The sequence below is a fragment of the Agrobacterium burrii genome, assembly GCF_017313405.1.
Taxonomy (GTDB): domain Bacteria; phylum Pseudomonadota; class Alphaproteobacteria; order Rhizobiales; family Rhizobiaceae; genus Agrobacterium; species Agrobacterium burrii.
Genome location: NZ_JAFLNA010000001.1, coordinates 332,691 through 388,539 on the forward strand (window position 1 = coordinate 332,691; position 55,849 = coordinate 388,539).

Here is a 55,849-nt window from a genome sequence, read left to right on the forward strand (position 1 = left end):
AATGCCCCATGATGCTCAGGTCCGCCGCATCTCCTGAATCGTGGGGTCGGTCGGCTGACGATGTCCGAATCGGTTCCTCGTGCCGTAATCACATCGTTGGCCGACCGCCTTCTCCCGAAAAACTTGTCTGTTTGAGAAACAGGTCCGCCCACCGGGTCGGTGTGGCGGCTCCACGTCGTCCACGGCTGCACCTCTGTAGCGGGAGGAGGGGTGAAGTGCTAAGTCACTGTGCCAAGAAGCTTTGCCGGGTTTTAGCGGCCTCCCGGCTGCCTTCCATATGTCAGCATCACACATTTTCTGGACGCGGAAGCGCCACGCATTCCGGCTGAAAATGTCTTTGCGATCCACACGAAAAGACTATCCGCACAAACAAAAAACGCGCCCATTGGGCGCGCTTTTGTCGGAGAACCCGATCAAGAAAATTACTTGATCTTGGTTTCCTTGAATTCAACGTGCTTGCGTACAACCGGGTCGTACTTCGTCTTCGTCATCTTGTCCGTGAACGTACGGCTGTTCTTGGTGGTGACGTAGAAGGTACCGGTGTCGGCTGTCGACAGCAGCTTGATCTTGATTGTTGTAGCTTTCGCCATGGTCGTCCTGCCTTTAAACAAAAGAGAAGCCGCAGGCGCTTCTCACCTCGGCTAAATCTGGCGCGAAACTACGTATCGCGCCTGAAAAGTCAAGTCTGTTTTGCCCGGAAAACAAAACGGAAGCCATAAAGGACCACGTAAAGCCCGAAAAATACGGCAAGCGCCCAGGCGAAACCATCAGTGCCCGCGACATCCATGGAAATGCCCACGGCCTGCGGTCCCGCAATCGTACCCATGGCGTAACAGAAGATAAAGGCGGCATTGGCGGAGACGAGATCAGCGCCTTTAAGGCGCGATCCGAGGTGGGTGAGGCCGACGGTATACATGCCGGAGACGAGGCCGCCCCAGAACAGCAGGAGCGCCGCCACGAGGATCCAGCTGTCTACAAGGAAAGGCAGCGCCAGCGTGCCACAAACGCCCGCAAAGGCCATCAGCGCGAGCATGGTGCGCCGATCCTTCATCCGGTCCGATAACAGGCCGATCGGTATCTGGAAGACCATGTTGCCGATGCCCATCACGGTCAGCAGCAACGCGGCCTGCGATTCGTTGAAGCCTTCACGCGTGGCATAGATGGGAAAGAGCGACAGGCCACCGGCCTGCACCGAGCCGAAGACGAAAGCCGCCGCCGACGCCATCGGCACCAGCCAGACATAACGGACGAAATGGTGGTTGGGCCGCTCGTCCAGCTCCGGGCTTTCACGGCGCGCCATGAAGATGGGAATCGCTGCCAGAAGAATGATCGCCGCCCCGACGAGGAAGGGCAGAATGCCCTCGCTGCCGACCACGGAGAACAACAGCGGGCCGACCGCAAAGCCCACCGCGAGACCAGTGGCGTAGATGCCGAGAACCATGCCGCGTTTTTTCGGCGGCGCGGTCATGTTTATCCAGTATTCGGACAGGATGAACAGCGTGGTGGTGGCGCCGTGGAAAACGATTCGCAACGGAAACCACATCCAGAAGGCGTCGGCGAAATAAAAACAGAGCGCACTCAATGCGGAAATGACCACCGCCAGCAGCATGGTTCGTGCTACGCCGAAATCATGGGCTATCTTGCTGGTCACCGAAGCCGCCATCATCGCTGCGACGCCGGCCATGGCCGAATTCACCCCGATCATGGTGGAGGAGATGCCGCGCTTCTCAAGGATGATCGACAGGAGCGGCAGGCCAAGACCGATGGCGACACCGACCGCACTGATGGCGGAAATCGCGGCGATCAGTGAGGGCCAGTGAATGGCATCCGCTTCGCATTTCATTTGTGACATGACGGCCTTTATACAACGTCTCGAATAAACCGGCCGTGGCGCGTGACATAGAGCCGCGCGGGGCTTTCAAAGGGCAGTGACGGATCACCTATCATGAATTTTGTGACATCTTCGAGAACCGTGCGTGTGATTTTCGGCATGTTCAGACCAGAAAGGTCTGTCATGTCAAGCCATTGCACATCGTGCAACTCGTCAGAATCCCGGATTAGCCGGGTATCCAGCCGTAATTCGTCTGCATAACAGCAAAAGAACCGCGTGTCGTAACGCCTGATATTGCCGGGCGGGGTGATGGCGCGCGCCACATAACGGAAACAGGAAAGGTCCGGACCATCAGCATCCAGCCCCATATCCACCCCGGTTTCCTCGACAAGCTCGCGCGCAGCGGCAAGCGCCAGCGCCCTTGCACCGGCAACGCTCAGGCGGCGCGACGCGGAGGCGGTGAGGCGGTTAAGGACCGCGGGGTGCAGATCGCCGGAAAAGGGCAGCGCGTGGTCGCGTGGATCACGTTTGCCGCCGGGAAATACGTAGGCGCCGGGCATGAAGATGTGGGCATGGCTGCGCTGGCCCATCAATACGCGGATCGCCGGGCCGGAACGGTCGAATAAAATGATGGAAGCGGCATCCCGTGGCCGCAGGGTCGGGCTCGCAACCTCGGCGCTCTTGCGGGGTTCGGTCACGCGCACGTTGCCGCCCGTCGTCAGTGTGAGGAGCCGTCTATCTGCACTTTTGGCTGCTTTCCGTCAAAGCCATGCATGCGCAGCGCCCATTGCAGGCCGATGACGCCGCCCTTGATCGGCTGCAGCGTCAACAGCGCGGCCAGAATGGTGATCGGCACCCAGATGGCGAAATGCACCCACATGGGCACGGAGAACACCATATCCGTCATCATGAAACCGCCAACGGCGATATGGCCGATGATGACGATGGAAATATAAGGCGGCAGATCATCGGACCGGTGGTGGTGCATTTCCGCGCCGCAGGCGGCACAATTGTCCACCGGCTTCAGGAATGCCCGAAACAGGCGGCCGCCGCCACAGGCGGGGCAGCGGTTCGCCATGCCGCGCATGATCGAACGGCCAAGTGGCCGCTCGGCGCTGGTGTCTCCGAAGGTGACTGTTTCCGAGCCCTGATGTGCACTCATCCCCTAAGTCCTTCTTCCGTTCTTTCAACCGCCTATTCGCGGTGTTGTTACCGTCGCCCTCTGGGCGGCCTTGTTCCCGGCTTGGCGCCGGGACGCGATGTCCGCCGGCCTGCCTTGTGGAACGACCGCGAACCGACCGGCATCTTGCGCCCGGGGCTCAGCATTTCGAAACGCAACGCACCGGCCAGAGGTACGGCTTCTGCAAGCCGCACCTGAACCGAGTCGCCCAGCTGAAAACCGAGACCGGTCTTTTCCCCCGTCAGAGCCTGATGCGCCTCGTCATAGAAGAAATAGTCGGTTCCCAGTGTAGATATAGGAACAAAGCCATCAGCGCCAAACTGCGGAAGCGCGACAAATAGTCCCGCCTTGGTGACACCGCCCACGCGACCCTCGAATTCTTCACCCACCCGTTCGGAAAGATGATGCGCGATCAGCCGGTTGACGGTGTCGCGCTCGGCCGCCATGGCGCGCCGCTCGAAGGTCGAGATTTCGGCGGCGATATCGTCTAGCGTCGCTTCTTCCTGCGGCGTGATACCGCCTTCACCAAGCCCCAGCGACCCCACCAGCGCGCGATGCACGATCAGATCGGCATAACGGCGGATCGGCGAGGTGAAATGCGCATATTTCATCAGATTGAGGCCGAAATGGCCGATATTCTCAGGGCTGTAAATCGCCTGGCTCTGGCTGCGCAGCACCATTTCGTTGACCATGATCTGGTGCGGCGTATCGAGGGCACGGGCCAGAATGCCGTTGAAGGAATTGGCGCGCATGGCCACACCCTTGGCCATGGATATGCCGATCGTGCCGAGGAATTCGCGCAGCACCTCCTGCTTGGAGAGCGTCGGGGCATCGTGGACGCGGTAGACCAGCCGCTGCTTCTTCTTTTCCAGCGTCTCGGCGGCGGCGACATTGGCCTGGATCATCATTTCCTCGATCAGCTTATGCGCATCGAGGCGTTCGGGAATGACGACCTTGTCCACCGTGCCGTCTGGCCGCAGCTGGATCTTGCGCTCCGGCATGTCGAGTTCCAGTGGCTGGCGGCGGTCGCGGCCGCGCTTCATCACCGCATAGGCGTGCCACAGCGGCTTGAGGATCGGCTCCAGCAGCGTGCCGGTCTTGTCGTCGGGATTTCCGTCGATGGCGGCCTGCGCCTGCTGGTAGGAGAGTTTGGCGGCGCTCTTCATCATGATGCGATGGAACGTGTGGCCCGCCTTGCGGCCTTCCTTGGAAAAGGTCATGCGCACTGCAAGGGCCGGGCGGTCGACGCCTTCCTTCAGCGAGCAGAGATCGTTGGAGATGCGCTCCGGCAGCATCGGCACAACGCGATCAGGGAAATAGACGGAGTTGCCGCGCTTCTGCGCCTCGCGATCGAGCGGCGCGCCCGGTCGCACATACCAGGACACATCGGCGATGGCGACGGTGACGATGACACCATCAGGATTGTCGGGCGAGGGGTCCAGCTCGGCATAAACCGCGTCGTCATGGTCCTTGGCGTCGGCCGGATCGATGGTGATGAGCGGCAGGTCGCGCCAGTCCTCGCGGTGCGACATGGTGGCGGCCTTGGCCGCATCGGCTTCAGCCAGAACATTTGGCGGGAAGATATGCGGAATGCCATGCGCATAAATGGCGATCATCGAGATCGCCTTTTCCGACGCAACGGAGCCGACGACGGAGAGAACCTTTGCGCGCGTCAGGCCGTAACGGCCGCTATTGCGCGAGGTTTCCACCTCGATCAGATCGCCGTCCTTGGCGTCGCCGACACCATCGGGGTCGATGACCATTTCCTCGCCGCGCCGGTCGATCGGCATCAGCCGTCCGCCGCCGCCTTCGGTTGGCCGGAACACGCCGAGCAGCGCATTCTGGCGACGGTCGATCAGCTTGACGACACGGGCGGTGTAGGCCGGGCCGACGCTCTCCTTGGAAGGGAAAATCTTTGCCAGAATGCGGTCGCCGAGACCGGCGGCAGGGGCCTTCTTGCCACGATCCTGCGAGGACTGGCGGATCAGCACGGCGGGTGCAGCACCCATATCTTCCGGCCATTCCGCGGGCCGGCCGATCAATTCGCCGTCCTTGTCGCGGGTGGTGATGTCGAGCACCGTCACAGGCGGCAGGCCGCCCGGTCGCGTCAGCGACTTGCGGCTCTTGTGCACCATGCCATCGACTTCGAGTTCCTTCAGCAGTGCTTTCAGAACGATGCGGTTTTCACCCTTCAGCCCGAAAGCCTTGGCGATTTCGCGCTTGGAGGCCTGTTGCGGATGGTCGGCGATAAATTTCAGCAGTACTTCGCGGGAAGGCACTTCGCCATGGATGATGCCTTCACCTTCGCTCACCCGCTTGCCGCGCCCGGTGCGCCCGAAACCGTCGCCGGCGGAACCCTGTCTTTGACGCGGCGCCTTGCTCACGATTCTGCCTTCTTGGGTTTGGCCGCTGCCTTTGGCTTGGCGGCCGCCTTGCTCTTGGTCGCAGCCTTGGCCTTAGTCGCCTTCGGTTTTGCGGCGGTATCAACATCGGCTTTTTTAGCGGCAGGCTTCTTGGCCTTGGCGGGTTTGCCGCCGGTGCCGGTCTTGGCGATGCGTTCGGCGATGAGCACCAGCGATTCGTCCAGCGTCACCGAAACCGGGTCCTGCCCCTTCGGAATGGTGGCGTTGACCTTGCCCCAGTTGACGTAAGCGCCGTAACGCCCGTCACGCACGGTGATCGCGCCGCCATCGGGGTGGTCGCCCAGCTCTTTCAATGCCGCCGGCGTGCCGCTGCGGCCCGGTCCCTTGCTCTGCTTTTCGGCAATCACGGTGACGGCGCGGTTGAGACCGATCGAGAACACGTCCTCGATGCTTTCAAGGTTCGCATAGGAACCGTCGTGCAGCAGGAAAGGTCCGTAGCGACCAAGACCAGCGGAGATCATCTTGCCGGTTTCCGGATGCTTGCCGATATCGCGCGGCAGGTTGATCAGCGCCAGCGCCTTTTCGTGGTCGATGTCCTCAGGCTTCCAGCCCTTGGGCAGCGAGGAACGTTTGGCTTCCTTGCCATCGCCGCGCTGGATATAGGGTCCGAAACGGCCAGAGCGCAATGTCAGCTCTTCCCCGGTCATCGGATCAGCGCCGAGCGCCTTCGGCTCGTTCGAGGCCGCAGCTTCCGCCTCCGAACCGTCGGAGGTGAGCTGGCGGGTAAAGTTGCAGTCCGGATAGTTGGAGCAACCAACGAAAGCGCCGTATTTGCCGAGCTTCAGCGAGAGATTGCCGGTGCCGCAAACCTGACAGATGCGCGGATCGGAACCATCCTCCCGCTTGGGGAAGACCAGCGGGGCCAGAACCTCGTTCAGCGCATCCAGCACGTTGGTGACGCGCAATTCCTTGGTGTCTTCGATCTGCGCGAAGAAATCCTTCCAGAAATCGCGCAGCACCTGCTTCCAGTCCAGCTCGCCCGCCGAAATGCGGTCGAGCTTTTCTTCCAGATCAGCGGTGAAGTCATATTCGACATATTTGGAAAAGAAGCTTTCGAGGAAAGCCGTCACCAGCCGTCCGCGCGAATGCGGGATCAGCTTGCGCTTGTCGATGACGATATATTCGCGGTCGCTCAGTGTCTTCAGTGTCGCGGCATAGGTGGAAGGACGGCCGATGCCAAGCTCTTCCATCTTCTTGATGAGCGAGGCTTCCGAGTAGCGCGGCGGCGGCTCGGTGAAGTGCTGGCTGGCATTGATCTTCTGCTTGGCGAGATTTTCGCGCGCATTGATCTGCGGCAGACGGCCTTCGTCGTCACCGTCGTCGCTCTGCTCGCCATCTTCCTTCTGGTCGGTATAGGCGGCGATGAAACCATCGAAACGGATCACCGAGCCGACAGCACGAAGCCCGGCCTTTTCACCGTTCTTGTCCGCGAGGATTTCGACCGTCGTGCGCTCGATTTCGGCAGACGCCATCTGGCTGGCGATGCCGCGCTTCCAGATCAGGTCGTAGAGACGCAGCTGATCGGCATCGAGATAACGCTTCACCTGGTCCGGCGTGCGGTTGAAATCGGTCGGGCGGATAGCTTCGTGCGCTTCCTGGGCGTTCTTGGCCTTGGTGGAATAGAAACGCGCCTTTTCCGGGACATAACGGCCACCGAACTGCTCGCCGATGGCCTGGCGGGCAGCATCGATGGCTTCCGGGGCCATCTGCACACCGTCGGTACGCATGTAGGTGATCAGACCAACGGTTTCGCCGCCGATGTCGATACCTTCATAAAGCTTCTGCGCCACCTGCATGGTGCGCGAGGCGCCAAAACCCATGCGCGAGGAGGCCGCCTGCTGCAGCGTCGAGGTGGTGAAGGGCGGGCCGGGATTACGCTTGACCGGCTTTGCCTCGACCGTATCCACGACATAGGTCGCGCCTTCAAGCAGTGTCTTCAGCCGGTTTGCATCTTCGCCGGTCTTGATCCCGCGGCTTTGCAGCCGCTTGCCATCGGCTGAAACCAGCTTCGCCTCGAACTCGTCACCGCGCGGTGTCTTCAAAAGCGCGCTGATGTTCCAGTATTCTTCGGAGACGAAACGCTCGATCTCGGCTTCGCGGTCACAGACGAGCCGCAACGAAACAGACTGCACGCGCCCGGCGGAGCGGGCGCCGGGCAGCTTGCGCCACAAAACCGGCGACAGATTGAAACCGACGAGATAATCAAGCGCGCGGCGGGCGAGATAGGCATCGACCAGCGGCACGTCGATGTCGCGCGGGTTGGCCATGGCGTCCAGCACCGCCTTTTTGGTGATGGCGTTGAAGACCACGCGCTTCACCGGCTTGTCGCCGAGAACGCGCTTCTTCTTCAAGAGATCGAGAACGTGCCAGGAAATGGCTTCACCTTCGCGATCCGGGTCGGTTGCGAGAAACAGGCCGTCGGAGGATTTTACTGCATCGGCAATGTCCTTCATCCGCTTGGCGGATGCGGCGTCGACCTCCCAGGACATTTCGAAATCCTGGTCGGGCAGCACCGATCCGTCCTTGGCGGGAAGATCCCGGACGTGGCCAAAGGATGCAAGAACCTTGTAGCCCGGACCAAGATACTTGTTGATTGTCTTGGCTTTGGCCGGAGATTCTACGACGACGACATTCATATTTTTTTCTCTGGGAACTTGTCCGTTAACATAGCCGGATCACGGAGGAACGCCGCAACAAGGCTTCTTTATAATTCGACATGGACAGGTAATGTCCGCTGGTCAAGAGGCAAGCCCGATTTTATCGCTTCAGGGTTCATGCAACCTATGGATAATCTATTGTTGTATTGCAATCTTTGGTAAATTGGTTATGATGACCAACATCATTTGAATCTTCTTATTGCTCTTCGTTTCAGACGAAATTCTCAGGATAAATATATGGTCCCGAACGCAACAAACAATAATGCCGATAATGAAGGGACCAGAGAGAACTTGGCTTACATTCGCCAGATGCTGGCAGAGCTGCGGCAGGTCGCCAACCGTGAGGGTGCCGATATGCTGTGTTATCTGATCGAGATGGCCTATGTGGAAGTCGGCGATATCCAGAGCGGGCGGCGCAAGCTGTCAATCCGCGAGGAGCGAAACCCGTCCCCCGGCGTACCGGTTTAATCGCCCGGCAATATCGAGTTCCAGAAGCACCATATGAACGGTAGCGGCGGAAAAACCCGTGTGGCGAATGATGTCGTCTGTCTCGACAGGCGAGGGGCTGAGGGCGGCGGCAATGATGCTGCGCTCATCATCTCCGGGCGGTGACATTTCTTCTTCTGATCGCGGTTCCTCGATCTTGCGGTCATAGGGCAATTGCGGCTCCATCAGCGGTCGCAGCGCCTCCAGAATGTCGTCAGCACCCGTGGTCAGCATCGCGCCTTCCTTGATCAGCCGGTTGGTGCCTTCGCAGCGCGCATCGAGCGGCGAGCCGGGAACGGCGAAAACCAGCCGCCCCGCTTCGCCGGCAAGCCGGGCCGTAATCAGCGAACCGGAACGCTCTGCCGCCTCGACGATGACAACGCCAAGCGAGACGCCTGATATCAGCCGGTTGCGGCGGGGAAAATCCCGGGCGCGCGGTTCCCAGCCGAAGGGCATTTCGCTGATCGTCGCGCCGCCCTGATCATAGATGTCTTCCAGCAGCCCGAAATTTTCCTGCGGGTAGGGACGGTCGAGACCGCCCGCCAGCATGGCCACCGTACCGGTTGCAAGGCTTGCCCGATGTGCCGCCGCGTCGATGCCCCGCGCCAGACCCGAAGCAATCGCATAACCGCCCCTACCGCAATCGCGCGCCAGCATCGCGGCGAATTTCGCCCCGTTGATGGAAGCGTTGCGCGATCCGACGATGCCGACCGATGGTCTTGTTGCGGTGGACGCCGAGCCCTTCATGGCGATCAGCGGCGGCGCGCCGTCCAGATGCCGCAAAGCGGGCGGATAGTCCGGCTCGCCGATACCGACGAAACGCGCGCCGAATTTTTCAGCCGTTTCGATCTCGTCTTCCGCCTGTGCCTGCGTGGCGATGCGCGGACTGCGCAGCGAGCCGCCGCGTCTCGAAAGCTCGGGCAGGGCGTCCAGCGCCTTTTCGGCACCGCCGAAATGGTTGATCAGTTCGCGAAACGTGACGGGGCCGATATTGTCGCTGCGGATCAGCCGCAGCCACGCGACCCGTTGCCGCGCGGAAAGCTCTATGCCCTGCCGTGTCGTTTCCTCATGCGGCATGACATATCCTTAGAATAGGCCTTAGCCCTTTTGCCCGATCCGGCTTTCGGTGCCGGCCAGAAGCCGCGCAATATTCTCCCGGTGCTTCCACCACGAAATTACGCTCAGCAATGTAACGACCAGCGCGGTCTTTTCAGGTCCGAGCACCCATAGCGCCACGGGAATGACAAGCATGGCCAGAAGCGCCGACAGCGATGAATAGCGAGTGATGAAGGCGGTCGCGAGCCAGATCAGCGCAAAGGCCAGCATCATCAGCGGTGCAGCGCCCAGAAGTACGCCGATATAGACGGCGACACCCTTGCCGCCCCTGAAGCCGAGCCACACCGGAAACAGATGGCCGAGAAAGGCGAAGAACCCGGCCACCAGCGAGGCCTCGTAACCCCACAGCGCATTGGCGACCAGCACCGCCGCCGTGCCCTTCAGCGCGTCAAGCAGCAGGGTGGCCGCGGCGAGCTTCTTGTTGCCGGTGCGCAGCACATTGGTCGCGCCGATATTGCCCGAACCGATCTTGCGCACGTCGCCCAGCCCCGCCATGCGGGTGAGAATGAGGCCGAAGGGGATGGAACCGAACAGATAGCCGATCAGCGCCGAAAGCGCGAGAAGGGCAGGCGCCGTCTGCCAGTCAGTCAAAGCACTCATTCAAACGTCCCCTCTGTCGCGCCGTCAGCGTGATCTCTGTTGCTGATCTTATGCCAAGGAATGAACGGCTTTGCCAGCCACATAAGTGGCGACAGCGCGGCCGCTGAAACGGGCATCTTCGAACGGCGTATTCTTGGATTTCGACACCAGCTGATCGCGGGCCACCAGCCATGGTTCGTCGAGATCGATCAGGGTGATATCGCCTTTTGCACCGACTTTCAGCGTTCCGGCGTCGAGACCGAAAATCTTCGCCGGGCGGGTGGAAAGCGCATCGATGAGGCGCATCAGCGGAACCTCGCCGCTGTGGTGGAGGCGAAGTGCTGCCGCCAGCATGGTTTCCAGACCCACCGCGCCGCTGGCCGCATCCGAAAACGGCAGGCGCTTGGTGTCCACATCCTGCGGGTCGTGCGAGGAGACAATAATATCGATCGTGCCGTCCTTCAGCGCTTCCACCATGGCCTTGCGGTCGTCTTCGGCGCGCAGCGGCGGGGAAAGTTTGAAGAAGGTGCGGTATTCGCCGATATCGTTCTCGTTGAGTGTGAGATGGTTGATCGAGATGCCGCAGGTGGCCTTGACGCCCCGCTGCCGGGCAAGGCGGATCGCCTCGGCCGATTCCGGCACGGAAATCTTGGCGGCGTGATAGATCGCCTGCGTCAGGCCGGCAATGCGCAGGTCACGTTCCAGCGGAATGATTTCGGCTTCTTTCGGAATGCCTGACAGCCCGAGCCAGCTTGCGAAAAGCCCCTCGTTCATGTCGCCGCCGCCAATATATTTGTCGCGGGTCTCGAGCGCGATGACAGCACCCAGTTCGCGGGCATAGGTCATGGCGCGGCGCAGGACCAGCGTGTCGGAAAGCGCCTTGCGACCATTGGTGAAGGCAACCGCACCAGCTTCCTTCAACATGCCGAACTCTGTCATTTCTTCGCCGTTGAGGCCCTTGGTCAGGGCCGCTGCCGGGTGGACATTGACGAGCGCCTTGTCGCGCGCCGTCTTCTTCACATATTCGACCAGCGCGATGTCATCGATAACAGGGTCGGTATCCGGCATGACGATGATGCTGGTCACACCGCCAGCCGCTGCCGCGCGTGAGGCGGATTCGATGGTTTCGCGATGCTCGCCTCCGGGTTCCCCGACGAAGACGCGGGCATCCACCAGACCGGGAACGGCCAACAGCCCCTTGCAGTCACGCACCGTCGCGCCTTCCGGCGCGCCCTGATTATGAGCGTCCTTGCCCGTCGCCAGAATGGTGCCGTCCGCACCGATGATTACGCTGCCGGTCTCGTCGAGATCGCGGGAGGGATCGACAATGCGGAGGTTTTTGAGAACGGTCACGGCACTCATACGCGCTCACCCTGATTTTGCGAGACAAGCAGGGTTTCCATCACAGCCATGCGCACGGCAACCCCCATTTCCACCTGGCTTTCGATCACGCTCTGCGGACCGTCGGCCACTTCGGAGGCGATTTCCACGCCGCGGTTCATCGGGCCGGGATGCATGACCAGCGCATCTTCCTTCGCCGCCTTCAGCTTTTCGGCATCCAGACCGTAATAATGGAAATATTCGCGCACCGAAGGCACGAAGGAGCCGGACATGCGCTCGCGCTGCAGGCGCAGCATCATCACCACATCGGCATTCTTCAGCCCTTCCTTCATGTCGTGGAAGACTTCCACGCTCATGTCGCGAATGCCGGAGGGCAGAAGCGTGGCGGGGGCGACGACACGAACGCGCGCGCCCATCTGGTTGAGCAGGATGATGTTGGAACGGGCCACGCGCGAATGCAGCACGTCGCCGCAGATCGCCACCGTGATGCCTGATAGTTCGCCCTTGGCGCGGCGGATGGTCAGCGCATCGAGCAGCGCCTGTGTCGGGTGCTCATGCTGGCCGTCGCCGGCATTGACCACGGAGCAGGCGACTTTTTGCGCGAGAAGGGCGGCTGCCCCTGCGGAAGAATGGCGCACCACCAGTACGTCCGGGCGCATGGCGTTCAGCGTCATCGCCGTGTCGATCAGCGTTTCGCCCTTCTTCACCGAGGAATTGCCGACCGACATGTTCATCACGTCTGCGCCAAGGCGCTTTCCGGCCAGCTCGAAGGAGGATTGCGTGCGCGTCGAGGCTTCGAAGAACAGGTTTATCTGCGTCAGGCCCCGGAGCGTCGAGGTCTTTTTCTCGCGCTGGCGGCTGATTTTCACCGCCTCGTCGGCTTTGTCGAGAAGCAGGGTTATATCCTGATGGGAAAGCCCCTTGATGCCGAGGAGATGGCGATGGGGGAAGAAGACCATGCGGTTTGCCTCCTGACGGGCGTCGCATTTTCCCGTGAAAATGCCTGGAACGCCCGAATGCTGATCCGTGCGCTGCCATTCGCCGTAAACACGCCTCAGGAGCGCCGCGGAATTCGGTCCTGCGCTCTATAGAGACTGCTCGCCGCAGGGGCAAGCGTCAGAAACCCTTGAAATGAAAACATGGCGATGTTTCCCCAACCTCGATAAAAGAGAGACTGCCTGGTGGGCAAACCTTGCTCCTGTCGCAAGCGAATATCAGGCGATGCCGTGCTTCCTCAAAAGCGCCTGCTCGTCGCCGGAAACCCAGCCGAAAACTTTCGGTTCGCCGTCTAGCGTCTGGACAAAGTAATGAACATCAAAATCGATCCCGATGTCCGATTGGTTTTGGCGGGCATAGGTCGCCGTCCATGCCACATGCGCCATGCAATGATGTTCATCGATGGGCGAGAGACAGACATCGCGTATCCGCATTTCCTTTGTACCCATGGCGCGATACCGCTCATAACCCTGCGCCATCACTTGCCTGAGCTGATCGTCGTTCTTTCCGGTCATCAGGCCGGCAGGCGAAGCCGCTATGAAATCGGAGGCGTACAGGGACGCGACCTCATCCATGTCCATTTCGCCGTTGAGAGACGTGTTGAAACAGCGCTCATATCGCTCGAAGAGCTTTTTTACGACGGGCTCCTCCATGGTGTCCTCTCCTGGTGATGTCGCTCGGTCTTGCCGGAAACATGTTCGGCATCTTCAGGTGGTCCCGAAAAATGCTGAAACCGGGGACTTAATCGTCTCAATCGCTTCCTGTGGGCAAAATTATGCAATATCACCCCACTATGCAATTCCAGTACAAAACAGCTAGAAGCAGTGGATGACCCAGAATTCCCGGACAGAAGAATCGCTCGCCGAACTGAACCAGCCAAGCCTCTGGTCCGGCATCAATGCCTATCGTTCCGATCCGCTGATCGTCGACCTCACCTCTGGCCTGTCGCGTAACCTGAGGGACGAGTTCGATCAGCTCGGCCGCTACGTTACCTCCCATGAGGCGCAGGAACTGGCGCGCATGGCCAATCAGGGGGTGCCGCAGCTGCACACCCACGGCCCGCGAGGCGAACGTCTCGACCAGGTGGAGTTCCATCCCGCCTGGCACGCGCTGATGCGCCGTTCCATGTCATCAGGCCTGCATTCAAGCGTCTGGGAAAACTCTTCCGATACGCGCGGCAATGAACACAAGGCCCGCGCTACGAAATTCTACCTGACTTCTCAGCTCGAAGCAGGGCACCTCTGCCCACTGACCATGACCAGCGCTTCCGTCGCCGCCATCATGACCTCGCTGCGGGTGCAGAAGGAGTGGATGCCGAAAATCCTGTCGCGCAAATATGATTCCGCGCAGAAACCGGCCCTGCAGAAAACTGCTGTCACCGTCGGCATGGGCATGACGGAAAAGCAGGGCGGCACGGATGTTCGCGCCAACCGCACGACGGCCGAGCGGGTGGGCGAGGGCATCTACCGCCTGTCCGGCCACAAGTGGTTCCTCTCCGCGCCGATGAGCGACGGTTTCGTCATGCTGGCCCAGATGGGCGACGGCATGGGTTGCTTCCTCGTGCCGCGTTATCTGGAAGACGGTTCGAAGAACGGCCTGCACTTCCAGCGGCTGAAGGACAAGCTCGGCAACCGCTCCAATGCGTCGGCCGAAGTCGAATTCACCGATGCCTTCGGTTATCTGCTCGGCGATCCGGGCAGCGGCGTGCGCACCATCCTCGACATGGTGACGCTGACTCGGCTTGATTGCGCGCTGGCCTCCGCTGGCATGATGCGCGCCTCGCTTGCCGAAGCCGTGCATTTTGCTAGAGGACGCTCGGTTTTCGGCAAGATGCTGGTAAGCCAGCCGATCATGACCCGTGTTCTCGCCGACATGGCGCTGGATGTGGCTGCGGCCACGGCGCTGTCCTTCCGACTGGCGTCGGCTTTCGATGCCGCCCGCAACAACCCGGCCGAGGCCGCTTATGCGCGGGTGATGACGCCGATCGTGAAATACTGGTGCTGCAAGATTGCGCCGGCCCTCATCTATGAGGCCATGGAGTGCCTCGGCGGCAACGGTTACGTGGAAGAGCGGCCGATTGCCCGCCACTATCGTGAAGCGCCTGTTAACGCCATCTGGGAAGGCTCCGGCAACGTCATGGCGCTGGATGTGCTGCGGGTTCTACAGCGCGGCAAGGACCTGTTCGATCTTGTCTTCCAGACGCTTGAACGCGACCTCGGGCCTGCCGGCAAGAAGACCACCGATGTGCTGCGCGCCGCCATCGCGCTTGCCGAGCGCGACGAAGGGGCGGCCCGTCTGCTGGTGGAGCAATTCGCGCTTGCAGCCGCTGCCGCCGAGCTTTGCCGGCTTGGCGCCGGCAAGATCGCCGATGCCTTCCTCGAAACCCGTCTTGCGGGTGGCTGGCGGCACACTTACGGCATGCTCGATTCCCGCTTCGATCCGAACTATATAATCGATCTCCTTTATCCGCCTGCGTCCTGACCGACGCATACGGATGAAGGTTTTACAGTCCCGGCGGGAGGGGTCTCGGATTTGAAAAACAGCAATGGCGTTAGGCGTGTTCTGATCTGTCGTGACACTTTCGCGTGTCGACGCGCGGCAAGGGAAGGCGGCTGCCAATGCTGACCTTTCGCTCCGCCCGAACCGAGGATGAAGACGCGCTCTACGCCATAAGCCTTGCCACCGGCGATGCCGGGCAGGATGCAACTCCGCTTTACAACGATGGCCGCATGGTCGGGCATATCTATTCCGTGCCATATCTGCATCTGTGGCCAGATGCCGTTTTCGTGGCCGAGGACGAGGAGGGGGTCTGCGGTTATATCGCCGGCGCGCTCGATACGGCCTTGCATGAAGAGCGGCTGGAGCAGGAATGGTGGCCGCATCTGCGCGCCCTTTACCCCGACCCCGGCGGCGACCAGCAGACATGGGACGCCGACCAGCGCCGCGCCCATTTCATCCACCATCCGCGGCGCACGCCAGAGTGGCTTACGGATCCGTTCCCGGCCCATATCCACATGAACCTTCTGCCGCGCACGCAGGGCAAGGGCGGCGGCACCCGGCTTCTGTCGCGCTGGCTGGATATGGCAAGACAGAACAACGTCTACGGCATCCATCTCGGCGCCAGCGAACGCAACCATGCCGGTATGCGCTTTTGGGAAACCCGCGGCTTCAAACGCCTGGAGAGCCACGAAACGCCCGGCAGTGTGTGGTTCGGCATGGCGTTGGAGTGATTCAGGTTCTGATGACCCTCGCTGCACCTGCTGCCAGAAACGGTGCAAATGCGGTGCGAATCTCTTCGAGAAATGTGTCGCTGAAACGCCCGATTGGAGATTGCGTAGCATTGAAATGATATGAACGTTCGATTACGTCGTAATTGCATTCGCTAACGGTGATCCAGCCTCCGTCATAGTTTGTAAGTTTTGCCCGTCGGAGTTCCAGTTTGGGTATTTCGATGGCTTGTTGCTGGCTATCGAGCGGCGGTTTCGATGAAATCGGCAGCAGCAGTACATGTGATAGTCCCTGAGCGTCCGTAACCGACAGGATTATGCAAACGGGGCGGTCCTTTTCTCCATGGTCGCGCTGTGGATCAGCGGAAAACTGCCATCTCCACAAATACGGATAGGAAACGATATCGCCCCGTTTGAATTTGGACATTATCGGTCCTGCTCATCGCGAGACTTCCGATATTCGTTGGAATCTTTCTCCAGTTGGGTCTCGAACATGGTTGCCATTTCATCAGGCATTTCACCGGCCGCATAAGACTGGCGCGGATCGTCGCTTCCCAGCATTTTCTCGAAGAGTTCGACCGGCACGACGACGACCGAAGGACGCCCATGCTTCGTCAGGGTGATGGGCGATTTCTGCGCTTCGTCATGATACCGACCGAAATGCCGCATAAACTCGGCGGTGGAAATAGATTTTCTTTTCATGAGAAAGCCTCAAAATCTGTGTAATTCTGAATAATACAGAAAATACAGAAAACTTAAAGCCGCGGATATCGGTCTCGATGCCTATTCGTCCACAGGAACCTTCTCCCCATCCGCTCAGCCACATTGTTCTTCCCTTCATGCTTTGTTAACCCCTGTGGTCAGGCCTTTTAGAACACGGGTAGGGAATCATGCTGGCGAGTGCAGAGGCGATTTCAGCCGACAGACCGGAAAAACGTATCAAGGATCGCGCTCAGACCGAGAAAGCGATTTTTGAGGCGGCGCGGTCGCTGCTTGCCGAAGAAGGCTTTCAGGGCTTCGGCATCAATGCGGTTGCCCGTCGCGCCGGTTGCGACAAGCAGCTGATCTATCGTTATTTCGGCGGCCTTGACGGTTTGATCGAGGCGATTGGCGAGGATCTCGGCTCCTGGGTGAAGGATCGCATTCCCGAAGACACCGGCGGTATGTTCCTTCTGACCTATGGCGATCTCATGGAAAAGCTGGCGCTTTATTTCATGGATGCGCTACGCAGCGATCCTCTCGTCTGCAAAATCATCGCCTGGGAAGTCTCGGATGGCTCGCCGCAGGTCCGGCGATTGGCCGAAGCCCGCGCCAAGTCGCTGGGCAAGTGGCTGGAGCGCATGCGTGGTTCGCTCGCGGCTCCGAAGGGCGTGGATACCGCTGCAGTCAATGCCGTGCTGTTCGCCGCCATCCAGCACCTCGTCATTTCCGCTGCCACCAGTGGCCAGTTCGCCGGTGTACCGCTGAAATCCGAGCGGGACTGGGAGAAGATCACCACGGCCGTCAAAAGGCTGGTGCGCGGCGTTTACGGCTGAAACCGTTGCCGGGTTGGGGGAGACTGCAATCCCTGCGCAAGCGCCGCATTAAAGAAAAATAAGTGATGTTTTCACCGGGCCGGCAACCGCCCGCCGCATCTGCCCGTTCACGCAGATACGCGTTTTCCACATGCCGCCCGCCCGCCATTAACCATAATGAGAGCTTTCAATTGCGTCGTCATGGCTGCCGGTCCAGTGTGGATTAACGAAAAGTTAACCATGCGCAATGACTGCGCATAAGGGAGCCGCAAGTGAGCCGCTGGACAGCTTTGGGCGTCATGATGACGTTTTTTGTGATGCTGCCGTTGGATATCGACGCGCCGGCGCTGAACCTCTGCCTGATGGCAGCGGTGCGCTGGGCGGTGCTTGCCGGCATTCCCGATACTGTTTTCGCGCGGGGGCAGGCGGCATGAAGTGGTTTCTGATCCTGTGGGCCGGTCCCGTCGCATTGCTGGGCAGCTGGTACTGGCTTTCCTATTACGACATGAGTTTCGGCTTTTTCATGTTGACGCGCCAGACGCATGATCTGGTATTCCAGATTTACGGCAATATTCTCGGCCTGCCGCCGGAAAGCCTGCCGCCGCTGGTGGCGCGCGCCATCGCGGTCGATAGCCTGATCGTTTTTGCTATCCTCGGTTTTCGCAAGAGGAAGCAGATTGCCGCCTGGTGGCAGGGCCGTCAGTCGACGGCGCGGGCGAGTGCCGAAAGCCTGTCCAGCGCACCCTGAAGAATGAAGCTGGCGGCTGCCGAATCGATGCGTTCGGCCCGCTTGGCGCGGGAGACATCCATTTCCAGCAACGCGCGCTCGGCCGCGACCGTGGAAAGTCGCTCATCCCAGAAAATAAAGGGCAGGGCGGTTTTTTCGCCCATGGTACGCACGAAGGCGCGTGTTGCCTGCACGCGCGGCCCGGCCGAGCCATCCATGTTCATTGGCAGACCGATGATGAAGGCGGCAACCTTCTCCTTTTCGGCAAAGGCCAGCAGCACTTCGGCATCCCGAGTGAATTTCACCCGCTTCAAAACGGGGCGAGGCGTCGCGAAGCGTCGCGACAGGTCCGACATGGAAAGCCCGATGGTTTTCGTGCCAAGGTCGAGACCGGCAATCGCCTGTGCGGGCTGAAGCGTTTCCGCCAGTTCCTCGATGGTGAGTATCGCCATGTCTCGCGCTGCCTTTATCGCTTGCGGACGAATTCGGTGCGCAGCACCAGACCCTTGACCGCATCATGCCTGCAATCGATCTCTTCCGGATTTTCGGTGAGCCGGATCGACTTGATGACGGTGCCCTGCTTGATGACCGTGTTGGTGCCTTTGACCTTCAGGTCCTTGATCAAGGTTACGGAATCGCCGTCCGCCAGCACATTGCCGGCTGCATCATGCACTTCATTCGCGCGAGCCGCCTCGGCGGCCACTTCGGAAGCCGGCCGCCATTCGCCAGACGCTTCATCGTACACATAATCGTCATTGTCAGCGGCCATTGTCGCCTCTCTTAAATACAGGTAGTGCGGTTTCTCAAGTCGTCCTATGTCATACTACACCGGCAATACAAAGGAGAACTTCCCATGAAAATCACCTGGCTCGGCCATTCCGCCTTCCGCCTCGAAAACGGTAGCGCGAAGATCCTCATCGATCCGTTCTTCACCGGCAATCCCGGTTTTGCCGGGCAGGACGCGAAGGTCGCGGCTGAAGGCATCACCCATATTCTCCTGACCCACGGCCATGGCGACCATGTCGGCGATACCATTCAGCTGGCCCGCGAAACCGGCGCCACGGTGCTTGCCAATGCCGATCTCGCCGCATGGCTTTCTTCGAAGGGTGTTGCGAAGGTCGATATGGGCAATACCGGCGGCACGGTGCATTTCGACGGGTTTTCCGTCACCTTCACCAATGCGCTGCATTCGTCTGCCCAGCTCACCGAGGATGGCGTTTCGCATTCGCTCGGCAATGCGAACGGCCTGATGCTGCATTTCGAAAATGGCCCGGCCGTCTATCACATGGGCGATACCGATATCTTCTCCGACATGAAGCTCATCAATGAATTGCATCAGCCCGATATCGGCCTCGTGCCGATCGGCGACCGTTTCACCATGGGTGGTGCTGTGGCCGCACTTGCCTGCCAGCGCTTCTTCAAGTTTCAAAATGTCATCCCCTGCCATTACGGTTCCTTCCCGATCATCGATCAGACGCCGGAGAAATTCGTGGCCGGCATGGAAGGCGCGGAAGCCCGCGTTCATACGCCGAAGGCTGGCGAAACGCTGTCCTTCTGACATTTTGCTAGAGCATATCGTGACCGCAAAACCGTGACACAGTTTGACACGACATGCTTTCTACCGTTGCGAAGGACGGACATGGTGATTATAGCGGTTAGGAAAATTCTGACCGGAGTAGAACCATGTCCGTCGATCTCGCCACCGTAAAGCGCGTTGCGCGCCTTGCCCGTATCGCTGTCAGCGAAGAAGAAGCACAGAATATGCTCGGCCAGCTGAACGGCATACTCGGTTTCGTGGAGCAGCTTTCGGAAGTGAATGTCGATGGCGTCGAGCCAATGACATCAGTGACCCCGGTGGACATGAAAAAACGCGCCGACGTGGTGACCGACGGTAACAAGGCGGAAGACATCGTCGCCAATGCGCCTGCGACCGACCGGGACTTCTTCATGGTCCCGAAAGTGGTCGAATAAGCGACCGCCTCTACCGCCCGATTTTTCCGAGATTTTCGAAAGCCGTTGCCGACCATGACCGACCTGACGAGCCTGACCATTGCCGAAGCCCGCGAAAAGCTGAAGGGCAAAGAATTTTCCGCCCTCGAGCTGACCGACGCCTATCTCTCAGCCATCGATGCGGCCAACGGCGCGCTGAACGCCTATGTCGCCTTGACGCCTGAAAAGGCCCGCGACATGGCGAAGGCTTCCGACGAACGTATCGCCGCCGGCAAGGCGGGCGAGCTGGAAGGCATTCCGCTCGGCGTAAAAGACCTTTTCGCCACCCGCGACGTGCACACGCAGGCGTGTTCGCATGTTCTCGATGGCTTCAAGCCGAAATATGAATCCACCGTCACCCAGAACCTCTGGGATCAGGGCGCCGTCATGCTCGGCAAGCTCAACATGGACGAATTCGCCATGGGCTCATCCAATGAAAGCTCCTGGTATGGCCCGGTCATCAACCCATGGCGCGCCAATGGTTCAGAACAGAAGCTGGTGCCGGGCGGCTCTTCCGGCGGTTCGGCCGCAGCCGTCGCTGCGCATCTGTGCGCCGGTGCGACCGCAACCGACACCGGCGGCTCCATCCGCCAGCCGGCGGCCTTTACCGGCACCGTCGGCATCAAGCCGACCTATGGCCGCTGCTCGCGCTTCGGCATCGTCGCTTATGCTTCCTCGCTCGATCAGGCCGGCCCGATTGCCCGTGACGTGCGCGACGCGGCGATCCTGCTGAAGACCATGGCAAGCGTCGACTCCAAGGATACGACATCCGTAGACCTGCCGGTGCCGGATTACGAAAAGGCCATCGGCCAGTCGCTGAAGGGCCTGAAGATCGGTATTCCCCGCGAATACCGCGTCGATGGCATGCCGGAAGAGATCGAAAAGCTCTGGGCCAAGGGTGTCGAGTGGCTACGCGATGCCGGTGCCGAAGTCGTCGATATCTCGCTGCCGCACACCAAATACGCGCTGCCCGCCTATTACATCGTCGCACCGGCCGAAGCCTCTTCCAACCTCGCCCGTTATGACGGCGTGCGTTACGGACTGCGCGTCGACGGCAAGGATATTGCCGACATGTACGAGAAGAGCCGTGCCGCCGGTTTCGGCAAGGAAGTGCAGCGCCGCATCATGGTCGGCACCTATGTGCTTTCGGCCGGTTATTACGACGCCTATTACCTGAAGGCGCAGAAGGTCCGCACCCTCATCAAGCGCGATTTCGAAAACGTCTTTCATGAGGGCGTCGATGCCGTTCTCGCACCGATCACCCCGTCTTCCGCCTTCGCTGTCGGTGACGAGGAGCTCGCCGCCGATCCGGTGAAGATGTATCTGCAGGACGTCTTCACCATCACCGTCAACATGGCCGGTCTTCCCGGCCTTTCGGTGCCGGCCGGTCTTGATGGCAAGGGCCTGCCGCTCGGCCTGCAGCTCATCGGCAAGCCTTTCGAGGAAGAAACGCTGTTCAAGACGGCGCACGCTATCGAGCAGGCAGCGGGCAAGTTCACGCCGGCCAAGTGGTGGTGAACGCCTGAACAAGGGCGTTGGAGAAATTGGACGGGCGGCATCAAGTGCCGCCCGTTTTTTTCATCTGTTGTCCAGCTCACCCCTTACGAGTTCCAGTCCGCGGGTGGTGATGCGGTAGGGCTTGCCGGCGGAAGAGGCGATCGCTCTTTTCCGTTTCAGTTTGCGGAAGGTAAGCAGGTCGAGGCCGCTGAAAATCCAGCCGTCGCGGGTATAAAGCGCGATCTTTTCGATTTTCTGGTGGTCGTTTCGAACGAGTTCAATTCTGCCGCCCTGGGCGAGCAGGTGAAGAATGCGCTGTTCGGCGCGGGAAATGTCCATTTTTGGAAGTCCGGTCGGCGTCTTCTAGACGCGTGAAAGCAAACCCGGGTGCCGTTAAGGCATCCGGCTCGGTTTCATCTGGCCCGGCGCGCAAGAAACTTGCGGGCAGGGCCGTTACCGGGACTCCGATTGAGCGAACATAAAAACTCCGTTATTGCCCGTTCTGGTTAGCGGGCAAGGCTGGCATGGTCAAGTCCGCAGCGCACCCCGAAAAACCATACTGGCCGAATCGCGCTGCCGATGTTTTACTCGCCATGGCCATGGAGGGCGCGGCTTGATCGTCATTCGCAATGCGCATGAGCAGGAAGCGGAGGCCTTAGCGGCCATCGGTCTCAGGGCTTGGCGGCAGGCAACCGCCGCACTCGGCATCACCGCGACGCTTTACGACAATGCTTCCAGCGCTTTTTCCAATTTCACCCGTTCGTCATGGCTTGCCATTCGCGTGGCGGAATTTAGCGGCACGGTTGCCGGATGGGCGGCGCGGGAGCATTTTGACGAGACGATTTCTGATTTCTGGATCGATCCGGATTTTCAGCGCCGGCAGGTCGGCAGCCTCCTGCTGGCTGATATTGAACGGTTGATAGCGGACAGGGGTTTCGAAGCCATCCGGCTGGAAACCCACGCGCAGAACGAACCTGCCGTCGCCTTTTTCCGCCACCACGGCTACAGCGTCCGCTGGCTTTCCGTTTCCTATGCGCCGAAGCTTGATCGCGACGTGCAATCCGTTGGTCTGCAAAAGCAGCTTGTCGAGGTCGAGAGCGACCTCTACGGGACGGAATTCTGACTGAGACTTGCCAAGTTGTTCAGAAGGCGAGGCGGCCAGTCCGGCATGATTGCCAATGACGCAACAAGGCCCGCCTGTAAGATCCCGATGGAGAGCAGAATGCTGCGAAAGGGTTCCTTGCGCGTTTTGTGCCGCAGCAGGCGTTGAGCCGAAATAGCGCCCATGCTGCCGCCAACGAAGGCGAGCCCCAGCAATGTGCTTTCGCGAATGCGCCAGCCGCCATTCCTCGCCGCTTGCCTGTCCCACCAATAGACAAGAAAGACGACAAGATTGAAGGCGACATAGATCATGAAACACAGGGCGATCATCGTCATGACCATAATTGAAAATCAGACGCGTAAAAATTACGTATGCAGAGAGCCGAAAATTCGGCGCTTCGTGCGACAGGGCGCAAGATGTCTTGCGCCCGCGCGCCATATGTTCTACCCACCAGAGCCAAAGAACCCGTATATCGTGAGCTTCATATGACCCTTGTAGACGTGCGCACCCCTGATCCGAAACGCTTCATTCCCGGCGCCACCGGCGATTGGGAAATCGTGATCGGGCTGGAAGTCCATGCGCAGGTTCTTTCCAATTCCAAGCTGTTTTCCGGCGCTTCCACTACCTTCGGCAATGCGCCGAATTCCAACGTGTCGCTGGTGGACGCCGCCATGCCCGGCATGCTTCCCGTCATCAACGAGGAATGCGTTGCGCAGGCAGTGCGCACCGGTCTTGGCCTCAAGGCCAAGATCAACAACCGTTCGATCTTCGACCGCAAGAACTATTTCTATCCGGATTTGCCGCAGGGCTACCAGATTTCGCAGTTCAAGGACCCGATCGTCGGTGAGGGCATCATCACCATTTCGCTGGGGCCGGACCGTCAGGGCAATTTCGAGGATATCGAAATCGGCATCGAGCGCCTGCATCTGGAGCAGGACGCCGGCAAATCCATGCATGACCAGCACCCGACCATGTCCTTCGTGGATCTCAACCGTTCGGGCGTGGCGCTGATGGAAATCGTCTCCAAGCCGGATATGCGCTCGTCGGATGAGGCCAAGGCCTATCTCACCAAACTGCGCTCCATCGTCCGTTATCTCGGCACCTGCGACGGCAACATGGACGAAGGCTCGATGCGCGCCGACGTCAACGTCTCCGTGCGCCGTCCCGGCGAAGGTTTCGGCACGCGTTGCGAAATCAAGAACGTCAACTCCATCCGCTTCGTCGGCCAGGCCATCGAATATGAGGCACGCCGCCAGATCGCCATTCTGGAAGACGGCGGTGCCATCGATCAGGAAACCCGCCTGTTCGATCCCGGCAAGGGCGAGACGCGCTCCATGCGCTCCAAGGAAGACGCGCATGACTATCGCTATTTCCCCGATCCGGACCTCTTGCCGCTCGAATTCGACGATGCTTTCGTCGAGGCGCTGAAGGTCGATCTGCCGGAACTGCCCGACGACAAGAAGGCCCGTTTCGTGGCCGATCTCGGCCTGTCGGTCTATGACGCCTCGATCCTCGTGTCGGAAAAGGCGATTGCCGATTATTACGAGGCCGTCGCCGCCGGTCGGGATCCGAAGGCCGCCGCCAACTGGGTCATCAACGATCTTCTCGGTGCGCTCAACAAGTCGGGCAAGGATATCGAGACGACCCCGGTTTCGCCGGAACAGCTCGGCGGTATCATCGATCTCATCAAGGCCGAGACCATTTCCGGCAAGATCGCCAAGGACCTGTTCGAAATCGTCTGGAACGAGGGCGGCAACCCGGCCGAAATCGTCGAGACGCGCGGCATGAAGCAGGTTACGGATACCGGGGCCATCGAAAAGGCCGTGGATGATATCATCGCCGCCAATCCCGATCAGGTCGAGAAGGTCAAGGCGAAGCCCGCTCTCGCCGGCTGGTTCGTCGGGCAGGTCATGAAGTCGACGGGCGGCAAGGCCAACCCGCAGGCCGTGCAGGCGCTGGTCAAGGCCAAGCTCGGCATAGAGGACGAATAGTAACTGCGGGCCGGAGTGGCCATCAGTAAAGGTTGGAGAGACCGCACGCCTCTCCTCCGTCGTCCTCGGGCTTGTCCCGAGGATCTAACGACCCACAAGATCAAACGTGATTAGATCCTCGGGACAAGCCCGAGGATGACGTCGAGATTGGGGGACTGACATCGCTTACTGCCGGGATAACACCCGGCATTTCTGTTTCCAGACGGAGCAAAATCATGTTTTTCATCCGCACGGCAAGCCTGCGTGACATCGAGCCAGTCCGGGCGCTGCTCGCCACAACCTGGCATGCGACCTATGACCCGATCTACGGCGCGGACAAGGTGAACGAGCTGATTGCCGCATGGCATTCGCCGCAGGCTATGAAAGACCGTGTTGCGAAAAAGGGCGGCGAATTTCTGGTGGCTGATGATGGCAAGCGGATCGGCGGCATGGCCTATGGTTCGATGTCCACCAAGATGGCGAAGACGGCCCTGCTGCACCAGCTTTATGTCGCGCCCGACCTTCAGCGGCAGGGCGTCGGCCGCGATCTCTTCGCGGAACTCGAAACCTGTTTCCCGGATGCGGAAATCATGCGTCTCGAGGTCGAGCCTAAAAATACTGTCGCAATCGCCTTTTATGAAGGCGTCGGTTTTGCCGAAGTAGACCGAATCGAGCGCATGGCCGGCATCGAGGGTTTACCCGGCATCGTGATGGAAAAGAGCCTTAAACGATGAATCCGACGTTAGAAAAACTGATCATTCGTATGGCGCGCGAAGACGATCTCCCGGCACTCGCCGCCATTTTTGCTGCCGACGAGATCGGCGGTCACGGTGACACCGCCGACGAATCGGCGCAGCCTGACTATCTCGCGGCCTTCCGTGCCATTGCCGCATCGCCCAGCGAAACGCTCTATGTCGCAGAACTGGATGGCGAGGTGGTCGGCACTTTCCAGACGGCGATCCTGACCAAGCTCGTGGGGCGAGGGGCGAAGTCTATGGTGATTGAGGCGGTGCAGACACGGTCTGACATGCGCGGACGGGGCATCGGCGCGGTTATGATCAATTATTGCCTTGAGGATGCCCGTCGTCAGGGCGTGAATGCCGCCCAGCTCACCTCCAACATGGCCCGGCTGGATGCACATCGCTTCTATGAGCGGCTGGGTTTCGAGAAGCGGCATTTAGGCTTCAGGATGAAGCTGAAATAGCGCGGATATATCTCGAAATGCTGGACAATTGCCGTGAGGGGCGGCATAAGCATGTCTTGTGCCGTGCGATTTAAAATCGCTGCAGCGCATTCAAGCCCGAGGAACGGATAATGAAGACTCTCCTGACGCAAATCTTCACCTGGTGGAACGGCCAGACGATCGGAACGCGGTTTCACACCTGGCGTTTTGGCAAGAAAGTCGGACAGGACGAGTTGGGCAATACCTATTACGAAGGCGGCACCACCTCCTGGGGCATGCCGCGCCGCTGGGTGATCTATAATGGTTATGCCGAAGCCTCGGCCATTCCGCCCGGCTGGCATGGCTGGATGCATTACCGCACCGACGTGCCGCCGAGCCAGGAAAGCTACGTCGCGCGCGACTGGCAGAAGCCGCATCAGCCGAACCACACCGGAACGTCCAAAGCCTATCGCCCTCAAGGGTCGCTGGCCGTTGCCGGCGAACGCCCGCGCGTGACCGGCGACTACGACGCCTGGACACCCGGCAACTGAGCCATTGTGATGCGCGGTGTTGTGCAAAACACCGCGCTGACATCCGGCCTCACCGGTTTTTGCCACATTCCGCCCTTACGCGTTGATCCGGTCGGCGTCTCGACACAGGCAAATATTTGGAGACATATCGTATGAGGAAAATCACGCGGGATCGTTCTTTGCGTGCGCTGACAGTGTCGCTGTTTGCAGCGGTTTCTGCTGTCATCCTCATTTCGCCCGTCTCTGCGGCGCGTTTGGAAAACCGTGTCGCGGTGTTTTCCGGCATCGACAAGATCACCGGCCGCATCACCTCGTTTGATGTCTATATTGACGAGACCGTACAGTTCGGCGCGCTTCAGGTGACGCCGAAGGTCTGTTATTCCCGCGACCAGACGGAAACCCAGAAGATCGACGCTTTTGTCGAGGTTGATGAAATCACGCTCGACCGCAAGATCAAGCGGATTTTCACCGGCTGGATGTTTGCCGACAGCCCCGGCCTCAACGCCGTTGAGCACCCGATCTACGACGTCTGGCTGACGGGCTGCAAGCCGGACTCGGAAGTCCCGGCTCCCTCAACGGCAAGCAAATAACCTAACGTCAATTATTCAGAATTGCAGGCTGGGCCGATTGACGGCAAGATCCAGTATCTTTGCATATTCCTGCTTCGGCACATCGATGGCGCCGAATGTCTTCAGATGTTCGGTGGTGAATTGTGTGTCGAGCAGCACGAAGCCGCTTGCTTTCAACCGCTCCACCAGATGCACGAGGCAAATCTTCGAGGCGTTGGTGCGGCGGGAAAACATGCTTTCGCCGAAAAAGGCAGCGCCGAGCGAGACACCGTAAAGGCCGCCCACAAGTTCCTTGCCATCCCACGCCTCGACGCTGTGCGCATGACCGATCTGGTGCAGCTCGGTATAAAGCTTGCGGATGGTGGCATTGATCCACGTGCTCGGCCTGTCCGGCGCTTCCGCCGCACAGCCCGCCATGACAGCTTCGAAGGCGGTGTTGAAGCGTATGTCGAACGGCTTCTTGCGTATTGCCTTGGTGAGGCTTTTGGAAACGTGAAAATCATTGAGTGGGATGATGCCGCGAATCTCCGGCTCGACCCAGAAAAGTTCCGGATCGTCAGCCGAATCGGCCATGGGAAACAGGCCGGCGGAATAGGCGCGCAGCAGAATATCGACCGTTATGTCGTTATTTCTGCTGCGCCGCCCAGCCATATCGTCTTAGTGAGACGCGTCACCGGCCAGGTATTTTTCCAGCCAGTGAATGTCGTAATCGCCATTGAGAATATCCTCGTTCTGGAGGAGATCCTGGAAAAGCGGCAGGGTGGTCTTGATGCCGTCGACGACGAACTCATCCAGCGCCCGGCGAAGGCGGCGAATGCACTCGTCCCGGTCGCGGCCATGAACGATCAGCTTGCCGATCATGCTGTCGTAATAGGGCGGAATCTTGTAGCCCTGATACGCGCCCGAATCGACGCGAACGCCAAGGCCGCCCGGCGTGTGGAAATAGGTCAGCGTGCCGGGTGAGGGAACGAAGGTGCGCGGGTCTTCGGCATTGATACGGCATTCGATGGCATGACCATGGAATTCGATATCCGCCTGCGTCACCGACAGGCCCTGGCCCGAAGCAACGCGGATCTGTTCCTGCACGAGATCCATGCCGGTGATCGCTTCCGTCACCGGATGCTCCACCTGCAGACGAGTGTTCATTTCGATGAAATAGAACTCGCCGTTTTCATAGAGGAACTCGATGGTGCCGGCGCCGCGATATTTCAGCTTGCGCATGGCATCGGCGCAAATCTCGCCGATCTTCATGCGCTGTTCAACCGTCAGAGCAGGTGAATTGGCTTCTTCCAGCACCTTCTGGTGACGGCGCTGAAGCGAGCAGTCGCGCTCGCCAAGGTGAATGGCAGCGCCTTCACCATCGCCGAAAACCTGCACTTCGATATGGCGCGGCTTGCCGAGGTATTTTTCCATGTAGACGGCGTCGTTGCCGAAGGCTGCTGCCGCTTCGGAACGGGCAGTCGCAACCGCCTCTTCCAGGTCTTCTTCGGTCTTTGCCACTTTCATGCCGCGACCGCCGCCGCCTGCCGTCGCCTTGATGAGGACCGGGAAGCCGATCGTCCGGGCAATTTCCAGCGCGTTTTCAGGCTTCACTTCGCCGTCAGAACCGGGAACGACGGGGATGCCGAGTTGCTGCGCCGTCTGCTTGGCGGTGATCTTGTCGCCCATGATGCGGATATGTTCGGCGGTCGGTCCGATGAAGGTGATGCCGTGCGCGTCGAGAATATCGGCGAACTTGGCGTTTTCCGACAGGAAGCCGTAACCGGGGTGAACGGCGTCCGCACCGGTGATTTCGCAGGCCGCAACGATCTGGTGGATGTTGAGGTAGCTGTCACGCGAGGGCGGCGGGCCGATGCACACGCTTTCGTCGGCAAGGCGCACATGCATCGCATCCGCGTCGGCAGTGGAATGCACGGCCACCGTCGGAATGCCAAGCTCCTTGGCGGCGCGCAGGACGCGCAGCGCGATCTCGCCACGGTTGGCTATGAGGATCTTCGAAACCATGCTGAACCGCCTTTATTCGATGACCACGAGGGCTTCGCCATACTCCACGGGCTGCGCGTCGTTGACGATGATTTCCACGATCTTGCCGGATTTGGGCGCGGGGATCTGGTTCATGGTCTTCATGGCCTCGACGATGACGATGGTCTGGCCTTCCTTAACGGTCGCGCCGACTTCGATGAAGGGACGGGCGCCCGGAGCAGGCGAAAGGTAGACCGTGCCGACCATGGGCGAGGACACGGTGTTGGCCGGGTTGCGGGCAGGTGCTGCGGCGGCCGCAGGTGCTGCGATCGCCGGTGCTGCGGCAGGCGCTGCTGCCGGTACTGCGTAAGGGGCGGGCGCCGCGGCATAGACCGTGGCGGGCGGAGCGGCGCGGGAGACGCGGATGCGCAGGTCGTCCTGCTCCACTTCGATTTCCGAAAGGTCGGTATCGTTGAGGATATTCGCGAGATCGCGGATCAGTTCCTTGTCGATACCCTGTTTCTTTTCAGACATGACAAACCCTATTCTTTGTTTCTTTTTATGCCGTGATGTTTTTCAGCGCGTGAAGCGCCATGATATATCCGTATGGTCCAAAACCGCAGACCATGCCTTTCGCCGCAGGTGATACCATCGATTTGTGACGGAACTCTTCCCGCGCGTGGATGTTGGAAATGTGCACTTCCACGACCGGTGTGGAAATCGCACGAATGGCGTCGTGCAACGCAATCGAGGTGTGGCTGTAGGCGCCGGGATTGATGACGACGCCCGCTGCCCGCTCGCCCGCCTCTTGCAACCAGTCCACGAGCACGCCTTCGTGGTTGGACTGGCGAAATTCAACCGCGAAACCGAGATCGGCACCAGCCGCAAGACAATCATTCTCGATGTCTTTCAGCGTCTTGCCACCATAGATACCCGGTTCCCTTTTTCCCAGCATGTTGAGATTGGGGCCATTGATGACGATGATGATGTTGCTCATTCACGTTTCCATAAGAAAATCAGCGACACCTATAGACTGCGCAGCCGTCAAGGAAAAGCCCCCGCAGGCCGTAAACAGCCGGGAGGCCCGGCATCCACAGGCAATGCGGGGGCTTTTTTGACAATCAGGAGCAGGTGGCTTTTCCACAGCTGCGCATATTGGCGATTTTTTCCTTCAGCGGGTCCGCACCGACGGCACCGAAAACCGCCTCGTCACCGACGATATAGGACGGCGTGCCGGTGATGCCGAGGCTGTTGGCCAGCTTGTAGGTTTCCTGCACCTGCGCGTCATTGGGGTTTTCCGCCATCGACTTGCGGATATCGACTTCTTTCAGGCCGAGCGAGGTGGCGACTTCCATGGCGCTGTCCTCATTCGCCCGTCCGCGGCCGCCAAGCAGGGTGCGCTGGAATTCGGGGTACTTGGCAGGCGCCAGGAGCTTCACGGCGTTGGAGACCCGGTGCGCGGCAACCGATTCCGGCCCGAGGATCGGGAATTCCTTAAGGACGACGCGCACTTTCTTGTCGCCCTTCAGGATCGTGTCCATGTCGCCCATGGCGCGTTTGCAATAACCGCAATTATAGTCGAAGAATTCGACCAGCGTGACGTCACCGTCGGGATTGCCGAGCGCCAGATCGTATTTCGATTCGAAGATGGTCTTCTTGTTGTCGGCAACCGCTTCCGCCGCCTTGGCGTTGCGGTTCGCATATTGCTTGCGCTCCAGCGCGTCCTGAACCTCAAGCATGATCTCGGGGTTTTCGATCAGATATTGCTTGATGAATTCGCCCATTTCCTTCTTCTGCTGTTCATCCAGCGCATGGGCGGGCAGGGTGGCAAATACCGTGGAAAGCGCCGTCACGCTGGCGAGAAGGGCGGAACGTAGAAAATGCGCCATATCGGTCCTCATTCTGTGCGGCCGGAGCCTCTTGAAATCTTATGAAGGCAATTACCTTACTTTAAGCCAAATGCCATACGGCAAAAATACTTGTCCGCATTATGATCGCATGATTGTGAAGATCGTGATTCTGCGGCAAGTCTGCGAAATACGGTTCAGGAAAGAGCATGCCCTTGATAACGATCTCGAAGCGGAGCGCCGTCGAACCCTTTCACGCCATGGACATCCTGGCGGAAGCGAACAGGCGCAGGCAGGCGGGACGCCCCGTCATTTCCATGGCCGTCGGCCAGCCTTCCCATCCCGCGCCGAAGGCCTCGCTGGAAGCCGCGCAGGAGGCGCTGAAACACGGCCGCATTGGCTATACCGACGCACTGGGCCTGCGCGAGTTGCGTGAAGCGATCGCCGGTCACTACCGGCTGCGCCATCAGATCGCCGTCGATCCGGCTCGCATTGCCGTGACGACAGGTTCTTCCGCCGCTTTCAATCTCGCTTTCCTCAGCCTTTTCGATGCCGGCGATTCCGTCGCGATCGCAAGGCCCGGCTATCCCGCCTATCGCAATATTCTGAAAGCGCTTGGCCTCAATGTCGTGGAAGTGCCGGTCACGGCTGAAACGGGCTACACGCTGACGCCTGCCAGCCTGGAACGGGCGGAGACCAAAGCCGGCTTAAAGCTGAAGGGCGTGCTTCTGGCAAGCCCGGCCAACCCGACCGGCACCGTTACGGGCCGTGAGGCGTTGAAGCGGCTGGCGAGTTATTGCGAAAGCCGCGACATGGCCTTCATTTCCGATGAAATCTACCATGGCCTCACCTTTGTCGGCGAGGAAACCAGCGCGCTCGAAATCACCGATAGTGCGGTGATCATCAATTCCTTCTCGAAATATTATTGCATGACCGGCTGGCGTATCGGCTGGATGGTCTTGCCGGAAAATCTCGTCCGCCCGGTCGAGTGTCTCGCCCAGAGCCTTTATATCTCCCCGCCGGAACTGTCCCAACTCGCCGCGACCGCAGCCTTTTCCGCGGCGGAGGAGCTGGATGTCTACAGGGAAAGCTACCGCACCAACCGCGACTTCCTGATGGCGCGCCTGCCGGAGATCGGCTTGCCGCTGGCATCGCCCATGGATGGGGCTTTTTACGCCTATGTCGATACCAGTCGCTATTCCAATGACAGCATGGATTTTGCCAAACGCATGCTGGCGGAGATCGATGTGGCGGCGACGCCGGGCATGGATTTCGACCCCGAGGAAGGCCACCGGGCACTGCGCATTTCTTATGCGGGTTCAGTATCTGACATTGCCGAGGCCGTGGGGCGTATCGCGGGCTGGCTGAAATAAGCCAGCTCACAGGGCATCAGGCGGGTGTACAGCCAAAAGTGCTGTTGAACGCCTTTTCGCCCTTGGCGGTGAAGGTCAGCACGCGGCCGTTTCCGCGCCGCAGCCAGTCGCGCTGCTGCATGGCGTCGAGCAGCGACGCGCCAAGCCCGCCGCCGAGGTGATGGCGGCGCTCGCTCCAGTCCAGACAATGCAGGCAGACCGGGCGTCTGGCCTTTTCTAGCGGCGAAAGGTCGATGCCGAAGCCTGAGAAGAAATCGCGCCCGCTGTCTGTCAGGACGGGCTCGTCACCCGGTGTCACGAGCCCGCTCGCAGTGATGGCCGCAAGCAGCGCCACACCGCTTTCCCCGGCCAGATGATCGTAGCAGACACGCGCCTCGCGCAGCGCCTTGTCCTTCGGTCCGGTTCGCACGCGCACTGCGCCCGTGCGCTGGGCAAGCCCCATCAGTGCTTCAAGAACCTGCGCTACATCCTCGTCGGAGAGACGGAAATAGCGATGACGGCCCTGTTTTTCCGCCTTCAGCAGCTGCGCATCGGAGAGCTTCGACAAATGCCCGCTGGCGGTTTGCAGGGTGACACCAGCGGCTTCGGCAAGCTCGCTTGCCGTCAGCGCACGTCCATCCATCAGCGCCGTCAAGATGTTGGCGCGGGCAGGGTCGCCGATCAGGGCGGCGACATTGGCGATCAAGGGTCCGTCTTTCATAGTTCGATGATAGCCGAAGCATTGATGCGAGGCAATGGCTTATACGGGAGAGGCAGAACACGAGGAGAAAGACGATGCTGACCTGTTTCATCCGCTATGAGATCGACCCTTTCAAGGTCGATGCTTTCGACCAATATGCCCGCAACTGGGGCGAAGCGATACCGCGCTGCGGGGCTGATCTCATCGGTTATTACGCACCGAAGGAAGGATCGAACACCATTGCTTACGGTGTCTATAATATCGAAAGCCTCGCCGCTTACGAAGCCTACAGGGCACGGCTCGCCGCCGATCCGGCTGGACGGGAGAACTACGAATTCGCCCGACGCGAACAATTCATCCGCCGTGAGGACAGGCTTTTCCTGCGGCTGGCTTCCGCTCCCCATGCCGGAGGTGGACGATGATCGCCGTTATCTTCGAGGTCTGGTCAGCTGAAGGCGAGAAACAGCATTATCTCGATATCGCCGCCAGCCTGCGCGCTGAATTGGAAACCATTGACGGTTTCGTTTCGGTTGAGCGGTTTCAGAGCATCAGCAATCCGGACAAGATGCTTTCCCTGTCGTTCTTCCGGGATGAGGAGGCGGTGAAGGCGTGGCGCAATACCGCGCCGCATCGCGCCGCACAGGCCATGGGGCGCTCCGGCGTCTTTTCCAACTACTGGCTGCGCATCGCTTATGTGATGCGGGACTACGGCTTGCAGGAGAGGGAAGAGGCGCCACCGGACAGCAGGCAGATCCATTCGGCGGATATGGAGGTGCCACGCTGACAAACCGTCAGCATCAGTTTTTCTTCATGCCGGCCCAAGGCTTTCTGGTTCGAACTCGTTTCCGAAACCCGCTATAGATGAGGCGGGTTCTGGATGGACAAGGATCGCCACGCGGCGGTTCGCCGAATTGAAAATGGAGAAAACGATGTCGGCAGAAAAAGTAGCTGTTGTAACGGCAGGTGGCAGCGGGATGGGGGCCGCCGTAGCGAAACGGCTGGCGGCGGATGGTTACAGGCTCGCGATCCTGTCGTCTTCGGGCAAGGGGGAAGCGCTGGCGCAGGAACTGGGCGGCATCGGCGTCACGGGCTCCAACCAGTCGAACGACGATCTCCAGCGCCTCACGGATCTGACACTCGAAAAATTCGGCCGTATCGATGTGCTGGTCAACAGCGCCGGACATGGCCCGCGCGCCTCCATCCTCGATATTACCGATGAGCAATGGCATACGGGTCTCGACGTCTATCTCATGAACGTCATCCGCCCGACCCGGATCATCGCTCCGGTCATGGTGAAACAGAAGGCGGGCGCGATCGTCAACATCTCCACCGCCTGGGCTTTCGAGCCGAGCAGCATGTTCCCGACATCGGCCGTCTTCCGCGCCGGCCTTGCCTCTTACACCAAGATTTTTTCCGATACCTATGCCGCCGACAATGTGCGCATGAACAATGTCCTGCCCGGCTGGATCGACAGCCTGCCCGCCACGGAAGAACGCCGTCAGGGCGTGCCGATGCAGCGTTACGGAACAAGCGAGGAGATCGCCGCAACCGTGGCGTTTCTCGCATCCGAAGGGGCAGGTTACATCACCGGCCAGAATATCCGGGTTGATGGCGGTCTGACGCGGTCCGTCTGAGGGTCGGAATGTAAATCCTGTACGACGAAAACAAGACTTCCGGCATAAAAAAAGCCCGCAACATGGTTGCGGGCTTTTTGTTTCAGTCTCTTCTATCAGAAGAAGCCTTTGCGCTGCCACCAGCCGCCCTTGCGCGGCTTCGGCTCGTCGCCGTCGGGGTTCGCAGGCGAACCGGAAGAGGTCACAACCGGTTCCGAACTCGAGACATTGGTGCCCCGGTTGGCGCGGGTCTTTTCTTCCGTTGCAGGTGCGTCTGCCTCCGCTGCCAGATCGGCCGATGCTTCACCGACCTCTTCAATGGCGACTTCGGCGACGGTTGCTTCAACAACGACCGGCTCGACGATCACCGGCTCAACCGTTTCGACAGCCTGGGCTTCTACTTCAGCCTTCGGCGCTTCTTCGGTTTCGGTCTTGGCTTTCGCCTTGCGGGTGCGGCGCGGTTTCTTCGGCGCTTCTTCTGCGACGACGTCGGCAACCACACCTTCCACCACGTCGGCGGCGGTCGGCTCTTCCGTCACGGTCGCTGCGACTGATGCGGTCGCTTCGACAGAAACTTCTTCGCTTTCGCCTTCCGTCTCGCCTTCGTCACCAGCTTCGCTGCCTGCAGCATCGAGAGCGTCGTCCCGGTTGCGGCGGCCGCCACGCTTGCCGCGACGACGGCGCTTGCGCTTGCCGTCCTCGTCGGAGTTTGCGGCTTCGTTCACGCCGTTTTCGTCGGCATCACCGTCGGTGTCATCGGCTTCGACGCTGTCGTCGTCGCCATCAACATCATCGGCGTCATCGTCGGCCTGCGCATCAAGAGCGCCGTTCTGGTCGTTCTGTCCGCCCTTGCCACGACGACGGCGGCGACGCTTGCGCTTGCGCTTGCCGTCTTCACCATTTTCGCCCTGCTGCTGCTGGCGCGGTTCACCGGCAGGAGCAGCCTTGACGATTTCTTCCTCGTCTTCATCCTCATCGGCCTCGATGACGATATCGTCTTCCTCTTCCACGAAGCTCGGAAGCATCTGGATGAGGCTTTCGATCTTCACGGGATTTTCGACGGCTTCACCACGATCGATGGCGAAATGCTGCGCACCGACGCTGGCGTCAGCAGCAATGATGATCGACACGCCGAAGCGGCCTTCATAATCGACGATCGTGCCGCGCTTGTGGTTGAGCAGGTAAAGCGCCGTTTCCGGCGTGCAACGCACGGTGATGTTGTGGGTAGTGTTGCGCAGCAGATATTCCTCGACACCGCGCAGCACATGCAGCGCGACGGAGGATTCCGAGCGTACATGGCCCGTGCCGCCGCAATGCTGGCAGACCTGCGTGGTCGATTCCAGCACCGAAGCGCGGATGCGCTGGCGCGACATTTCCAGAAGGCCAAAATGCGAGATGCGGCCGACCTGGATGCGCGCCCGGTCGTTTTTCAGGCAATCCTTGAGCTTCTTCTCGACGGAGCGATTGTTACGCTTCTCTTCCATGTCGATGAAGTCAACAACGACGAGACCGGCAAGGTCGCGAAGGCGCAGCTGGCGCGCCACTTCTTCCGCAGCCTCAAGGTTGGTCGTCAGCGCTGTTTCTTCGATGGAATGCTCGCGGGTCGAACGGCCCGAGTTCACGTCGATGGCAACCAGCGCTTCGGTCTGGTTGATGATCAGATAACCGCCCGATTTCAGCGTTACCTGCGGCTGCAGCATCCGGTCGAGCTGGGCTTCGATGCCGGAGCGTGAGAAGATCGGGTGAATGTCGCGGTACGGCTGAACCACCTTGGCATGGCTCGGCATCAGCATCTTCATGAAGTCTTTCGCTTCACGATAGCCTTCTTCGCCGGAAACGATGATCTCGCCGATATCCTTGTTGTAGAGATCGCGGATCGAACGCTTGATCAGCGAGCCTTCCTCGTAAACGAGGCAGGGAGCCGTCGAATTCAGCGTCAGCGTGCGGACGTTTTCCCACAGGCGCATCAGATATTCGAAGTCGCGCTTGATCTCGACGCGGGTACGGTTGGCGCCGGCGGTGCGCAGAATGACGCCCATACCCTGCGGAACTTCCAGATCGCGGGCGATTTCTTTCAGGCGCTTGCGGTCGGTCGGCTGGGTGATTTTGCGGGAAATGCCGCCGCCACGCGCCGTGTTCGGCATCAGCACGGAATAACGGCCGGCAAGCGACAGATAGGTGGTGAGGGCGGCACCCTTGTTGCCGCGTTCTTCCTTGGCCACCTGCACCAGAAGAATCTGGCGGCGCTTGATGACTTCCTGAATGCGGTACTGCTTGCGCGGCTTGCGGGCAACGCGATCTGGAACCTCTTCCATGGCGTCTTCGGCGCCGACGGATTCGATCACTTCCTTTTCGTGATGATCGTCATCATCGTCGTCATCATCGTCATTGCCGCGGCGAAGACCTTCGACTTCTTCGGAAATCGTATCGGTATCGACCATCGCGGCCATCTCGCCGCCGGTGCTGCCGTCTTCCTCGGAAGATGCTTCAGCGGCTTCGGCCGCGGCTTCTTCTTCCGGTGTCTTCTTCTTGACGCGCGGGCGACGGACGCGCTTCGGCTTTTCTGCCTTGGCGGGCGCTTCCTCGACGGCTGCAACCGCAGCCTCCCCGGAAACTTCCTCGGCTGCAGGAGCGATTTCTTCCGTCACCACGATATCAGTAGTCTCGCTGGCGGCAACAATGCCGACATCGGGCTGGTCAACCTGCGAAAGATCAACCGTCGGCGCGCCGGGTTCAGGGGCATCAGCCGATTCGAAGTCGTCGCTGCGGCGATGATCTTCGGCTTCGGCCTTCAGCAGAGCCTGACGGTCGGCAAGCGGGATCTGGTAATAATCCGGATGGATTTCCGCAAATGCGAGAAAGCCGTGGCGATTTCCACCGTAATCGACGAAGGCCGCCTGAAGCGAGGGTTCAACCCTCGTCACCTTGGCAAGGTAGATATTGCCGCGGATCTGTTTCTTGTGTTCCGACTCGAAATCGAATTCCTCGATCCGGTTCCCACGGACAACGACTACGCGTGTCTCCTCTTCGTGGGAGGCGTCGATAAGCATTTTGTCTGCCATGTAAGCTGTGCTCCTCGGCGCAGCCTTGTTTTATACGAGAACAGGCCCGCCACACGGACGAGCCTTTCATATGAGTGCAAGGATGTGCCGGAAATGAAGTCTCCTGCCGGGCTTCTGTAAACTGGCAGCATCCGGACCGACGGCGAGGCGCTTGGCCTGCTCCTGGTATCCGGTTCATGTGAAAACTGCTGCGACATCATTGGCCAGGCGGAACGACAATAATATATAGACCCCTTGGGGTCCGATGAATTTGCTCTCCTCAGAGCAGCGGTGGTAGGGCCACCGGGTAGGTCTCCGGCCACGGCCGGAATTGATCCAGTTTCAGGATAAATGTAACGACGGCAGATGATTGCCCGTTTTGCAGCGCCAGCGTCTTTTTCGATTGGCAGCCGGCGGGCATCTATCCCGTCAACACTTTTAACCCTCACCCTTGTTGTATGTTTTCTCTGTCATAATAGCAATAGGCTGGCTAAATATGCCATATTATTGGTGGAATTTCCGGGTTAACAATTGGTTCACCAAGGCCTGCGATTGTGGGGCGCAAACGCGCATACAAACGCCTAGCGTGGTCGAAACAGTGCTGTTTCCGGTGCTTTTCCGCTCCATTTATCGAAAACGACTGAAATACGGAATTTCTTGAAGACCATGAATTTCACGCGCAGCGCAGAGATATCAGGTGGGGCAGGGCCGCTTGGCGTGCGAATCGCGCGGCTTGCGCGTGCCCTCGTCGTTCCGGTCTTTCTTTCTACCATCACCGTCCTTTCCGGCGTTCCGCAGGCCTCTGCGCTTGAACCGCTCATCGTCAATCAGGCGCGCATCATTGGCGATGAGGCGCGCACGCGCATCGTTCTCGATTTTGCGGAAGAGCCGGAATTCGATGTTCACTATCTCGATTCGCCGGCCCGTATCGTCGTGGACTTTCCGGCGGTGAATTTCGCCTTTCCGGCATCCGACCTCAAGCCGACAGGCCTTTTTTCGGACATCCGCTTCGGCAGCATGGGCCAGAACAGCGCCCGCATCGTGCTGACGGCCAAAAAACCGGTGCAGGTGACTGTGGCCGAAACGAAGAAGGGCGAGGATGGCGCAGCTTTCCGTTTCGTGCTGGACACGGAAATCACCACCAAGGCCAAATTCGCCGAACTGGTAAAAACGCAGCAATGGCAGTTGCCGGCACCCGTCACCACTGCCGCGATCACCCCCACCGACAAGACTTCGCGGCAGGCGGAATTCGTCATCGCGGTCGATGCCGGTCATGGCGGCATCGATGCCGGTGCGACAGGCGGCGCGACCGGTACGGAGGAAAAGGTCATCACGCTGACCTTTGCGAAGGAACTGGTGGAGCGGCTGAACCGGGAGGCCGGTATCAAGGCATTTCTGACCCGCGATTCCGATACGTTCCTCGCTTTGTCCGAGCGGGTGACGATCGCCCGGCAGAACAACGCCAACCTGTTCATTTCCCTGCATGCCGATACGCTGAAACAGAAGGGCATCCGTGGTGCCACCGTCTACACATTGTCTGATCGGGCATCGGACCGGCAGGCGCAGGAACTGGCGGAGCGCGAAAACAAGTCCGACCAGATCGCGGGTGTGGCTGCCTCCACCGAGCCGCCGGAAGTCGCCGATATCCTGCTCGATTTCACCCGCCGCGAAACCCAGGCCTTTTCGGTGACGCTGGCCGAAAACATCGTCTCCTCCTTCGAGGGGCAGGTGGGCCTCATCAACAATCCGCATCGTTATGCTGGTTTCATGGTGCTGCGCGCCCATGATGTGCCGTCGGTGCTGCTGGAACTCGGCTTTCTTTCCAATCCGGAAGACGAAAAACTGCTTCTCAATGCCGAATGGCGCAAGAAGGTCGCGGATACGCTGGCGACGGCGGTCGGCAGGTATCGCGCAAAAGCCGTGGCGAATGGCGGCTGAAACGCCGGGCGGAGGCGGCATGAGCCTGTTGCCGCCTTGCCATTGCAGTTCAAAAAGCTGTTCAATTCTTGGGTCTTGCGGATGATTAAGGGGCAGGAGCCCTATTTTACTCACATTCCCCGCGTTACTCGGGAAGCGGATTCGGTGGCGATCCGTAAAGCAGCCGGAGCGCGATTGCGGGCCGGTGGCGCGGTAACATATCAGCGAATGCTGCCGTATCCGCTTGTCATCGAAGGTATGGTGTGCAAAACGGCACGCGATATGCAAGGATGCGCCCGTATATCGTCGGGCGTTGATGGTTACGATTCGAATTATCGGTAGCTTGGTATGATCAGACTAATTGGATATTTTTTCGGCTTGGCCAGCGTGCTCTTTCTGTGCGCCGCCGTCGTCGGTGCGATTTATTTGCACGGCGTGACGAAGGACCTGCCGGATTATGCAGTTCTGAGCACCTATGAGCCGCCGGTAACGACCCGCGTGCACGCCGGCAACGGTGCGCTGATGGCGGAATACGCCCATGAAAAGCGCCTGTTCCTGCCGATCCAGGCCATTCCCGACCGGGTGAAGGCGGCCTTCCTGTCAGCGGAAGACAAGAATTTCTACAATCACCCCGGTGTCGATATCTGGGGGCTTGGCCGCGCAGTTCTGGTCAACGTGCAGAACCTTGGTTCCGGTCGCCGCCCTGTCGGCGCTTCGACCATTACCCAGCAGGTCGCCAAGAATTTTCTTCTGACCAACGACCAGACCTTCGACCGTAAGCTCAAGGAAGCGATCCTTTCCTTCCGCATCGAGCAGACCTATTCGAAGGACAAGATTCTTGAGCTTTACCTCAATGAAATCTTCTTCGGCCTGAATTCCTACGGTATTGCCGGCGCGGCGCTCACCTATTTCAACAAATCGGTGACGGAACTGACGATTGCGGAAACCGCCTATCTCGCATCGCTGCCGAAGGGTCCGGCCAATTATCACCCAATCCGTCGTGAAAAGGCTGCTCTGGAGCGTCGCGACTGGGTAATCGACCGTATGGCCGAAAACGGCTACATCACCGTTGCAGACGCCACCGACGCGAAAAAGCAGCCGCTCGGTGTCAATCTGCGCCGTGGCGGCGCGCATATTTTCGCGTCTGACTATTTCGCCGAAGAAGTCCGCCGCCAGATCGTCGAGAAATACGGCGAAAAAGCGCTTCTCGAAGGTGGACTGTCCGTCCGAACCTCTTTCGATCCGCAGATCCAGGCGGAAGCGCGCAAGGCGCTTCAGGATGGTCTGGTACAATATGACGAGCGTCGCGGTTTCCGCGGACCCGTCGAAAAGATCGAGACGGCAGGCGACTGGACGGCGGCGCTCGCCAAGGTCAAGGGCCTGCGCGACGTTCCCGAATGGAAGGTCGCCGTGGTCCTCGCCGTTGCGGCCGATGGCATCGATATCGGTGTCCAGCCGGATACGGAAACCGAAGATGGCGACAAGCGCACGCGCGGCCATATCTCCGCTGAAAACATGCGCTGGGCCTATCGCGACGCGACCGGCAAAAAGGCGACAGCGAAGTCGCCGGTGGGTGTCGTGGCGGCAGGCGATGTGATCTATGCGCAGCCGCTGGCCAATTCCGGCAATGAATATCGCCTGCGCCAGCCGCCCAAAGTGCAGGGCGGCATGGTGGTGATGGACCCGCATACCGGCCGTGTTCTGGCCATGGTCGGCGGTTTCTCCTATGCGCAGTCGGAATTCAACCGCTCCACGCAGGCAATGCGCCAGCCGGGCTCCTCCTTCAAGCCGTTCATCTACGCGGCAGCCCTCGACAATGGTTATACCCCGGCATCGGTCATTCTCGATGCGCCGATCGAGGTGGTTTCCGGCGGTCAGGTCTGGAAGCCGCAGAATTACGGCGGGGGTTCCGCCGGTCCATCGACCCTGCGTCTCGGTATCGAAAAATCCCGTAACCTCATGACCGTGCGTCTGGCGCAGGATATGGGCATGAATCTGGTGGCGGAATATGCCGAACGTTTCGGCATCTATGACAAGATGCCGCCGCTTCTGTCGATGTCGCTGGGTTCGGGTGAAACCACCGTCATGCGCATGGTCTCGGCCTATTCCGTTCTTGCCAATGGCGGCAAGCAGATCAAGCCGACGCTGATCGACCGTATTCAGGACCGTTACGGCAAGACGATCTTCCGCCATGAAGAGCGCGCCTGCGAGGGCTGCAACGCCGCGCGCTGGCAGAACCAGGACGAGCCTGTCATCGTCGACAATCGCGAGCAGGTTCTCGACCCGATGACCGCCTACCAGACGACCTCGATGCTGGAAGGCGTGGTTCAGCGCGGCACGGCGGCGGGCAAGATCAAGGTCAATCTTCCGGTTGCCGGCAAGACGGGCACCACCAATGATGAAAAGGACGCCTGGTTCGTCGGTTACACGCCGGACATGGTTGCCGGCCTCTATATCGGTTTTGACTCGCCGGCGCCTCTCGGTCGTGGCGGCACGGGCGGTTCGCTGTCGGCGCCGATCTTCGGTGAGTTCATCGCCGATGCGGCCAAGCATCTGGAGCCGAGCAAGTTCATCGTGCCTGCTGGCATGAATTTCGTCGCCGTCAACCGCAAGACCGGCATGGCGGCGGTGGAAGGCGAGCCGGACACCATCATGGAAGCATTCAAGCCCGGCACCGGCCCGGCGGACAGCTTCTCGGTGATCGGCGCTGAAAACTACATGTCGCAGGAAGATATTCTAAAGACCTCGCCGCAGGCGCAGCAGGCCATCACCGGCGGTGGCGGCGGTCTTTATTGATACCAGTTCCGGGATCATCGGGGGGCGCGGGTCTTTACATCCGCGCCCCCCGCATTTATTTGAGCAACAAGTTTCAATGAAGGCGAAGAACCAGCGAAATGCGCAATGAAATCGTGAACGTAGTCGACGAAATCAAGCAGGCCATAAGCCTGCTGAGGAGGCATCTTTGACTGGGACCAGGCGATAAGACGACTGGACTGGTTGAATAACAAGGCAGAGGACCCGACCCTCTGGAACGATGCCACCGAGGCCCAGAAGCTGATGCGCGAGCGCCAGCAGCTGGATGACAGCATCAGCGGCGTCAAGGCGCTTGAGCAGCAGCTCAGAGACAATGTCGAACTGATCGAGCTCGGCGAGATGGAAGGCGACGACGAGATCGTCAAGGACGCCGAAGACGCGCTGAAGGCGCTGAGAAGCGAGGCGAACCGCCGTCAGGTGGAAGCCATGCTGTCAGGCGAAGCGGACGGCAATGACACCTATCTCGAAGTGCATTCCGGCGCCGGCGGCACGGAAAGCCAGGATTGGGCGAACATGCTGCTGCGCATGTACACCCGCTGGGCCGACCGCGAAGGCTTCAAGGTCGAGGTGCTGGAAGTTCACGACGGCGAAGAGGCCGGCATCAAGTCCGCGACGATCCTCGTCAAGGGCCACAATGCCTTCGGCTGGCTGAAGACGGAATCGGGCGTGCATCGTCTCGTCCGCATTTCGCCCTATGACAGCAATGCGCGCCGCCACACATCGTTCTCTTCCGTCTGGGTTTACCCGGTCGTCGATGATTCGATCCAGATCGACATCAACGAAAGCGATTGCCGCATTGATACCTACCGTTCGTCAGGTGCCGGCGGCCAGCACGTCAACACGACAGATTCGGCCGTGCGCATCACGCACATCCCGACCGGTATTGCTGTTGCCTGCCAGCAGGAACGATCGCAGCACAAGAACCGCGCCAAGGCGTGGGACATGCTGCGCGCCCGCCTCTATGAAGTGGAACTGCAAAAGCGGGAAGATGCGGCCAACGCCCAGGCGGCCTCCAAGACCGATATCGGCTGGGGCCACCAGATCCGTTCCTACGTTCTGCAGCCTTACCAGCTGGTCAAGGATCTGCGCACGGGCGTTGAAAGCACTGCGCCCGGCAACGTGCTGGACGGTGATCTGAACGAATTCATGGAAGCCGCTCTCGCGCATCGCATCAGCGGTGGCGCGGACGTGGAAGTGTCGGATATCGATTAAGACGCCAGTCGCGTCGATCAAGAAATTGCCCCTCGCAAGTCCATTGCGAGGGGTTTTTCGTTGGAGGTTTTGCATGAAACAGGTGCTCTACATCGTCGACGTTCAGCCGAGCTTCAATCCACCGGCTGCGCTGGTGGCGGAGATATCGGCACTTGCAGCTAGGATGGTCAGCATTGCCACCGTCGAGCGTCATGATGAGAGCGTAACCCCCTTCGAGCGGCAACTGGGCTGGAAGCCGGGCAGGGATGATGAGTCGCTCGTCGCCGCGGATCGCATATTCATCAAGCACGGTTATGCACCACCGAAGGCTGCGGTCGACCATCTCTTGTCTCTCAAGCCCGACAGGGTGCTGGTCTGCGGCATTCAAGCTGATACCTGCGTATTGGCGGCCGGTTTTTCGCTGTTCGATGCGGGGTTGCACCCCACGCTGTTACCGTGGCTGACGGTCGGTTCCAGCCTCGACCGCAGCGGCGAACTTGGCGCCAGGCTCTGGAAACACCATTTCGGCTCAGTTCTGGCCGGACCGCATGAGCTTAATATTTAGCCGTCAGTTCGAGGCTTTCTCGATCTTCATCTCGCCAAGCTCGTCGATCAGGATCGTCCAGCTTTCGGCTTCCTTGGCCATAGGGTCTGTTTTCAGATAAACGGTGACGAACAGGCCAGGCGAGGCGGAAGCGCCGTTCGAGCTTTCGGGGCGAACATCCGTGACATAGGACTTCATCTGGTTGAACTCTTCCAGCTCGACGTTCTCGAGCAGGTTCGGTCCATCTGCGGTAAAGACGATGCGCTGCAGGTAGATTTTCGCTGTGCCGTCGCTCTGGCGGATCGCAACCACCTTGTAATAACCGCGTGTCGGCGTTGCAGGTGGTGGCCGCAGCTGGCCATCAGCGCCCTTTACCGGTTCCAGATTCTGCTCTTCCCACATGCCGCTGCTGACAACGAAGATCGCCGACACCGGCAACGCATCGATCGCCTGCGCTCGTGCAGGCAACACGGTGGTAATAAGGAGGAGGGCAGCGAGGATAGTTTTTTTCAGTTGCATGGCCATTATCGGTGGTTGACGTCAATTGTTGAATTGTTCGGCAAGAACCCGGTCGGACCAGGAACGGTCCGAATCCGAGAGAATTCTGGCCGTCCGGTCCTGCGATTGTGCGATCCGAACATGACGAACGGATTTCACCTCGGTATGGTCAGCGACGGCATTCACCGGGCGTTTATCCCGCTCCATCACATGAATATCGACCGTCACCTTATTCGGCAAAAGCGCGCCGCGCCAGCGCCGCGGACGAAACGCGCTGACCGGGGTGAGCGCGAGCAGCGGCGATTCGAGCGGCAGGATAGGTCCATGGGCGGAAAAATTGTAGGCTGTGGAGCCGGCGGGCGTCGCCACCATCATGCCATCGCAGATCAGTTCTTCCAGCCGTACCTTGCCATCCACCTCGACACGGAGCTTGGCGGCCTGATGGGATTGGCGGAACAGACTGACCTCGTTCATGGCAAGGGCCGTAAACTCATCGCCATCCGAATCCGTCGTTGTCATGCGCAGCGGATGGAAATCATTACCGGTCGCAACCGCAATACGCTCCAGCAGTCCTTCCACTCGATAATCATTCATCAGGAAGCCGACCGATCCCCGGTTCATGCCATAGACACGCTTGCCGGAGTTCATCGTTTCGTTGAGGATTTGCAGCATGAAGCCATCGCCGCCGAGCGCCACGATCACTTCCGCCTCTTCAAACGACGTGTTGCCGTAAACGCCCTTCAGCGCCTCCATCGCCGTCTGCGCCTCCTCGGTTGCGGAGGCGACGAAGGACAGTGAAAAGTTAGAATGCGACATCCGCTTCCCTCGACAACGGCGCAGACCTGAGAAGGCCTGCAAACGATGCTGTAACCTGTTGAAGCGGCTCGCAATCCTCAAACGTCGATGAAAACGGTCGATCACAAGCCGCAGGACGATCCTTGGTACATGAAGACGGCGGTTGGCGACAAGGCCTTTCGGGCAGTGAGACGTTCCCCCACCGTGCCATTGCGCTGCACCGTTCCACAGCTTCTTGATTTCCGCTCTCCGACAAGGGTTGCGATGCAGGGCGGCCTGATGCAGTTTGCTGCAAGCAGGCCGTGGGATGAATGGCAGGAGACGGATTTGGTGCTGAGCTACAATATCTACGATGTCTTTACCGAGACCAAAATGGCGGGAAATCCGCTCGCGGTCATGTATGGCGCGGATGATCTGGATCAGGCGACGATGCAGGCGATCGCGAGAGAAATGAACCTGTCCGAGACCGTGTTCGTCAACCGTTCGGACAATCCCGCTCATGCGGCGTCGCTGCGCATCTTCACGCCATCAGGCGAGTTGCCCTTCGCGGGACATCCGACCGTCGGCGCGGCGGTCGCCATCGCCGAGCGCAACCGCAAGGATGGCGATGAAGATATCGATATGGTCTGCGTGCTGGAAGAGAAAGTGGGTCCCGTTCGCTGCGCGGTGAAGATGCGCGCTGGCGCGGTCAGCTTCGCCGAATTCGACCTGCCGCGAAAATCGTCCCGCGTTGACCTGCCGCTAGATCATACCGCTCTTGCCGATGCGCTGGGCGTCAGCGAAGCCCATCTCGGCTTTGAAAACCACGTGCCGTCGATCTGGACGGCGGGCGTGCCCTTCTTGGCTGTACCGCTGCACAATATCGCCGCTATCAGGGACATGGATTTCGACGCCAATCTGTGGCTGCGAACCGCGCCATTGGTCGAAGGACGCCTGACAGCGGCCTATATCTACTGTCGCGGCGGCGTCAATCATGCGGCGAAGTTCCATGCCCGCATGTTTTCCCCGGATATGGGGATTTCGGAAGACCCCGCCACCGGCTCAGCCGCCGCCGCGCTCTCGGGCGCCATCCATCATTTCGACGGCCTGACCGATGGTCACTATCCGCTGCTGATAGAGCAGGGCGTGGAAATGGAGCGGCCTTCCCACATCCACCTGCGCATGGACATCAAGGACGGCGAAATCGCCCGCGCCCGCATCGGTGGGCATGCGGTTCGGGTTGCGACGGGCACGTTCGAGCTTTGATTTCAGCGTAACCGAATAAGTTCACGTCGTTGACGAGCGACGAAACAATCAGCAATTCAAAAAGAAAAACCCCGGTCAAAAGACCGGGGTTTTATTGTTTTTGCGTCAATCAGATCAATTGAACCGGCCCGCCGCGTGGGCAAGCATCGTATAGACCTTGCCGGTATCGGAGGTGAGGTAGGACTGGGTGACGCTCCGGTCGCGGTCGGTGCGGGCCACGTCGGCGAGCAGCTTTTCGAAGTCCGTGATGTAGCGGTCCACGGCGGTGCGGAATTCGGCCTCCCGCTCATACTTGCGCTTGATCTCGTCAAATGTCGTCTGGCCCTTCAGCGTGTAGAGGCGACGAGTGAAGACGTCGCGCTCACCGCGCTGGTAGCGCCGCCACAGTTCCACCGAGGCATCATGGTCGATGGCGCGGGCGATGTCGACAGAGAGCGAGTTCAGCGATTCGACCATATGTCGCGGGTTGCGGGTGTCGGCCGCGCGGGTCGGCTGCTGTTCGGCGCTGGCACGGGGAGCGGAAGCCGCAGAGGCTTCCTGACCGTCACGCGAAGCGCCACGCAGCAGATCGCTGATCCAGCCACCGCCTTCTTCACGACGTCCGGCGGGGTTGGCCGTAACCGGTTGAGCGGGTGCCTGACGGCTTTCGGTTTGCCGGTTTTCGACCTGGCGATTCTCAAGCGGCAGGGAACCACGCAGTACAGCTGGTGCGGGGGCAGGCTGCGGTTGTGCCGGAGCAGAGGCTGCCGGCTGTGGACGCGGCTCGACGCGGCGCTCAGCGGCTGGCTGGGTTGCAGCAATGGCGCGGGCCACCGGTTCGGAAATTTCCATCTGGTGGGTCGAACGACCGACGAGTTGGGAAATATCCTGAAGCGCCTTGATCTGCTCGGAAACAGCGCGACGCATGGCGGCAGCGCTTTCCTTGGCTTCTTCCGGCAGGTCGAATGCGCCGCGCTTCAGTTCGGCGCGGGTCGCATCCAGCTCGCGGCGGATATCATGGCTGGAGCGGCGGATCTCGTCGGTTGCGCCGGCAAAACGGCTGACGGCTTCTTCGACGGCCTGACGCAGCGTTTCCTTGAGGTTGGCTGCGGCGGCATTGGATTTTTCCGAGGCGCTGCCCAGAAGATTGTCGACTTCGGAAAGCGACGATTCGACGCCGCCACGCAGGCGGTTGACCAGCTCGTCGGAATATTTCTGCGCGTCGGAAAGTGTGCTTTCGATCGAGCGGCTGGCATCCTGACCGGCAGAGAGCAGGGCGCCCCGCATGGTCTGTGCCGCCGAGCGGGCGCGCTGTTCGGTTTCATCCAGCGAGCGGCCGATATCGGTAAAGGACGCCTGCAGATTGTCGCGCAGATTGCCGGCGACGTTCTGCGAACGCTCCTCGGCCTCGTTGAGCGTGGTTTCCACCACACCGACGACGTTGCGCATGGCGCTTTCGATCTCTTCGGAGCGCTTGACGAGGCCGACGGACAGGCTGCGCAGCGCATCCTGACGTTCCTCCAGCGTGCCGACGAGGCTCGACTGTGCCGCATTGAGCAGTTCGGACGCCTGGCTCAGCACCTTCGAATGTTCCTCGAAGCGTCCGACGATGCCGGCAACCTGCGCCAGTGTCTGGCCGGAAATATTCGACAGACGGTCGATTTTTCCTTCGAGCAGACGGCTGGAGCTGGACACCATATCGGCGGCCTGCGAGGCGCTATCGGAGAAGCGGGTCGCAGATGCATTCAACGCTTCGTCGGCCGTGCCGAATTCCTGTGCGGCGCGCTCGACGGCGGAGTTGAAGTTCGATGCCGACTTTTCGACGATTTCCGCCATGCTGTTATGGGTCTGTGACAGCATATCCGTGCTCTGGCGGGTGGCGGCAACCAGTTTGTTGGCCGCATCGCTGCCCGAGCGGGCATATTTGTCGATACCCTGTTCGACGGCATCCGCCATCGCGGTATGGGTCTGCGACAACATGTCGGTGCTCTGGCGGGTGGCGGCGACAAGCTTGCTCGCCGCATCCGTGCCGGCATTGGCGTAATCGCTGATCGCCTGTTCGACCATGCCGACCATGCCGCTATTGCTCTGCGACAGAAGTTCTGCGCTCTGCTGAGCGGCGGAAACGATCTTTTCGGCGGCTTCGCGGCCAATGGTGGCGTATTCGTCGACCACCGGCTTGGCTTTCTCCTCGATCAGGCGTGACAGTTCCGCAGAACGGCTGGCCAGCATCGAGTTGAGTTCGCGGGTGCGGTTATCCAGCGCCGAGCGAATGGATTCGCCACGCGCATCGAGGGCCGATTCGACACCCGTCAGCGTCTCGGAGATGACGCCGACCTGAGAACGGACGACAGCTTCAGCTTCGGCAACCTTGTTGACGATGATGTTGCCGGCCTCGGAGAAGGTCTGGGCGACGGCAGCGGCCTGGCCGGAAAGGCGCGTCTGCGCATCCGAGATGCGGTTGACGATCTCGCCGGAACGCTCTTCGATGGCCTTGGTGAAGGCCTCGTTCTGCGCCTGGACCTGATCGGCAAATTCCGAGCCGGACTTGGCGAGCAGGGCAGACGAGCGAGCCGCTTCGTCACCGATGTTCTGGGTGGCGGAGACGACTGCGCCGCGCAGGCTGACCGCGAGATCGCTGGCCTTGCCTTCAATGGTACGGTTGACGTTTTCGAGGCCGATCGTCAGCGCCCGGTCCATGGTGCCGAGACGTTCGTCGATACGGGCCGTGCCGGTATCGAAGGTTTCGGCGAGACGGCTCGTGCGGCTTTCGAAGGTGTCGGAGACACGTGTGGTCTGCTCGTCCAGAATGCCGGTGATACGCTCGGCAGCTTCGTCGCTGGTGCGGGCAAATATCGCAGTCTTGTCCTCGAGTGCTTCGGCGAAGCGACGGCCCGAATCTTCAATCGATGTGTTCACATTGGCCAGATCACCGCCGACACGCGCCTGCAACGTGTCGAGCGACGTTTCGATACGCGCACCGGTCTCATCGAGACGGGTAGTGACGTTGCCGATCGAGGTTTCGATGCGGGAGGAGAGGGCGTCTGTCGCACCGCCGATTTCGCGGGCGGCTTCACCGATCTTGACGGCGATGTCGCCGGCGCTGTTGCGAAGACGTTCTTCGAGCGTCGCAGCACTTCCGTCGATTGCCTTCTGCAGCGTGTCCTGCTGGGTTTCGAGCGACAGCTCGAGCATGCTGGCGCTGGAGGCGACAGTGGTGCCGATCATCATCGCCTGCTCGGAGAGCATGTCACCCATCTGTGTGGTGGCGGAGCTTAGCGTCGCTGCCATATCCGCGTGGCGCTGGTCGAGCGCAGTGCGGATATCCTCATGCGATTGCGACAGATTGGTTTCGAGGCGGGAAACGCCTTCTTCCACCGTCTGCGCAAAGCGGCTGCTGCCATCTTCCACAACGGTTTCGATGCGGTTGGCCGCACCGGAAACGCTCTGCTCGATCAGGCCGCTATTGCGCTCCAGCGAACCGGCAATGCGTTCCGCCTGTGAGCCGAGCATGGTTTCCAGCCGCTCGTGACCGCTGGCAAGGGCGTTTTCAAGTGTAAACGCAGTGGCTTCGAGGCGCTGGCCGACACCGGCCGCCGCAAGCGAAAGCGACGATGTTCTCGCATCCATCGCCTCGGCAATCCGCTCCTCGACACCTGAAATCGTCATGTCGAGCGCCATGGTGCGGCTGTCGAGCGCATCGGCGATGCGTTCTTCCGCACCGGAAACGATGCCGGAAAGGGCAGCGGTACGGCTGTCCAGCGCACCGGCAATACGGTCCTCGACGCCGGAAACGGCGCCGTGCAGGGCGGCGGTCCGGCTGTCGAGAATGTCGGCGATTTTTTCCTCGACGCCGGAGAAGCTCATGTCCAGCGCCATGGTACGGCTGTCGAGCACGTCAGTGATCCGCTCTTCCGCGCCGGAAACGACGTTTTTCAACGAATCCGTGCGGCTGTCGAGCGCGCCGGCAATACGGGTCTCGGCGCCGGCCACCAGTTGGCCAAGGGCTGCGGTGCGCGTGTCGAGTGCTTCGGCGATTTTTTCCTCAGCGCCGGAGAATGCCATGTCGAGCGCCATGGTGCGGCTGTCAAGCGTATCGGCGATGCGTTCTTCCGCACCGGAAACCACGGCGTTAAGCGCGGCGGTACGACCGTCCAGCGTTTCCGCGATACGTGTTTCTGCGCCGGCAACAACGTCGCCGAAGGTAACAGTGCGGCTGTCGAGTGCGCCGGCGATCTTTTCTTCAGCGCTTGCGACCATGCCGGTGAGGGCGGAGGTACGGCTGTCGAGTGTCTCGGAAAGCCTTTCCTCGACATTGGCAAAGGTCATGTCAAGCGACAGGGTGCGGCTGTCCATCGTGTCGGCGATGCGTTCCTCGACACCGGAAATCGTGCTGGAAAGAGCAGCCGTGCGGCCATCCAGCGTTTCGGCGATGCGGCTTTCCGCGCCGGAAACAACGTCATGCAATGCGGCCGTGCGGCTTTCCAGCGTGTCGGAAATGCGGTCCTCGATACCGGAAACGGCGCCGGTGATGGCGGCGGCCCGGGTTTCGAGCGTTTCCGACAGGCGGCGTTCGACATCGGCAACAACGCTGTTGATTGCGGCTGCACGTTCGTCGAGCATGATGGCAAGGCGTTCGGCCGTGCCGGAGACAGAGCCGGTAATGGCCAGCGAACGGCTGGCGAGCGCCTCGTCGAAACGGTCCTGGCTGGCCGAAAGCGCGCCGAACAGGGCATTGCTGCGTTCCGCCAGAACGCCGTCGATCTTCTCGTGCGAATTGGCGAAAGCATTGGTAATTTCGGTAGTGCGTTGGCCGATGGCGTCGCTGAACTCGCGGGTGCGGATTTCAAGCGCGCTTTCAAGCATTTCCTGGCCCGTGCCCAGCGCGGTTGCCAGCGCCAGAGACTGATCGGTCATGGTATTGCCGATGCGCTCAAGACCGCTGTTCAGCATGGTGTCGAGGGCTTCCGAGCCGCCGGCAACGGTTTCGTTGATGCGGGCAAGGCTTTCCATCAGCTTGCTGTCGAGGCTGCCGGCACGCTGGTCGAAGGCGCTGGCGAAATCCGCCACATGTTCGTCGAAGGCGGAGTTGACCTGGCCGACCGTTGCCTGCAGGCGCTCTTCGTAGAGGCCGGAACGCAGATCGAGATCCATGATCGCATCATCAGCCGTGCTCTGCAGGCTCTGGCGGAAGGAGAGACCCTTTTCCTCGAGCGAGGCAGAGAGCTTGTCTAGCACGGTGTCCAGCGAACTGCCGATGACCTGCTGACCGCGATCAATATTGCGGTTGAGTTCGAGCGTGCGGGTGGAGAGCGTTTCGTTAAGCTGTCGGGTGCGTTCTTCAAGCGCGCTGTTGAGGCTTTCAGCACCTCTATCCAGCGTCGATGCATGGATCGCGAACCGTTCGAGCAGAACTTCACCGCGCTCATCCAGCGTCGAGGCGAGATTGTGCAGGCGCATGTCGAATTCGTTCGACAGGGTCGAGCCCGAAGAATTCAGTGCCTGAAGCAAGTTTTCGGTCTTGGCGGCGATAAGGCTGCCCATTGCTTCGGTAGAAGCGCGCGATTTTTCGAGCAGCGCTGCGGAGCGCGTATCGATCATCGAGGCGAAGGCTTCACCGGAGGTGGCAAGCCGCATCGAAAGCTCTTCGCCGACGATGGAAAGCTCTTCCTTGATCTGTTCCTGCGCACCCACGATGGACGAGCGGATACGCTCGGCGTGGTTGACGATGGCGTCGCGCTCGGCGGTCAGTTCCTGCACGAGGCTGCGCACGCGCAATTCATTGTCGGCATAGCTGCGCTCAAGCGCGTTGACTTCCGAATGGACCAGCGTTTCCAGTTCCGTCGCACGCGCAATGGTGCGCTCGATGCCGTCATTCATGGCCGAGACTTCGCGGCGAACCGCCTGGCCGACGGACATGATGCGGTCGGAGGCAACCGTTTCGGGCTCGGCAAGGCGAAGCGCCACTTCAGCCATTGACCGGGCAGCGTTGCGCAGGTCGCGGGCACGCGCCATCATGATCGCGAAGGCGAAGAACAGCATGACGGGAACGAGAATGCCGACGACGATCGCCATCAGGCCGGGGATTGCGGTGAGATCGGCAATCGAGGCGATATTCCACAGCGCGTTACCGTAAAGAAGATGGGCGACACCGAGACCGCCAAGCGCCCAGATGACCGACATGATCGTCGCATTTCTGAGTGCGCCGCCGATGGAGCCGCCTTCCAGCGATTTCAGGATCATCGCCGGGCTGCGCTTGGAGCCGTCATTGGCCGCTTCCAGATTGGGCGATTTGGGTGCCTGTTCTGCAGGCGCGCGGGCGGCCTCGGGAGCAGGGGTCTGTCGGCTTGCTTCCTTCAATCTGGCCTCCGGCTGCTTTGGCGCTGCGGTTTTCCGCGATTCCGGCTTTTCTTCGAAAGCACCAAGCTGCAGGGCGTCTTCCAACGCCTGAAATGCAGTCTCGTCGACAGAGTCGCTGATCTTGTTATTCGCCATGCGGTTACGCCTCGTTACACATACGCCCGGCTTCATGCCGTTCGACCACTTGCAACCTGCAAGCGGACTGCCGCCATCATGCCGGCGGAACATTATCCCGTTAAAGGAAACAATTCCGCCATTTACCAAATCCCGAATTGCTGGTGGTCCAGCTTTCGGGCGAAATTACATCACTGTGCCGTAATAACAAAGCTTGCACTCAAGCCTCGCAGGAACGGCAGTACCGTAGTGACACATTTAGGTGTTCGAAACAATTAATGCGGATTTGAGACGGTAGCGAAGTGTCGGCTTTTTAACAGTTTTTAAACCTGAGTTTCGCTCTGAACGCCTTGTTTCGCATAAGTTTAACATAAATTAACCATAGCAGAAGATTTTCGCCCGCGTCACGCCGTAATTTAAGCCGATAGCACCGGTTTGGATGCGTAAATACGACACAGATGTGACACGAAACAAGAAACGGCGGAACAAGGAATTTCAGCCATGGCAGCGGTCAGTATTGCTTTCGAAGCTCCGGACAATTGCGGCGGTGCGCCGGCCGTTACGAAAAAGCCGATCGATTTCGATCATCTTGCCCGTCAGACGATGGGTGACAAGGATCTGGAAATCGAAGTGCTACAACTGTTCAGCCGTAATGCCCGCGCCGCCTTGCATGAAATTGCCGAGGCTGACGACAAGACCGTGAGGGCGACAGCCCACCGCCTGAAGGGTGCCGCACAGGCTGTTGGCGCCCCCGCTGTTTCCGCCGCCGCAGCTGCGGTAGAGGACAAGGGCAAGGACAGCGCGGCAATTGCGAAACTCGCGGCAACCATCGTCGAGGCGGAAAACTTCATCCTGAAGCTTTGCCGCTGAGGCGGAGTTCATCAAATTTGTCATTTTATAAGGCCGGTTCAGCCTGTGCGCCCTGGAAGCGGGTTGCCAAGGCGAACCGGCCTTTCTATGTGTTTAGAACAGTTCTTAGATCACCATTTTGGATTCCGGCATGACAAAACTGACCATCGTCGCCTTTGACGGCACGCCCCATGAACTCGATGTGAGCAACGGTTCCACCGTCATGGAGAACGCCGTGCGCAACTCCATTCCGGGCATCGATGCGGAATGTGGCGGCGCCTGTGCCTGCGCGACCTGTCATGTCTATGTCGATGACGCCTGGGCGGAGCGTGTCGGCGGGCCGGAGCCGATGGAAGAGGATATGCTGGATTTCGCCTTTGACGTGCGCCCCACCTCGCGTCTCTCCTGTCAGATCAAGATGAAAGACGAGCTTGACGGTCTCGTCGTTCACGTTCCCGAACGCCAGGGCTGAAAGCCCTTCGCACTGCCGGTCGCAGAAAAAGCCCCGCTCACCAGGTAGCGGGGAGCGGGGCGAGGCGGGTACGCAGCATGCAGGCGAGGGAGGAAACACCTGCGAGCCCTCAAGTGCGCACCGGGAGAACCGGAGAGAGTTTTGAGCGCCGGACCCGTTGCGGGCCACAACCGTTAAAAACCGTATGAACAAGCTACAATGAGTCTCGGCGACGGCACCATGACGAGAAGTCACGGGTGAGATCGGACATGACGTAACGTCATGTTTCCGTTGCGTTGCGCCTTAACGGGAAATGCGGCGAAAGGCGGTTTAGCGCCGATTCTGCCCCTGTTCGAGCCGGTTTTTCAAAAGCCGGGTCATGCGGGCATCGAAATTTTTCGATTCTACCACATCGAAACGCATCTGGTCCCTGTCGTGTTCATCCATCACCGTCTGGGTGATCTTGCCGACCATTTCCTGCAGCGTCTCGCAGTTTTTCTGCGGATGAAGTGCTGCCAGCTCTCTTTCGAGCGAACGGGCATGGGTGCGGGCGATTTCCGCGTGCCGCTCCTCATGGCGCTTGATATCGGCAAGCAGCGTATCCCAGATGAAGGCCAGTTCCGCCGTGGTACGGCGACGGTTTTTCCATCGCGGCAGAAGGATACGGGTGTTCAAAAGAACCTTCGCCGTTCCAACGCTGCACTGGCCGTTTTTTTCGACATAACTGAGTTCGCCGCCGAATTTGATCTCGGTCGCACCGGGATGGCGCGCACCGGTATTGCGCGTCAGCGGGCCATGCTTGGAGAGCTGCTGGTCGAGATCTGCGGCGGTTTTGCCGGCGATCGAAAAATAGGAATAGGTCTTGCGGACGATGGTTTCGGAAAAAGCCGGCCCGGCCGAAGAAAGTGCCAGCGCACCCGCAAGGGCGGCGCAAAGAGCACGTGATGTTTTGGTCATGACCCGGCCTTCCGGTTGAACTTGAAAAACGTTTGCTGCATAGGCGGAGCGGAACTTATAAGGATTGGCATAACACTCCGTTATTCCTGAAAGGCGCGTGTTACGTGATAACAGCCGGCAGCAATGTGTGGCAAGCGGCCCATGGTCGCTCCCTGAAACTTGATGGGCGTGGCCGTATTATGGCCATCGTCAACGCCACCCCCGATTCCTTTTCCGACGGCGGCCGTTTTCTTGCCGTCGATGCGGCTTTTTCCCATGCGCTGACCTGCGTGGAAGAGGGAGCTGACATCATCGATATCGGCGGCGAATCCACCCGGCCGGGTGCGGCGCAGGTGACAGAGGCGCAGGAGCAGGACCGCGTGTTGCCTGTCATCGAGAAACTGCGCCGCGAGACGGATGTGCTGATTTCGGTCGATACCTATCGCGCATCCACCGCGAGGCTTTCGATCGAGGCTGGCGCGCATATCGTCAATGATGTCTTCGGGTTGCAGAAGGATGCGCAGATGGCGGGCGTGATTGCCGCCACACGTGCTGGCGTCTGCATCATGCATACCGGCCGCGACAGACAGAAGCTCGCCGATGTCATCGAGGACCAGTTTGAATTCCTCAATCGCTCGCTGGAGATTGCGCAGGATGCGGGCATTGCCCGTGATGCCATCGTGCTCGATCCCGGTTTCGGGTTTGCCAAGGACGAGGGCGAAAATGTCGAGCTTATGGCGCGATT

Annotated in this window: 55 protein-coding genes (1 of these 55 running past the window's edge); 27 read left to right on the top strand and 28 right to left on the bottom strand. The window is 59.9% G+C overall.

Annotation, left to right across the window (positions count from 1 at the left end):
- Positions 1 to 422 precede the first annotated feature (422 nt).
- From rpmG to topA, 6 genes are all read right to left on the bottom strand, one after another.
- Positions 423 to 590: a 50S ribosomal protein L33 gene (gene rpmG / locus JZX89_RS01800; RefSeq protein ID WP_003496403.1), complete on the bottom strand. Its 168-nt coding sequence runs from the start codon at positions 588 to 590 to the stop codon at positions 423 to 425.
- A gap of 89 nt (positions 591 to 679) precedes the next feature.
- Positions 680 to 1,843 (bottom strand): MFS transporter, encoded by a 1,164-nt coding sequence (locus JZX89_RS01805; RefSeq protein ID WP_174373115.1) that lies wholly within the window; start codon positions 1,841 to 1,843, stop codon positions 680 to 682.
- Positions 1,844 to 1,860: 17 nt separating this feature from the next.
- Positions 1,861 to 2,487, bottom strand: a complete 627-nt coding sequence (locus tag JZX89_RS01810; protein WP_149898139.1) for an NUDIX domain-containing protein — start codon at positions 2,485 to 2,487, stop codon at positions 1,861 to 1,863.
- A gap of 62 nt (positions 2,488 to 2,549) precedes the next feature.
- Positions 2,550 to 2,993 carry a DUF983 domain-containing protein gene (locus JZX89_RS01815; RefSeq protein ID WP_153513596.1) on the bottom strand — a complete coding sequence of 148 codons (444 nt, stop codon included), beginning with the start codon at positions 2,991 to 2,993 and terminating at the stop codon, positions 2,550 to 2,552.
- A gap of 47 nt (positions 2,994 to 3,040) precedes the next feature.
- Positions 3,041 to 5,395 (bottom strand): ribonuclease R, encoded by a 2,355-nt coding sequence (gene rnr, locus JZX89_RS01820; protein WP_207132901.1) that lies wholly within the window; start codon positions 5,393 to 5,395, stop codon positions 3,041 to 3,043.
- Entirely contained in the window at positions 5,392 to 8,070 is a 2,679-nt protein-coding gene (gene topA, locus JZX89_RS01825) for a type I DNA topoisomerase (protein ID WP_207132902.1), read from the bottom strand. Before topA ends, rnr begins: the two co-directional genes overlap by 4 nt.
- Before the next feature lie 258 nt (positions 8,071 to 8,328).
- Between topA and JZX89_RS01830 the strand changes: the two genes are divergently transcribed.
- Positions 8,329 to 8,559: a hypothetical protein gene (locus tag JZX89_RS01830; RefSeq protein WP_149897733.1), complete on the top strand. Its 231-nt coding sequence runs from the start codon at positions 8,329 to 8,331 to the stop codon at positions 8,557 to 8,559.
- Here JZX89_RS01830 and dprA read toward each other — a convergent pair.
- The 5 genes from dprA to JZX89_RS01855 form a co-directional block, all read right to left on the bottom strand.
- Positions 8,515 to 9,654, bottom strand: a complete 1,140-nt coding sequence (gene dprA / locus JZX89_RS01835) for a DNA-processing protein DprA (RefSeq protein ID WP_207132903.1) — start codon at positions 9,652 to 9,654, stop codon at positions 8,515 to 8,517. The two genes, JZX89_RS01830 and dprA, sit on opposite strands and share 45 nt — an antisense overlap.
- 21 nt (positions 9,655 to 9,675) lie before the next feature.
- A complete protein-coding gene (plsY, locus tag JZX89_RS01840) occupies positions 9,676 to 10,293 on the bottom strand; it encodes a glycerol-3-phosphate 1-O-acyltransferase PlsY (RefSeq protein ID WP_188355889.1) in 618 nt (205 codons plus the stop codon).
- Positions 10,294 to 10,341: 48 nt separating this feature from the next.
- On the bottom strand, positions 10,342 to 11,634 hold the full coding sequence (locus JZX89_RS01845; RefSeq protein ID WP_207132904.1) for a dihydroorotase: 1,293 nt from the start codon (positions 11,632 to 11,634) through the stop codon (positions 10,342 to 10,344).
- Complete coding sequence (locus JZX89_RS01850) at positions 11,631 to 12,572, bottom strand: aspartate carbamoyltransferase catalytic subunit (RefSeq protein WP_003502441.1); 942 nt, start codon at positions 12,570 to 12,572, stop codon at positions 11,631 to 11,633. The genes JZX89_RS01845 and JZX89_RS01850 overlap by 4 nt, the downstream gene beginning before the upstream one ends.
- A 255-nt stretch (positions 12,573 to 12,827) precedes the next feature.
- The gene (locus tag JZX89_RS01855) at positions 12,828 to 13,262 is read right to left on the bottom strand and encodes a DUF6841 family protein (RefSeq protein WP_207132905.1); all 435 of its coding nucleotides are present in this window, start codon (positions 13,260 to 13,262) and stop codon (positions 12,828 to 12,830) included.
- Between the two features lie 175 nt (positions 13,263 to 13,437).
- On the opposite strand from JZX89_RS01855, the gene JZX89_RS01860 reads away from it, so the two are divergent.
- Positions 13,438 to 15,090, top strand: coding sequence for an acyl-CoA dehydrogenase family protein (locus JZX89_RS01860; RefSeq protein ID WP_207132906.1), 1,653 nt, complete (start codon positions 13,438 to 13,440; stop codon positions 15,088 to 15,090).
- A 137-nt stretch (positions 15,091 to 15,227) separates the two neighbouring features.
- A complete protein-coding gene (locus JZX89_RS01865; RefSeq protein ID WP_149897728.1) occupies positions 15,228 to 15,839 on the top strand; it encodes a GNAT family N-acetyltransferase in 612 nt (203 codons plus the stop codon).
- Position 15,840: 1 nt separating this feature from the next.
- Here JZX89_RS01865 and JZX89_RS01870 read toward each other — a convergent pair whose 3' ends face one another.
- Both JZX89_RS01870 and JZX89_RS01875 read right to left on the bottom strand, forming a co-directional pair.
- Positions 15,841 to 16,263: a type II toxin-antitoxin system PemK/MazF family toxin gene (locus JZX89_RS01870; protein WP_153513601.1), complete on the bottom strand. Its 423-nt coding sequence runs from the start codon at positions 16,261 to 16,263 to the stop codon at positions 15,841 to 15,843.
- Positions 16,263 to 16,538 (bottom strand): type II toxin-antitoxin system prevent-host-death family antitoxin, encoded by a 276-nt coding sequence (locus JZX89_RS01875; RefSeq protein WP_153513602.1) that lies wholly within the window; start codon positions 16,536 to 16,538, stop codon positions 16,263 to 16,265. The genes JZX89_RS01870 and JZX89_RS01875 overlap by 1 nt, the downstream gene beginning before the upstream one ends.
- A gap of 188 nt (positions 16,539 to 16,726) precedes the next feature.
- Here JZX89_RS01875 and JZX89_RS01880 point away from each other — a divergent pair, with 188 nt between their 5' ends.
- From JZX89_RS01880 to JZX89_RS01890, 3 genes are all read left to right on the top strand, one after another.
- Positions 16,727 to 17,371: a TetR/AcrR family transcriptional regulator gene (locus JZX89_RS01880; protein WP_174372687.1), complete on the top strand. Its 645-nt coding sequence runs from the start codon at positions 16,727 to 16,729 to the stop codon at positions 17,369 to 17,371.
- A gap of 251 nt (positions 17,372 to 17,622) precedes the next feature.
- Complete coding sequence (locus JZX89_RS01885; RefSeq protein WP_153513604.1) at positions 17,623 to 17,784, top strand: hypothetical protein; 162 nt, start codon at positions 17,623 to 17,625, stop codon at positions 17,782 to 17,784.
- A complete protein-coding gene (locus JZX89_RS01890; RefSeq protein WP_207132907.1) occupies positions 17,781 to 18,098 on the top strand; it encodes a DUF6105 family protein in 318 nt (105 codons plus the stop codon). The genes JZX89_RS01885 and JZX89_RS01890 overlap by 4 nt, the downstream gene beginning before the upstream one ends.
- Here JZX89_RS01890 and ruvX read toward each other — a convergent pair.
- Together ruvX and JZX89_RS01900 are read right to left on the bottom strand one after the other, a co-directional pair.
- Positions 18,050 to 18,529 carry a Holliday junction resolvase RuvX gene (ruvX, locus tag JZX89_RS01895; RefSeq protein ID WP_149897723.1) on the bottom strand — a complete coding sequence of 160 codons (480 nt, stop codon included), beginning with the start codon at positions 18,527 to 18,529 and terminating at the stop codon, positions 18,050 to 18,052. The two genes, JZX89_RS01890 and ruvX, sit on opposite strands and share 49 nt — an antisense overlap.
- 14 nt (positions 18,530 to 18,543) lie before the next feature.
- Positions 18,544 to 18,846, bottom strand: a complete 303-nt coding sequence (locus JZX89_RS01900) for an alkylphosphonate utilization protein (RefSeq protein ID WP_149897722.1) — start codon at positions 18,844 to 18,846, stop codon at positions 18,544 to 18,546.
- Positions 18,847 to 18,930: 84 nt separating this feature from the next.
- On the opposite strand from JZX89_RS01900, the gene JZX89_RS01905 reads away from it, so the two are divergent.
- The 3 genes from JZX89_RS01905 (at position 18,931) to gatA (ending at position 21,584) form a co-directional block, all read left to right on the top strand.
- Positions 18,931 to 19,635: a metal-dependent hydrolase gene (locus JZX89_RS01905; RefSeq protein WP_207132908.1), complete on the top strand. Its 705-nt coding sequence runs from the start codon at positions 18,931 to 18,933 to the stop codon at positions 19,633 to 19,635.
- A gap of 125 nt (positions 19,636 to 19,760) precedes the next feature.
- Positions 19,761 to 20,048 (top strand): Asp-tRNA(Asn)/Glu-tRNA(Gln) amidotransferase subunit GatC, encoded by a 288-nt coding sequence (gatC, locus tag JZX89_RS01910; RefSeq protein WP_003521472.1) that lies wholly within the window; start codon positions 19,761 to 19,763, stop codon positions 20,046 to 20,048.
- A gap of 54 nt (positions 20,049 to 20,102) precedes the next feature.
- Positions 20,103 to 21,584 carry an Asp-tRNA(Asn)/Glu-tRNA(Gln) amidotransferase subunit GatA gene (gene gatA, locus JZX89_RS01915; RefSeq protein WP_207132909.1) on the top strand — a complete coding sequence of 494 codons (1,482 nt, stop codon included), beginning with the start codon at positions 20,103 to 20,105 and terminating at the stop codon, positions 21,582 to 21,584.
- Between the two features lie 60 nt (positions 21,585 to 21,644).
- On the opposite strand, the gene JZX89_RS01920 is transcribed toward gatA, so the two are convergent.
- Complete coding sequence (locus JZX89_RS01920; protein ID WP_207132910.1) at positions 21,645 to 21,902, bottom strand: YjhX family toxin; 258 nt, start codon at positions 21,900 to 21,902, stop codon at positions 21,645 to 21,647.
- A gap of 274 nt (positions 21,903 to 22,176) precedes the next feature.
- Here JZX89_RS01920 and JZX89_RS01925 point away from each other — a divergent pair, with 274 nt between their 5' ends.
- Complete coding sequence (locus JZX89_RS01925; RefSeq protein ID WP_207132911.1) at positions 22,177 to 22,686, top strand: GNAT family N-acetyltransferase; 510 nt, start codon at positions 22,177 to 22,179, stop codon at positions 22,684 to 22,686.
- On the opposite strand, the gene JZX89_RS01930 is transcribed toward JZX89_RS01925, so the two are convergent.
- Complete coding sequence (locus JZX89_RS01930) at positions 22,668 to 23,000, bottom strand: DUF1294 domain-containing protein (protein ID WP_207132912.1); 333 nt, start codon at positions 22,998 to 23,000, stop codon at positions 22,668 to 22,670. The two genes, JZX89_RS01925 and JZX89_RS01930, sit on opposite strands and share 19 nt — an antisense overlap.
- Before the next feature lie 150 nt (positions 23,001 to 23,150).
- Between JZX89_RS01930 and gatB the strand changes: the two genes are divergently transcribed.
- The 5 genes from gatB (at position 23,151) to JZX89_RS01955 (ending at position 26,917) form a co-directional block, all read left to right on the top strand.
- Entirely contained in the window at positions 23,151 to 24,656 is a 1,506-nt protein-coding gene (gatB, locus tag JZX89_RS01935; RefSeq protein WP_153513609.1) for an Asp-tRNA(Asn)/Glu-tRNA(Gln) amidotransferase subunit GatB, read from the top strand.
- 215 nt (positions 24,657 to 24,871) lie between these two features.
- Complete coding sequence (locus tag JZX89_RS01940) at positions 24,872 to 25,369, top strand: GNAT family N-acetyltransferase (RefSeq protein WP_207132913.1); 498 nt, start codon at positions 24,872 to 24,874, stop codon at positions 25,367 to 25,369.
- The gene (locus tag JZX89_RS01945) at positions 25,366 to 25,839 is read left to right on the top strand and encodes a GNAT family N-acetyltransferase (RefSeq protein ID WP_207132914.1); all 474 of its coding nucleotides are present in this window, start codon (positions 25,366 to 25,368) and stop codon (positions 25,837 to 25,839) included. The genes JZX89_RS01940 and JZX89_RS01945 overlap by 4 nt, the downstream gene beginning before the upstream one ends.
- 110 nt (positions 25,840 to 25,949) lie before the next feature.
- A complete protein-coding gene (locus JZX89_RS01950) occupies positions 25,950 to 26,348 on the top strand; it encodes an NADH:ubiquinone oxidoreductase subunit NDUFA12 (protein ID WP_046800275.1) in 399 nt (132 codons plus the stop codon).
- Positions 26,349 to 26,479: 131 nt separating this feature from the next.
- Positions 26,480 to 26,917 carry a DUF2155 domain-containing protein gene (locus JZX89_RS01955; protein ID WP_149897713.1) on the top strand — a complete coding sequence of 146 codons (438 nt, stop codon included), beginning with the start codon at positions 26,480 to 26,482 and terminating at the stop codon, positions 26,915 to 26,917.
- Between the two features lie 15 nt (positions 26,918 to 26,932).
- On the opposite strand, the gene aat is transcribed toward JZX89_RS01955, so the two are convergent.
- The 5 genes from aat to JZX89_RS01980 all read right to left on the bottom strand — a co-directional run bounded on the left by aat (position 26,933) and on the right by JZX89_RS01980 (position 30,747).
- The gene (gene aat / locus JZX89_RS01960) at positions 26,933 to 27,547 is read right to left on the bottom strand and encodes a leucyl/phenylalanyl-tRNA--protein transferase (RefSeq protein ID WP_207132915.1); all 615 of its coding nucleotides are present in this window, start codon (positions 27,545 to 27,547) and stop codon (positions 26,933 to 26,935) included.
- 6 nt (positions 27,548 to 27,553) lie between these two features.
- Complete coding sequence (accC, locus tag JZX89_RS01965) at positions 27,554 to 28,900, bottom strand: acetyl-CoA carboxylase biotin carboxylase subunit (protein WP_149897711.1); 1,347 nt, start codon at positions 28,898 to 28,900, stop codon at positions 27,554 to 27,556.
- A 12-nt stretch (positions 28,901 to 28,912) separates the two neighbouring features.
- Positions 28,913 to 29,392: an acetyl-CoA carboxylase biotin carboxyl carrier protein gene (accB, locus tag JZX89_RS01970; protein ID WP_149897710.1), complete on the bottom strand. Its 480-nt coding sequence runs from the start codon at positions 29,390 to 29,392 to the stop codon at positions 28,913 to 28,915.
- Between the two features lie 25 nt (positions 29,393 to 29,417).
- Positions 29,418 to 29,855, bottom strand: a complete 438-nt coding sequence (aroQ, locus tag JZX89_RS01975; RefSeq protein WP_003502495.1) for a type II 3-dehydroquinate dehydratase — start codon at positions 29,853 to 29,855, stop codon at positions 29,418 to 29,420.
- A 124-nt stretch (positions 29,856 to 29,979) separates the two neighbouring features.
- Positions 29,980 to 30,747: a DsbA family protein gene (locus JZX89_RS01980; RefSeq protein WP_153513615.1), complete on the bottom strand. Its 768-nt coding sequence runs from the start codon at positions 30,745 to 30,747 to the stop codon at positions 29,980 to 29,982.
- Between the two features lie 173 nt (positions 30,748 to 30,920).
- Here JZX89_RS01980 and JZX89_RS01985 point away from each other — a divergent pair, with 173 nt between their 5' ends.
- Positions 30,921 to 32,078: a pyridoxal phosphate-dependent aminotransferase gene (locus JZX89_RS01985; RefSeq protein ID WP_174373114.1), complete on the top strand. Its 1,158-nt coding sequence runs from the start codon at positions 30,921 to 30,923 to the stop codon at positions 32,076 to 32,078.
- Between the two features lie 16 nt (positions 32,079 to 32,094).
- Here JZX89_RS01985 and JZX89_RS01990 read toward each other — a convergent pair whose 3' ends face one another.
- Positions 32,095 to 32,778, bottom strand: a complete 684-nt coding sequence (locus tag JZX89_RS01990) for a winged helix-turn-helix domain-containing protein (RefSeq protein WP_153513617.1) — start codon at positions 32,776 to 32,778, stop codon at positions 32,095 to 32,097.
- Positions 32,779 to 32,852: 74 nt separating this feature from the next.
- On the opposite strand from JZX89_RS01990, the gene JZX89_RS01995 reads away from it, so the two are divergent.
- The 3 genes from JZX89_RS01995 (at position 32,853) to JZX89_RS02005 (ending at position 34,391) form a co-directional block, all read left to right on the top strand.
- A complete protein-coding gene (locus JZX89_RS01995) occupies positions 32,853 to 33,179 on the top strand; it encodes an NIPSNAP family protein (RefSeq protein ID WP_149897706.1) in 327 nt (108 codons plus the stop codon).
- Positions 33,176 to 33,541 carry an antibiotic biosynthesis monooxygenase family protein gene (locus JZX89_RS02000; protein ID WP_207132916.1) on the top strand — a complete coding sequence of 122 codons (366 nt, stop codon included), beginning with the start codon at positions 33,176 to 33,178 and terminating at the stop codon, positions 33,539 to 33,541. The genes JZX89_RS01995 and JZX89_RS02000 overlap by 4 nt, the downstream gene beginning before the upstream one ends.
- 145 nt (positions 33,542 to 33,686) lie before the next feature.
- Positions 33,687 to 34,391 (top strand): SDR family oxidoreductase, encoded by a 705-nt coding sequence (locus JZX89_RS02005; protein ID WP_207132917.1) that lies wholly within the window; start codon positions 33,687 to 33,689, stop codon positions 34,389 to 34,391.
- Positions 34,392 to 34,486: 95 nt separating this feature from the next.
- On the opposite strand, the gene JZX89_RS02010 is transcribed toward JZX89_RS02005, so the two are convergent.
- Entirely contained in the window at positions 34,487 to 37,432 is a 2,946-nt protein-coding gene (locus JZX89_RS02010; protein WP_207132918.1) for an Rne/Rng family ribonuclease, read from the bottom strand.
- Positions 37,433 to 38,077: 645 nt separating this feature from the next.
- Between JZX89_RS02010 and JZX89_RS02015 the strand changes: the two genes are divergently transcribed.
- From JZX89_RS02015 to JZX89_RS02030, 4 genes are all read left to right on the top strand, one after another.
- Complete coding sequence (locus tag JZX89_RS02015; RefSeq protein ID WP_207132919.1) at positions 38,078 to 39,349, top strand: N-acetylmuramoyl-L-alanine amidase; 1,272 nt, start codon at positions 38,078 to 38,080, stop codon at positions 39,347 to 39,349.
- 327 nt (positions 39,350 to 39,676) lie between these two features.
- Complete coding sequence (locus JZX89_RS02020; RefSeq protein WP_149897701.1) at positions 39,677 to 42,124, top strand: penicillin-binding protein 1A; 2,448 nt, start codon at positions 39,677 to 39,679, stop codon at positions 42,122 to 42,124.
- A 98-nt stretch (positions 42,125 to 42,222) separates the two neighbouring features.
- Positions 42,223 to 43,354, top strand: a protein-coding gene (gene prfB, locus JZX89_RS02025) for a peptide chain release factor 2 (RefSeq protein ID WP_149897700.1) whose coding sequence is annotated in 2 segments (ribosomal slippage) — positions 42,223 to 42,291 and positions 42,293 to 43,354 — 1,131 coding nt in all. Because the reading frame shifts where the segments join, the coding sequence is not laid out codon by codon here.
- Positions 43,355 to 43,427: 73 nt separating this feature from the next.
- Positions 43,428 to 43,898, top strand: coding sequence for a cysteine hydrolase family protein (locus JZX89_RS02030; RefSeq protein WP_174372670.1), 471 nt, complete (start codon positions 43,428 to 43,430; stop codon positions 43,896 to 43,898).
- A 3-nt stretch (positions 43,899 to 43,901) separates the two neighbouring features.
- On the opposite strand, the gene JZX89_RS02035 is transcribed toward JZX89_RS02030, so the two are convergent.
- Positions 43,902 to 44,396, bottom strand: a complete 495-nt coding sequence (locus tag JZX89_RS02035; protein ID WP_174372669.1) for a hypothetical protein — start codon at positions 44,394 to 44,396, stop codon at positions 43,902 to 43,904.
- Positions 44,397 to 44,417: 21 nt separating this feature from the next.
- The gene (locus JZX89_RS02040) at positions 44,418 to 45,296 is read right to left on the bottom strand and encodes an NAD kinase (RefSeq protein ID WP_336510787.1); all 879 of its coding nucleotides are present in this window, start codon (positions 45,294 to 45,296) and stop codon (positions 44,418 to 44,420) included.
- Positions 45,297 to 45,497: 201 nt separating this feature from the next.
- Here JZX89_RS02040 and JZX89_RS02045 point away from each other — a divergent pair, with 201 nt between their 5' ends.
- The gene (locus JZX89_RS02045; RefSeq protein WP_149898137.1) at positions 45,498 to 46,415 is read left to right on the top strand and encodes a PhzF family phenazine biosynthesis protein; all 918 of its coding nucleotides are present in this window, start codon (positions 45,498 to 45,500) and stop codon (positions 46,413 to 46,415) included.
- A 114-nt stretch (positions 46,416 to 46,529) separates the two neighbouring features.
- Here the strand turns inward: JZX89_RS02045 and JZX89_RS02050 are convergent, their stop codons facing one another.
- Positions 46,530 to 52,889: an apolipoprotein A-IV repeat region-like domain-containing protein gene (locus JZX89_RS02050; RefSeq protein ID WP_207132920.1), complete on the bottom strand. Its 6,360-nt coding sequence runs from the start codon at positions 52,887 to 52,889 to the stop codon at positions 46,530 to 46,532.
- Positions 52,890 to 53,369: 480 nt separating this feature from the next.
- Between JZX89_RS02050 and JZX89_RS02055 the strand changes: the two genes are divergently transcribed.
- Together JZX89_RS02055 and JZX89_RS02060 are read left to right on the top strand one after the other, a co-directional pair.
- Complete coding sequence (locus JZX89_RS02055) at positions 53,370 to 53,738, top strand: Hpt domain-containing protein (protein ID WP_174372667.1); 369 nt, start codon at positions 53,370 to 53,372, stop codon at positions 53,736 to 53,738.
- Positions 53,739 to 53,868: 130 nt separating this feature from the next.
- The gene (locus JZX89_RS02060; protein ID WP_149897695.1) at positions 53,869 to 54,189 is read left to right on the top strand and encodes a 2Fe-2S iron-sulfur cluster-binding protein; all 321 of its coding nucleotides are present in this window, start codon (positions 53,869 to 53,871) and stop codon (positions 54,187 to 54,189) included.
- A 309-nt stretch (positions 54,190 to 54,498) separates the two neighbouring features.
- Here JZX89_RS02060 and JZX89_RS02065 read toward each other — a convergent pair whose 3' ends face one another.
- The gene (locus tag JZX89_RS02065; protein ID WP_153513626.1) at positions 54,499 to 55,125 is read right to left on the bottom strand and encodes a DUF922 domain-containing Zn-dependent protease; all 627 of its coding nucleotides are present in this window, start codon (positions 55,123 to 55,125) and stop codon (positions 54,499 to 54,501) included.
- Between the two features lie 104 nt (positions 55,126 to 55,229).
- Here JZX89_RS02065 and folP point away from each other — a divergent pair, with 104 nt between their 5' ends.
- A protein-coding gene (gene folP, locus JZX89_RS02070) for a dihydropteroate synthase (protein WP_440131592.1) crosses the window boundary here: on the top strand, positions 55,230 to 55,849 show its 5' portion. Its footprint extends 241 nt past the window's final position; the window shows 620 of its 861 coding nt (coding positions 1-620); its start codon is at positions 55,230 to 55,232; the stop codon falls past the right edge of the window.

Bases quoted from the DNA above. Each gene is read 5' to 3' on its own strand.
- rpmG (WP_003496403.1), bottom strand. From the start codon at position 590: ATGGCGAAAGCTACAACAATCAAGATCAAGCTGCTGTCGACAGCCGAC.
- JZX89_RS01805 (WP_174373115.1), bottom strand. From the start codon at position 1,843: ATGAAATGCGAAGCGGATGCCATTCACTGGCCCTCACTGATCGCCGCG.
- JZX89_RS01815 (WP_153513596.1), bottom strand. From the start codon at position 2,993: ATGAGTGCACATCAGGGCTCGGAAACAGTCACCTTCGGAGACACCAGC.
- topA (WP_207132902.1), bottom strand. From the start codon at position 8,070: ATGAATGTCGTCGTCGTAGAATCTCCGGCCAAAGCCAAGACAATCAAC.
- JZX89_RS01830 (WP_149897733.1), top strand. From the start codon at position 8,329: ATGGTCCCGAACGCAACAAACAATAATGCCGATAATGAAGGGACCAGA.
- dprA (WP_207132903.1), bottom strand. From the start codon at position 9,654: ATGCCGCATGAGGAAACGACACGGCAGGGCATAGAGCTTTCCGCGCGG.
- plsY (WP_188355889.1), bottom strand. From the start codon at position 10,293: ATGAGTGCTTTGACTGACTGGCAGACGGCGCCTGCCCTTCTCGCGCTT.
- JZX89_RS01845 (WP_207132904.1), bottom strand. From the start codon at position 11,634: ATGAGTGCCGTGACCGTTCTCAAAAACCTCCGCATTGTCGATCCCTCC.
- JZX89_RS01850 (WP_003502441.1), bottom strand. From the start codon at position 12,572: ATGGTCTTCTTCCCCCATCGCCATCTCCTCGGCATCAAGGGGCTTTCC.
- JZX89_RS01855 (WP_207132905.1), bottom strand. From the start codon at position 13,262: ATGGAGGAGCCCGTCGTAAAAAAGCTCTTCGAGCGATATGAGCGCTGT.
- JZX89_RS01860 (WP_207132906.1), top strand. From the start codon at position 13,438: ATGACCCAGAATTCCCGGACAGAAGAATCGCTCGCCGAACTGAACCAG.
- JZX89_RS01865 (WP_149897728.1), top strand. From the start codon at position 15,228: ATGCTGACCTTTCGCTCCGCCCGAACCGAGGATGAAGACGCGCTCTAC.
- JZX89_RS01870 (WP_153513601.1), bottom strand. From the start codon at position 16,263: ATGTCCAAATTCAAACGGGGCGATATCGTTTCCTATCCGTATTTGTGG.
- JZX89_RS01875 (WP_153513602.1), bottom strand. From the start codon at position 16,538: ATGAAAAGAAAATCTATTTCCACCGCCGAGTTTATGCGGCATTTCGGT.
- JZX89_RS01880 (WP_174372687.1), top strand. From the start codon at position 16,727: ATGCTGGCGAGTGCAGAGGCGATTTCAGCCGACAGACCGGAAAAACGT.
- JZX89_RS01890 (WP_207132907.1), top strand. From the start codon at position 17,781: ATGAAGTGGTTTCTGATCCTGTGGGCCGGTCCCGTCGCATTGCTGGGC.
- ruvX (WP_149897723.1), bottom strand. From the start codon at position 18,529: ATGGCGATACTCACCATCGAGGAACTGGCGGAAACGCTTCAGCCCGCA.
- JZX89_RS01900 (WP_149897722.1), bottom strand. From the start codon at position 18,846: ATGGCCGCTGACAATGACGATTATGTGTACGATGAAGCGTCTGGCGAA.
- JZX89_RS01905 (WP_207132908.1), top strand. From the start codon at position 18,931: ATGAAAATCACCTGGCTCGGCCATTCCGCCTTCCGCCTCGAAAACGGT.
- gatC (WP_003521472.1), top strand. From the start codon at position 19,761: ATGTCCGTCGATCTCGCCACCGTAAAGCGCGTTGCGCGCCTTGCCCGT.
- gatA (WP_207132909.1), top strand. From the start codon at position 20,103: ATGACCGACCTGACGAGCCTGACCATTGCCGAAGCCCGCGAAAAGCTG.
- JZX89_RS01920 (WP_207132910.1), bottom strand. From the start codon at position 21,902: ATGGACATTTCCCGCGCCGAACAGCGCATTCTTCACCTGCTCGCCCAG.
- JZX89_RS01930 (WP_207132912.1), bottom strand. From the start codon at position 23,000: ATGACGATGATCGCCCTGTGTTTCATGATCTATGTCGCCTTCAATCTT.
- gatB (WP_153513609.1), top strand. From the start codon at position 23,151: ATGACCCTTGTAGACGTGCGCACCCCTGATCCGAAACGCTTCATTCCC.
- JZX89_RS01940 (WP_207132913.1), top strand. From the start codon at position 24,872: ATGTTTTTCATCCGCACGGCAAGCCTGCGTGACATCGAGCCAGTCCGG.
- JZX89_RS01945 (WP_207132914.1), top strand. From the start codon at position 25,366: ATGAATCCGACGTTAGAAAAACTGATCATTCGTATGGCGCGCGAAGAC.
- JZX89_RS01950 (WP_046800275.1), top strand. From the start codon at position 25,950: ATGAAGACTCTCCTGACGCAAATCTTCACCTGGTGGAACGGCCAGACG.
- JZX89_RS01955 (WP_149897713.1), top strand. From the start codon at position 26,480: ATGAGGAAAATCACGCGGGATCGTTCTTTGCGTGCGCTGACAGTGTCG.
- aat (WP_207132915.1), bottom strand. From the start codon at position 27,547: ATGGCTGGGCGGCGCAGCAGAAATAACGACATAACGGTCGATATTCTG.
- accC (WP_149897711.1), bottom strand. From the start codon at position 28,900: ATGGTTTCGAAGATCCTCATAGCCAACCGTGGCGAGATCGCGCTGCGC.
- accB (WP_149897710.1), bottom strand. From the start codon at position 29,392: ATGTCTGAAAAGAAACAGGGTATCGACAAGGAACTGATCCGCGATCTC.
- aroQ (WP_003502495.1), bottom strand. From the start codon at position 29,855: ATGAGCAACATCATCATCGTCATCAATGGCCCCAATCTCAACATGCTG.
- JZX89_RS01980 (WP_153513615.1), bottom strand. From the start codon at position 30,747: ATGGCGCATTTTCTACGTTCCGCCCTTCTCGCCAGCGTGACGGCGCTT.
- JZX89_RS01990 (WP_153513617.1), bottom strand. From the start codon at position 32,778: ATGAAAGACGGACCCTTGATCGCCAATGTCGCCGCCCTGATCGGCGAC.
- JZX89_RS01995 (WP_149897706.1), top strand. From the start codon at position 32,853: ATGCTGACCTGTTTCATCCGCTATGAGATCGACCCTTTCAAGGTCGAT.
- JZX89_RS02000 (WP_207132916.1), top strand. From the start codon at position 33,176: ATGATCGCCGTTATCTTCGAGGTCTGGTCAGCTGAAGGCGAGAAACAG.
- JZX89_RS02005 (WP_207132917.1), top strand. From the start codon at position 33,687: ATGTCGGCAGAAAAAGTAGCTGTTGTAACGGCAGGTGGCAGCGGGATG.
- JZX89_RS02010 (WP_207132918.1), bottom strand. From the start codon at position 37,432: ATGGCAGACAAAATGCTTATCGACGCCTCCCACGAAGAGGAGACACGC.
- JZX89_RS02015 (WP_207132919.1), top strand. From the start codon at position 38,078: ATGAATTTCACGCGCAGCGCAGAGATATCAGGTGGGGCAGGGCCGCTT.
- JZX89_RS02020 (WP_149897701.1), top strand. From the start codon at position 39,677: ATGATCAGACTAATTGGATATTTTTTCGGCTTGGCCAGCGTGCTCTTT.
- JZX89_RS02030 (WP_174372670.1), top strand. From the start codon at position 43,428: ATGAAACAGGTGCTCTACATCGTCGACGTTCAGCCGAGCTTCAATCCA.
- JZX89_RS02035 (WP_174372669.1), bottom strand. From the start codon at position 44,396: ATGCAACTGAAAAAAACTATCCTCGCTGCCCTCCTCCTTATTACCACC.
- JZX89_RS02050 (WP_207132920.1), bottom strand. From the start codon at position 52,889: ATGGCGAATAACAAGATCAGCGACTCTGTCGACGAGACTGCATTTCAG.
- JZX89_RS02055 (WP_174372667.1), top strand. From the start codon at position 53,370: ATGGCAGCGGTCAGTATTGCTTTCGAAGCTCCGGACAATTGCGGCGGT.
- JZX89_RS02060 (WP_149897695.1), top strand. From the start codon at position 53,869: ATGACAAAACTGACCATCGTCGCCTTTGACGGCACGCCCCATGAACTC.
- JZX89_RS02065 (WP_153513626.1), bottom strand. From the start codon at position 55,125: ATGACCAAAACATCACGTGCTCTTTGCGCCGCCCTTGCGGGTGCGCTG.